The sequence below is a fragment of the Pseudomonas monsensis genome (assembly GCF_014268495.2).
Lineage (GTDB): Bacteria > Pseudomonadota > Gammaproteobacteria > Pseudomonadales > Pseudomonadaceae > Aquipseudomonas > Aquipseudomonas monsensis.
The window spans coordinates 1,629,641-1,684,949 of the sequence record NZ_CP077087.1 but is presented as its reverse complement, the minus strand read 5'-3'; the positions used below and the strand labels follow the sequence as shown (position 1 = coordinate 1,684,949).

The following is a 55,309-nucleotide window of genomic DNA, read 5'->3' as shown; positions in this document are numbered from 1 at the left end:
CCAGCCCGGACATCACCGCCCGTGGTTACAAAATGGTCTTCCGTACTATCGGTCTGGACAGCGCCCAGGGCCCTGCCGCCGGTAACTACATTGCCGATCACGTGAAACCGAAAATCGTTGCCGTCCTGCACGACAAACAGCAATACGGTGAAGGCATCGCCACCGCCGTTAAAGCTACCCTCGAGAAGAAAGGCGTGAAAGTCGCCGTGTTCGAAGGCGTCAATGCCGGCGACAAGGACTTCTCCTCGATCATCGCCAAACTCAAGCAAGCCAACGTCGACTTCGTTTACTACGGCGGCTACCACCCGGAGCTGGGTCTGATCCTGCGTCAATCCCAGGAAAAAGGCCTGAAAGCCAAGTTCATGGGTCCGGAAGGCGTGGGTAACGACTCCATTTCGCAGATCGCCAAAGACGCTTCCGAAGGTCTGCTGGTAACCCTGCCGAAATCCTTCGACCAGGATCCGGCCAACGTCGCCCTGGCAGATGCATTCAAGGCGAAGAAAGAAGACCCGAGCGGCCCGTTCGTGTTCCCTTCCTACTCGGCGGTTGAAGTGATTGCCGGCGGTATCACCGCAGCCAAATCCGAAGACACTGCCAAAGTGGCCGAAGCCATTCACGCCGGCACCTTCAAGACCCCGACCGGCGACCTGAGCTTCGACGCCAAGGGCGACCTGAAGGACTTCAAGTTTGTGGTTTACGAGTGGCACTTCGGCAAACCGAAAACTGAAGCTTCGCCTCAGTAAGGCGCGCCCTGACTGACTGCCAATAAAGCCCACGGCGTGCCGTGGGCTTTGTTTTACGAATGTATGGGCCGCGCTGGCGTGATCCGCCAGTCTCCCCACCTGAAAATCTCAAAACCGTCATCAGCGGTTCGCTGGCAAAACCCGGATTCGAAGTGGATACAGATCCACGGGGCCGGGCGGGAAAATGACTCCACCAGTGAAATGCGTATCAGGTTTTTAGGAGCGTTGTAATGCCTGACCTCTATCACTTCTTCCAGCAGCTGGTTAATGGTCTGACCATTGGCAGCACGTATGCCCTGATTGCCATCGGCTATACGATGGTTTACGGCATCATTGGAATGATCAACTTCGCCCACGGCGAGGTGTACATGATCGGCTCCTACGTGGCGTTCATCGCCATCGCCGGGCTGGCCATGATGGGAATCGACAACGTCCCGCTGTTGATGACCGCAGCCTTCATCGCGAGCATCGTCGTGACAAGTTCCTACGGTTACAGCATCGAACGGATCGCCTACCGCCCCCTGCGCGGCAGCAACCGTCTGATCCCGCTGATCTCGGCCATCGGTATGTCGATCTTCCTGCAGAACACGGTGCTGCTGGCGCAAGACTCCAAGGACAAATCCATCCCCAACCTGATCCCCGGCAACTTCTCCATCGGGCCAGGTGGCGCACATGAAGTGCTGATTTCCTACATGCAAATCGTGGTGTTCGTGGTGACCCTGGTCGCCATGCTCGGCCTGACGCTGTTCATCTCCCGTTCTCGCCTGGGTCGCGCCTGCCGCGCCTGCGCCGAAGACATCAAGATGGCCAACCTGCTGGGCATCAACACCAACAACATCATCGCCCTGACCTTCGTCATTGGTGCTGCGCTGGCGGCCATCGCGGCTGTGCTGCTGAGCATGCAATACGGTGTGATCAACCCGAACGCCGGTTTCCTCGTCGGCCTCAAAGCCTTTACCGCGGCAGTACTCGGCGGCATCGGCAGCATCCCCGGCGCCATGCTCGGCGGGTTGGTGCTTGGGGTGGCGGAAGCCTTTGGTGCCGATATCTTCGGCGACCAGTACAAGGACGTCGTGGCTTTCGGCTTGTTGGTTCTGGTGCTGTTGTTCCGTCCGACCGGCATTCTGGGCCGTCCGGAGGTTGAGAAAGTATGACTAGGAATCTTAAACAGGCACTGTTCAGTGCCTTGCTGGTGTGGGCCGTGGCCTACCCGGTACTCGGTCTGAAACTGACCATCGTCGGCATCAACCTCGAAGTGCATAACACCAGCCCGATGATTCTGGCGACCATCGCCATCTGCTCGGTGCTGATGTTCCTGCGGGTGCTGTTCAACCAGCAGATCAGCAAGGCGTGGAAATCCTCGCCAGGCTTGCCGCTGATCCCGGCCAAGGCGAGTAACTTCCTGACCCTGCCGACCACCCAACGCTACTTCATCATTGCGCTGATCATCGGCGCGCTGGTGTGGCCGTTCTTCGGTTCGCGTGGCGCGGTGGACATCGCCACGCTGATCCTGATCTACGTGATGCTCGGCCTCGGTCTGAACATCGTCGTGGGACTGGCCGGTCTGCTCGACCTCGGTTACGTCGGCTTCTACGCCGTCGGCGCCTACAGCTACGCGCTGCTGTCGCACTACTACGGCCTGAGCTTCTGGATCTGCCTGCCGATTGCCGGCCTGATGGCGGCGACGTTCGGCTTCCTGCTGGGCTTCCCGGTGTTGCGTCTGCGCGGTGACTATCTGGCGATCGTGACCCTCGGTTTCGGCGAGATCATCCGTCTGTTCCTGCGTAACCTGACCGATATCACGGGTGGCCCGAACGGCATCAGCAATATCGAGAAACCGACGTTCTTCGGCCTGACCTTTGAACGTAAGGCGGCGGAAGGTCTGCAGACGTTCCACGAGTACTTCGGCCTCGAATACAACTCGATCAACAAGGTGATTTTCCTCTACCTGGTTGCGTTGTTGCTGGCGCTGGCGGCGCTGTTCATCATCAACCGTCTGCTGCGCATGCCAATCGGCCGTGCGTGGGAAGCGCTGCGTGAAGATGAAATCGCTTGCCGTGCACTGGGTCTGAATCCAACCGTGATCAAGCTGTCGGCCTTCACCCTCGGTGCGAGCTTCGCCGGTTTCGCCGGCAGCTTCTTCGCCGCCCGTCAGGGTCTGGTAACCCCGGAATCGTTCACCTTCATCGAGTCGGCGATCATCCTCGCCATCGTCGTGCTGGGTGGCATGGGCTCACAACTGGGCGTGATTCTCGCGGCCGTGGTGATGATCCTGTTGCCGGAAATGATGCGTGAGTTCAGCGAGTACCGCATGTTGATGTTCGGTGCCCTGATGGTGTTGATGATGATCTGGCGTCCACAAGGTCTGCTGCCGATGCAACGCCCACATATGGAGTTGCGAAAATGAGCCGCGAGATTCTTAAAGTCGAAAACCTGAGCATGCGCTTCGGCGGCTTGCTGGCGGTCAATGGCGTGGCCCTGACCGTCAAGGAAAAACAGGTGGTTGCCTTGATCGGGCCAAACGGCGCGGGCAAGACCACCGTGTTCAACTGCCTGACCGGTTTCTATCAGCCTACCGGCGGCAGCATCCTTTTGGACGGCGAGCCGATTCAGGGCTTGCCGGGCCACAAGATCGCCCTCAAAGGCGTGGTGCGCACCTTCCAGAACGTGCGTTTGTTCAAGGAAATGACCGCGGTCGAGAACCTGTTGATCGCCCAGCACCGTCACTTGAACACCAACTTCCTGTCCGGCCTGTTCAAGACCCCGGCGTTTCGCAAGAGCGAGCGCGAGGCGATGGAGTTTGCCGAGTACTGGCTGGAAAAGGTCAACCTCAAAGAGTTCGCCAACCGTACCGCCGGAACCCTGGCCTACGGTCAGCAACGGCGTCTGGAAATCGCCCGCTGCATGATGACCCGTCCGCGGATCCTCATGCTCGACGAACCGGCGGCCGGTCTTAACCCGAAGGAAACCGAAGATCTCAAGGCGCTGATCAGCGTGTTGCGGGAAGAGCACAACGTCACCGTGCTGCTGATCGAACACGACATGAAACTGGTCATGAGCATTTCCGACCACATCGTCGTGATCAACCAGGGCACGCCTCTGGCCGACGGTACGCCGGAACAGATCCGCGATAATCCTGAAGTGATCAAAGCCTACCTGGGGGAAGCGTAAATGCTGCAGTTCGAAAACGTTTCCACCTTCTACGGCAAGATCCAGGCCCTGCACAGCGTCAACGTCGAAGTCCGCCAGGGCGAGATCGTGACCCTGATCGGCGCCAACGGGGCCGGCAAGTCCACGCTGCTGATGACGCTCTGCGGTTCACCGCAGGCGCACAGCGGCAGCATCCGCTACATGGGTGAGGAGTTGGTCGGCCAGGATTCGTCGCAGATCATGCGCAAGAGCATCGCCGTGGTGCCGGAAGGTCGTCGGGTGTTCGCCCGTCTGACCGTTGAAGAAAACCTGTCCATGGGCGGCTTCTTCACCGACAAGGGCGACTATCAGGAGCAAATGGACAAGGTCCTCGGCCTGTTCCCGCGCCTGAAAGAACGCTTCAATCAGCGCGGCGGCACCATGTCCGGCGGCGAACAGCAGATGCTCGCCATCGGCCGGGCGCTGATGAGCAAGCCGAAACTGCTGCTGCTCGACGAGCCGTCGCTGGGCCTGGCGCCGATCATCATCCAGCAGATCTTCGACATCATCGAACAGCTGCGTAAGGACGGTGTGACGGTGTTCCTGGTCGAGCAGAACGCCAACCAGGCGCTGAAAATCGCCGACCGTGCCTATGTTCTGGAGAACGGCCGGGTGGTGATGCAAGGCACCGGTGAAGCGCTGCTGACCGACCCGAAAGTACGCGAGGCGTATCTGGGCGGTTGATGCTTTGCTCTGAACAAAGAAACGGCCTTCGGGCCGTTTTTTTGTGCCTGCTCGATCTTCAGATCCTCCAAAAATCCCTTGTAGGAGTTTTGCGTTTTTTCAAAAAGATTTTGAGTGAGCTGTAACGCCACGCCGCCTCGTTTCTCTAGAGGGACAAGCAAGCGCACTTTGCTTGCAAAACCCAAGTTCAAATCTGGAGAGACATCATGACTGCTACCACCCGCACCCTGTCCGCCACCGCCCTGGTTCTGGCCCTCGGTTCCGCTCTGAGCATCGCCACTGTCTCCACCGCCCAGGCGGCCGACGCCAACATGGAAAAATGCTTCGGCGTGGCCTTGAAAGGCAAAAACGATTGCGCCGCTGGTGCAGGCACCACCTGTGCCGGCACGTCGAAAATGGACTACCAGGCCAACGCCTGGAAACTGGTTCCGAAAGGCACCTGCGCCACCACCGAGAGCAAGACCTCGCCGACCGGCTTCGGTCAGATGGAAGCGTTCAAAGCCAAGTCCTGACCTGCGGCCTGCCTGAGTGACGATCATGTTCACCCTCGACGAACCTGTCCCACCCCGCACTCAGGCAGCCCTCCCCGGGCTCCCGCCCCGTGCCGGGCTGGGGCTCAAGACCGGGCACTTTCGTGAAGTGCTCGGCTCACTACCGGACCTCGGCTTCTTCGAAGTCCACGCCGAAAACTACATGGTGGACGGCGGTCCGTTTCATCATTTTCTCGGTTTGATCCGCGAACAGTATCCGCTGTCGCTGCACGGTGTCGGCCTGTCCATCGGTGCCGAAGGGCCACTGGACACAGAGCACCTCAAGCGTCTGGCCGGGCTGATCGAGCGTTATCAACCCCAATCCTTTTCCGAACACCTGGCCTGGTCGAGCCACGGCCCGGTGTTCCTCAATGACCTGCTGCCACTGGCCTACGACACGCCGACGCTGAACCGCGTCTGCGCGCATATCGACCAGGTGCAGAACACCCTCAAACGCCCGATGCTGCTGGAAAATCCGGCGACCTATCTGGCCTTCCAACACTCGACCCTCGACGAAGCCGACTTCATCAGTGAAGTCATCCGTCGCAGCGGCTGTGGCTTGCTGCTCGACGTCAACAACGTCTACGTCTCTTGCATCAACCATCAACGCGATCCGCAGGCCTACCTCAACGCGCTGCCGCTGCACGCCGTCGGTGAGATTCATCTGGCCGGGTTTGCCGAAGATTGCGACAGCCTCGGTGACCGCTTGCTGATCGACGATCACGGAGCGCCGGTTGATCAAACCGTTTGGGCCTTGTACCGACAAGCGCTGGAGCGTATCGGCCCGGTAGCGACGCTGATCGAACGTGACAATCAGGTCCCGGCCTTCAATGTGCTGCTGGCCGAGGCACGGCAGGCCGACGAAATACTGCTCGGTGCGGGAGTCCGGTCATGAGTCATCAAGCGGCTTTTGCTGCCGCGCTACTCGACCCGCAATTGCCCTGCCCCGATGGGCTGTGCAGTGCCAACGGGGCCGATCCGGCCAGTCGGTTTTCGGTGTATCGCAACAATGTGCAGAGTTCGCTGATCAACGCGTTGGCGGACAGCTATCCGGTGGTGCAGCAATTGGTCGGCGAGGATTTTTTCCGCGCCATGGCCGCTGTTTTCGTACAACAACACCCGCCAGAAACCCCGTTGATGAGTCGCTACGGCGAAGCGCTGCCAGCCTTCCTCGACGCATTCGAGCCGGCAGCGAGCGTGCCGTATCTGGCCGACGTCGCACGGCTCGAACGCCTGCGCACCCGCGCCTACCACGCCGGCGATGCACTGCCGGTGCGCCCGGAGCAGATCACCGCGGCACTCGCCGATCCGACTGCGCTGAGCGACCTGCGCTTCAAGCTTCATCCGTCGCTGCACTTGCTGGACTCGCACTACGCCGTGGTTGCGATCTGGGCTGCGCATCAGGGTGATGCGACGCTGAGCGGCATCGACACCCGGCACGGGCAGCACGCCTTGGTGCTGCGCAACGGCCTCGACATCGAGGTGTTTGCCGTCGAACCCGGCGCCAGTGTGTTTCTGCGTCACCTGCTCAATGACCAACCGCTGTTGCTGTCCGCGCAAAACAGCCCGCCGTTCGACCTCAGCCACACCCTCGCGCTGTTGATTGCCAGCAACGCCATCGTCCACCTGAAAAACAAGGAATCGCCATGAACAACCTCATCACCCGCGCCATCGCCCTGCTGGAGAAAATCCCCCACAGCCTGATCGCCTTCATTGCGCGTTTCTCGATTGCGGCGGTGTTCTGGAAGTCCGGGCAGACCAAGGTCGAAGGGTTGGCCATTGACCTGATCGACGGCACGTTTCAATTCGGCTGGCCACGCCTGGCGGACTCGACCATTGCGCTGTTCAAAAGTGAATATCACGTGCCGTTACTGTCGCCGGATGTCGCCGCGCACCTGGCCGCGTTTGCCGAACACTTCTTCCCGGTGCTGATCCTGGTCGGCTTCGCTACGCGGTTTTCGGCGCTGGCGCTGTTGGGCATGACCCTGACCATTCAACTGTTCGTGTATCCAGATGCCTATCCGACCCACGGCACCTGGGCGGCCGTGTTGCTGTACCTGATGACGACCGGGCCGGGCAAGCTGTCGATTGACCATCTGATCGCCCGCCACTTTTCGCGCTGAGCAGAATCCCACTGGAAATGAATTGCAGAGCTATTTCGGCAGGCGATCCAGCGCCTCGCCACTGCGCTTGAACCAGCCCATCAGATAGTCCGCCAGCACTTGCGTGCGTTTCGGCAGACCGCCCTGATAAGGGTGCACCAGGTACATCGGCATGCGTCGAGTCTGAAAATCGCGCAGGAGCCAGCGCAATCGCCCGTCAGCCAATTCCGCCTGCAACAGGTACGAAGGTAACCGGGCGATGCCCGCCCCGCTGAGTGCGGCCTTCTTGAGCAGGTTGTAATGGTTGCTGGCGAACGGTCCCGACACCCGCACCCGCTGCAATTCGTGTTGCTGGTGATACAACCATTCTTCGCGACCGCTGTAATGGCTATTGAGCAGGCAACGATGATCGGCCAGCGCCTGGGGCGTCAGCGGTTCGCCGAACCGCTCGAGATAGGCGGGGCTCGCGCAGGTCATCTCCTGCCAGGCCAACAAGGGTTTCGCCACCAGTCGCTCGTCGTTGGCCACTTCACTGCGGATCGCCAGATCAAAGCCGTCGCGCGACAAGTCACGGTAGCTGTTGTTCAGCTCCAACTCGATCTGCACCTCGGGGTACTGCTGGGAAAACTCCAGCAGCAAGCCATCGAAGAAGGTTTCCCCCAGCGACACCGGCACTGTCATCCGCACCGGACCGGCCATGTCGTCCTTCAGCCGCGCCAGGGCCTGACGCGCTCGTTCGACCTGAACCACAAGCGCCTGGGCCTGCGGCAATAACGCTGCGCCCGCGGCAGTCAGGCTCAGGCGGCGCGTGGTGCGCTGCAGCAGCACCACGGAAAATCGCGCTTCCAGCTGACTGATGCGTTTGGACAACTGTCCCTTGCTGCAACCCAATTGCTGCGCCGCCAAGGTAAAACTGCCGGCCTCGATCAACACCGCGAACGCCGCCAGATCATCCATTTCACTCATGGATTGTTTCCATTTGAAAACCAAAGGTTGCCCATTAGCGCGCTTATCCGTAGAAAAAACCACTCTAGACTGAAACCTCGTTCAATCACTTGAGGCACAGCACAATGAAAATCCTGTTGATCGGCGCCAGCGGCACCATCGGTTCAGCCGTGGACAAAGAACTGTCGCAACGCCACGAAGTCATTCGCATCGGTCGCACCAGCGCTGATCTGCAAGTCGATATCAGTGACAGTGCGTCGATCCGCCAGCTGTTCGAAAAAACCGGCAAATTCGACGCCCTGGTCTGCGCCGCCGGCAACGTGACGTTCGCCCCTCTGGGAGAGATGAACGAAGACAGTTTCGCCCTCGGCCTCAAGGACAAACTGATGGGCCAGGTCAACCTGCTGCTGATCGGCCGCGAGTTCGCCAATGACGGTGCGTCATTCACCTTCACCACCGGCGTACTCAGCCATGATCCGATTCGCAGCGGTGCGTCAGCGGCGCTGGTCAACGGTGCACTGGACAGTTTTGTGAAAGCGGCCGCCATCGAACTGCCTCGCGGTCTGCGGGTGAACTCGGTCAGCCCGACCGTACTGCTGGAGGCGATGGGCAGCTACGCCCCGTACTTCCGTGGCTACAAGCCGGTTCCCGCGGCGGACGTGGCGTTGGCCTACGCAAAAAGTGTCGAAGGCCTGCAGACCGGACAGACCTTTCACGTGGGTTGATTTTCACTTCTCGATCAAAGTCGGCAGCAGTTTTTTGGCCACAGGGCGCGACATCACGATCATCAGTTGCGCCCCCAGCTCCGAATGCACCGTCGCCGTTGAAATGTGCTGGCCGTTGATAGACAGGTTCAATGGCTGGCCCAGCGCCTCTCGACTGATCCTTCGAGCCCTGATGGTCGCCTCGGGAGACAGGGTCACGGAAAGCCGGACATGATCCGGTTGGGCGCTGGGGTCATCTTTGAGCAGTATCTCCATCCGGGTGAAATCTGCCGCGGAGGAAAAATCAATATCGGCAGCCTGGCTGGTCCCACAGCCTGCGACTGCCAACAGCAGCAGTGCATGTTTCCATTGCATGGCGATCTCCTTGATCCATCAGACCCAATCGGCCCAAGACTATGTGATGCCCCTGTGCCCAATTCAATAGTGGCCAGACAAACCTTGTGATCGGCAGCCAGCCTCAGTAACGTGGCGGCACTTGTCTGGAGAGCCGAAGATGCGTGTTGCCCGTTCTTTGATCGTTATTGCCCTGCTGCCGTTGTTTGCCGGCTGCCAATTGCTGGATGGCCCGCGTCAGAGTGCTTCCCACGTCGGGCAATCCCGGATGCAAGGGCAATTGACGGCGGCCGACGGCAAACTGGTGTTCCAGCCGTGTGGCGAACAGCGTCAGTACGCGGTCAACGACATCGGCGGCACCAGCGTGCTGCAAGAGGCCGCCACGCTCGCCGATCAACAGGGCAAGTTGTTCGCCGATGTACGCGGCAAGATCGCCGGCGACCGTCTCGACCTGACCCAGTTGTACCGCGTCGAACGTTCCGGCACGGCGTGTGACGACCCGAATTTCAAACTGCTGATCCTGCGCGCCGCCGGCCATGGCCCGGAATGGAACGTCAAGGTCAGCGGCAAAGGCATGGTCATCGACCGCGCCGGACAGCCGCCGCTGGCCGTGCCTTATGTTGAAGAGCAACTGGGCGACGGCCGCTTCAACCTCAGCAGCGAAGCCAACAACCAGCGCATCGAGCTGTGGGTCGCACCACAACGTTGCGTCGACAGCAGCACCGGCAGCGTCCAGCACATGAGCGCCGAGTTGCGCATCGACGGCCAGGTCGAGCGCGGCTGCGGGTATTTCGGCGGATCGCGCAACGACTGAGCGTTTTAGCCTCACCGGATCCGGCCTTTGCGGCTTATAATCGCGGCCTTCAAACGCCTTGGCGCAGTTGTGCGCCCCGCGAACCCGGATCCCCGCCATGTTACGAATCACTGAACTCAAGCTGCCAATCGACCATCCCGAAGAAGACCTGCGCGCCGCCATCGTGCAACGCCTGGGCATCGCCAGCGATGATTTGCTCGATTTCACCTTGTTCAAGCGCAGCTACGATGCGCGCAAAAAGTCCTCCGAACTGTGCTTCATCTACACCATCGACCTCAACGTACGCGATGAGGCCAAGGTGTTGGGCAAGTTCGCCGACGACCGAAACGTCAACGTGGCGCCGGATGTCAGCTACAAATTCGTCGGCCAGGCGCCGAGCGACCTGAGCCAGCGCCCGATCGTCGTCGGTTTCGGCCCGTGCGGGATCTTCGCCGGCCTGCTGCTGGCACAGATGGGCTTCAAGCCGATCATCCTCGAACGCGGCACCGAAGTGCGCCAGCGCACCAAGGACACCTGGGGCCTGTGGCGCAAAAGCGTGCTCAACCCCGAGTCCAACGTGCAATTCGGCGAAGGCGGTGCGGGCACGTTCTCCGACGGCAAGCTGTACAGCCAGATCAAGGACCCGAAGTTCCTTGGCCGTAAAGTCCTGCACGAGTTCGTCAAGGCCGGCGCGCCGGAAGAAATCCTCTACGTCAGCAAGCCGCACATCGGTACGTTCCGCCTGACTGGCATGGTCGAGACCATGCGTGAAGAGATCCGCGCGCTGGGCGGCGAAGTGCGCTTCCAGCAGCGCGTCAGCGACGTGCTGATCGAAGACGGCCAACTGGTCGGCGTGCAATTGGCGAGCGGCGAAACCCTGCACTCCAGACATGTGATTCTGGCACTGGGCCACAGCGCCCGTGACACCTTCCGCATGTTGCACAGCCGTGGCGTGTTCATGGAAGCCAAGCCGTTCTCGGTGGGTTTCCGCATCGAACACCCGCAATCGCTGATCGACCGCGCACGACTGGGCAAGTACGCCGGCCATCCGAAACTCGGAGCCGCCGACTACAAACTGGTGCATCACGCCAAAAACGGCCGTTCGGTCTACAGCTTCTGCATGTGCCCGGGCGGCACCGTGGTCGCGGCGACTTCCGAGCCAAACCGGGTGGTCACCAACGGCATGAGCCAGTATTCGCGTAACGAGCGTAACGCCAACTCCGGGATCGTCGTCGGCATCACCCCGGAAGTCGATTATCCGGGCGGCCCGCTGGCGGGGATCGAGTTGCAGGAGCGCCTGGAATCCCATGCGTTCATCCTCGGCGGCAGCGATTACAAGGCCCCGGCGCAATTGGTCGGCGACTTCATCAACGGCACGCCTTCGACCGAACTGGGCGAAGTCGAGCCGTCGTACAAACCCGGCGTAGCGCTGGGTGATCTGGCGTTGGCCTTGCCGGAATTCGCCATCGAAGCGATCCGCGAAGCCCTGCCGGCGTTCGAGAAACAGATTCGCGGTTATTCGTTGCACGACGCCGTGTTGACCGGGATCGAAACCCGTACCTCGTCGCCGCTGCGCATCACGCGTAACGAGTCGTTGCAGAGCATGAACGTCAAGGGCCTGTTCCCGGCCGGCGAAGGTGCGGGTTATGCCGGCGGGATTCTGTCGGCAGGCGTGGACGGGATTCGGATTGCCGAGGCTGTAGCACGCGACATTCTCGGCCTCGAAGCCTGATCAGCATTAGCTGACCCAACACAAAACCCTGTGGGAGCGAGCTTGCTCGCGAAAGCGGTATTTCAGACAACGATGATGTTGAATGAGATGACGCCTTCGCGAGCAGGCTCGCTCCCACATTGGTCTCTGCTCTTGATCAGATGTTTGCACGCAGGACAGAGTCAGGCAGCGGCTCCCCCCGCTCGGCACTCGCCGCCACCGCTTCGACCAACCCACTCAACTCATACCCCTGCGCCTTGAGCCAGTCCTGGTCGTAATAGGTGTCAGCGTAACGCTCACCGCCATCGCACAAAATCGCCACGATCGACCCCGACTCCCCCGCCGCTTTCATCTGCTGCGCCGCCATCAATGCGCCAATCAGATTGGTGCCGCTCGACCCGCCGACATGCCGCCCCAGACGCTGCGCCAGATAATGCATGGCGGCCAGCGACAAGGCGTCCGGCACCTTGACCATCGCATCGATCACCTTGGGCAGAAACGACGCTTCCACCCGAGGCCGGCCAATTCCTTCAATCCGTGAGCCGCAGTCCAGACGCAGGCTGGCGTCGCCAGTCTGGTAGTAATCAAAGAACACCGAACGCTCGGCGTCGGCGCACAACACGCGAGTGCAGTGCTGGCGATAGCGCACATAGCGGCCGAGGGTCGCAGTGGTGCCGCCGGTGCCGGGGCTGGAAATCAGCCAGCTCGGTTCCGGGTGTTTCTCGTAGCGCATCTGCTGGAAGATCGATTCGGCGATGTTGTTGTTCGCCCGCCAGTCCGTGGCGCGCTCGGCATAAGTGAATTGATCGATGAAGTGGCCGCCATGCTCGCGCGCCAGACGTTCGGACTCGGCGTAGATCTGCGTCGGATCCTTCACCAGATGGCTCTGGCCACCGTAGAAGGCAATTTGCGCGATCTTCTCCTTGGAGGTGGTCGCCGGCATCACCGCAATGAACGGCAAACCGAGCATCCGCGCGAAATACGCCTCGGAAATCGCCGTCGAACCGCTGGACGCCTCGATCACCGGCGCGCCGGGTTTGAGCCAGCCGTTACACAACGCGTAGAGAAACAGCGACCGGGCCAGGCGATGCTTGAGGCTGCCGGTCGGATGGCTGGATTCATCCTTGAAATACAGCTCGATGCCCGCAAAACCCGGCAGTGGCAAGGGGATCAGGTGGGTGTCGGCGCTACGCTGGAAGTCCGCCTCGATGATGCGGATGGCTTCGCGGGCCCACTGTCGGTTGTCGCTCATGGTGAGGGTTCTCGTTGAATCGGGCAGAAAATCGACCTCCTTTTGAAGGCTCGTCCATCAGCTTAGGAAAAAACCCGAATCGCGCACAGATACAGCTGAGTCTCAATATGTCAGGCAACTGCTAGGCTCAGCGTGGCCTCGGGAAAGCTGCGTTGTAACGCCATATAACAAAAAAGAATATAACTTTTGTTTTAACAACTAACAGTACGGGTTAGGGTGTTCCACCTTTTGACCTTTCGATGGAGAGCGACCTTGCCTCTGCGTAGCACTTTCACGCGTTTCTTTCAGTTGGAAGCTGCCAGCGGTCTGTTATTGATCGCCGCGGCCATCCTGGCTCTGATTATCAACAACTCGCCACTGTCGTGGCTGTACACCGGCCTGCTCGACACTCCGGTGGTGGCGCAGATCGGAGCGTTGAAAATCGCTAAACCCCTGCTGCTGTGGATCAACGACGGCTTGATGGCGATGTTCTTCCTGCTGATTGGCCTGGAAGTGAAGCGCGAGGTGCTCGACGGCCAGTTGTCCAAGCCTTCGCAGATCGTCCTGCCCGGCGCGGCAGCCATCGGCGGCATGCTGATACCGGCGCTGATCTACTGGTTTCTCAACCGCGACAACCCGCCCGCGCTGAGCGGCTGGGCGATCCCGACCGCGACCGATATTGCCTTCGCCCTCGGCGTGCTGGCCCTGCTGGGCAAGCGGGTGCCAGTGTCGCTGAAACTGTTTCTGATGACCCTGGCGATCATAGATGACCTGGGCGCCATCGTGATCATTGCGATCTTCTACTCCGGCGAACTCTCGACCCTGTCGCTGGGCCTGGCGGCGGCGTGCATCGCGGCGCTGGTGGCGATGAATCGGTTGGGTGTAGTCAAACTCGGGCCGTACATGATCATCGGTTTGATCCTGTGGGTCTGTGTACTCAAAAGCGGCGTCCATGCGACGCTGGCCGGTGTGACACTGGCGTTCTGCATCCCCCTGCGCACGAAAAATGCCGAACCGTCGCCGTTGCTGACCCTCGAGCATGCGCTGCATCCGTGGGTGGCCTACGGCATCCTGCCGCTGTTCGCCTTCGCCAACGCCGGCCTGTCGCTGAGCGGCGTCACTGTCGAAAGCTTCACCCACCATGTGCCAATGGGCATCGCGATTGGCCTGTTGTTGGGCAAGACTGTCGGTGTGTTCGGCCTGACCTGGCTGGCCGTGAAAGCCGGCATCGCTGCCCTGCCCCAAGGCGCGAATTGGGGCCAGGTGCTGGGCGTGGCGATCCTGTGCGGCATCGGCTTCACCATGAGCCTGTTCGTCGGCTCGCTGGCTTTTGAACCGGGCGTAAGCGATTACGTCGGAATGGACCGAATGGGCATTCTGACCGGTTCGATTCTGGCGGCGTTGATCGGTTATGCGGTGACGGCGGCGGCGAGTCGCAAGAACTCCCAACCGATATAACCTCTGTGGCGAGGGAGCTTGCTCCCTCACCACAAATTTCCTGCGTTCCTGCTACACAGCGAATAATCTCCACGTCTATGGAGACGCGTCCTACAGCCACCATTTTCCTGCTTCGTTAACGTTGCGTAGCCCTTTGCGAGGGGCTGTCGACGGATGAACGAAAGGACGATCAGTGGCTGGCAACAAGGACATTCCCCGGGTTTCCAGCCCACCGCAAGGCGACGGGCATCACGTCACCTACCGCTACATGACGGCCACTGAACTGGCCGAGCGCGACGCCAGACAAAACGCTTACGACGCCATGCTGGCGCGGCAGGAGGCTTTCGAGCGCAGCCGTGAAGTTGCGGCCAAAAAAGCCGAGCCCGTGCGTGCCGGTTGCGTATTTGCCAAGTCCTGCAAATTGCCGGATTCGATTATCGATTACTCGAGTCCTTCGGGGATGGTGCCGACCGACAGCCTGAAGGATTACGGCGATCTGATCCTGCTGGGCGCTCGCGAGGCTGATGAAAACGGCGCAGTTCCTCTCAAGAAAATCGGCGCAACGGCCATCCCGGCAGGCTTCGGCAGTTTTGCGTTGACGGGTTCAGCTTTCAAAGCACTGCCCACAGTTATATCCACCGCAGTGATCACGCCATTGGTGACCCTGGTGGCGCTGTTCACACCCTCGAGCCTTGGTGACAGCGCGCTCTATACCGACGAGCAACTGCGTGGACTTGAACAGGCGCGAACGCGTGTTCGGTTGAGAGTCGAACAGCAGGCCGACGGCAGCCTGAAGGGCTACGGCTTCTACACCGGCAAGAATCGCGATTGGGAAATGGTTGATGTCGTGCAGTTCAAGTTGCGTGGCAGCCAGTTCATTGCTGACTTGGGTGAAGGCGTAGAGCTGATCTGGACGCCTGCTGTGGATGGCTCGGACATCCTCGGTATTTCCGCGCTGGAGGCTGCACCGCAGGCACCGCACATCTGGGTTTATCCGCCGACGAAAGCGGCGGACGGGATTCTGGTTAATCCGGTTTATCCGCCGGAGTACAGGGATTTTATTCTGGTTTTTCCGGCGAGCTCGGGAATCAGGCCGGTCTATATAGTCTTAAACGTTCCTAAAGACTTCAAATACCACCCCGCCCCTGTTTCGCTGCCGGCCTTTCCAGACGTGAAACCTGCACCACTGAAAACCTCCGTTCGCGGTGGAGGAAAAAAGCGAAGACGTTGGAAAGATGCATCGGGGAAAATTTACGAATGGGACTCTCAGCATGGCAAGGTTGAGATGTACACCAAGCAAGGAAAACACCTTGGAGAATACGACCCGAAAACAGGGAAACAAACAAAGCCTGCCGATTCCACAAGGAGAGTAGAAAAATGAAGCATGTAATAGAGGTATTCGATCGAAAGACTGAGGATTTGCTCCTGACCGTAGAGATCGCGGCGCATCACGAGGAAGCATTGAAGGCCCTGATGAACTGGCAACACCCTGAAGATGAGTTCGATGGCTCTGATTTAGACGAAGCGCAGATAAAAGTTTTGGAGGACTGGACGGGAGAAAAGCTCTTGGACGCAACTCATATAGTTCAGTTGGTGTGCATCGAATGACTTATGGCAACTTCAAGCTGAAACACACCGTCGAGGCATTTAATAAACGCACAGCTCGGTTAGCTTTCGAGATCCCCGTTCCCGATGGAAACATTGAGCGGCTCAGAATAATCATGCATTGGGTCAATCCCGAAGACGAAATCTTTGGTTATGACCTCGACCAAGAGCAGATAAAACAATTGGAAGCTTTAATCGGTCGAGCTTTCTACGACTCTAAATACAATTTTCAGATGGGTTGTCATGGAAGCGCGTAAATACCTTAAAAGAAAACCCCGAGCAGTCACCTGATCGGGGTTTTCTTTACCCTACATTCCGCTTAGTGCGAAACGCGGCTGGTCCCGCCAACGGTGGAGATGCGCACGCGCTCGCCAACACGGAACACTTCATTCTCCTGAACCTGCTGCACATAGGCACGCATGCTGCCGTCGTCTTCACGCACGGTGATTTCCACGCCCTGGGTACGGGTCAGACCTTCTTCAGTGGCCGAACCGATCAGACCACCCGCCACCGCACCGATGACCGCAGCCACGATGCTGCCTTTACCGCCGCCGATCGCGCTGCCGCCGACACCGCCGACCACTGCGCCTGCAGCGCCGCCGATCGGGGTCTTGGTGCCTTCGATTTTCACCGGACGCAAGGATTCGATGGTCCCCATGCGAATCGTCTGTACACGACGCGCTTCGTCACGGGAGTAGGAGTCACCGGTCAGGCTCGATTGGCAGCCGGTAAGCAACATCGCCATCGTGGAAAAGGAAGCAACCAGCAGAACAGACTTACGCATAGCATCAACTCCAAAGGAACATATATTCATTAAACTCCGCTGCTTGACGCCTGTCACGGCGCAGCCCGGATAAATTGGCTTTCATTCAGGCGCGGTACAGACGCCTGCAAGGTTTTCCAACAGTAGCGCCAAATTACCGATTCTGCGCCACCGACACCAAGGATTTTCATGGATTACTTCATCATTTTCGTCACCACCGTTGCGGGACTGTACTTCCATTGGTGGCTTTACGTGCGCATCAAACGCTGGATGGATCGCGACCTGGCACTGTCGCTGGCGGGCAAGGATGAAGGTAAACGCGCCTTCATGCTTGAACGGTTGGCGGACGCGCAGGCGCAAAATATCAAGCGCAAGGATTTGCCGCAGTGGCTGGAGGCCGCTGCGGCAAGCTATTGCGCTCGGTAGACTGCCTAGGGTGCCAGACGTTCAAGAATCCAGTCGGCGCCCTGCAGGCGGTAGTTGAGGCGATCGTGCAGGCGGCTCGAACGCCCCTGCCAGAACTCGATGCGCTCGGGCAGCAAGCGGTAACCGCCCCAATGTTCCGGGCAATGCGGCTGGGTGTCGCTGAAGCGCTGTTCGGTGGCCTTGAGCAACTCTTCCAGCTCACCCCGGCCGTTGATCACCCGGCTCTGCGGTGAAGCCCAGGCCCCGAGGCGGCTGCCCAGTGGACGCACCTGAAAATACGCATCGGACTCCTCAGGCGTGACTTTCACCACCCGCCCTTCAATGCGCACCTGACGCTCAAGGGTTGGCCAGAAGAACGTCATGGCGGCAAACGGATTGGCCGCCAGATGCTGGCCCTTGGCGCTGTCGTAGTTGGTGAAAAAGGTGAACCCCTGCTCGTCCAGGCCCTTGAGCAGCAGAATGCGGCAATGCGGTCGTCCGTGCGTATCGACCGTGGCCAGGGTCATGGCGTTGGCCTCCACGGGCGCCTGTTCGGTTTTCACCGCGTCGGCAAACCATTGGTGAAACAACGCAAACGGCTCGTTCGGGGCTTGCGCCTCGGTCAAGCCATCCCGGGTGTAATCACGACGCATATCTGCCAGAGCCTGGGTCATGGCGCATTCCTTTTCGTTAGCGGATCACTGCTTGGAAGTATCGGTGGCGGCGACTTTCTTGTCAGTGGTCGCCGCTTTGGCTGGAGCGGTTTTCTTGGCAGGCGTTTTCGCCGGAGCCTTGGCCGCCGCTTTTTTCGCCGGAGCCTTGGCGGCGGCTTTCTTCGCTGGCGCCTTTTTGGTTGCAGGTACGGCGGCTTTCTTCGCTGGCGCCTTTTTGGTTGCAGGTACGGCGGCTTTGGAAGCGGCCGGCGCCGGTGTTACTGGCTTGGCTACAGGCTTGACGTCCTGGGCGGCAATCATCGTGGTCGGTGCCGGTGCCGGCATGTTGTATTTGCTCAGCAGGGCAACCATGGTGTTCTGCGGGGTCACCAGCAATTCGACGCGACGGTTCAGGGCACGGCCTTCGGCGCTGTCGTTGGCGGCACGCGGGGCATCGCCGCCCATGCCGCGCAGCATCAGGCGATCACGCTGCAAACCGCTCAGACGGAAGATCGCCGCCACGGACTGGGCGCGCTCCTGGCTGAGTTTGACGTTGGCCGGCGCGGCGCCGGTGTTGTCGCTGTGACCGAGCACCAGTACCGCGGTTTTCGGGTCAGCTTCGAGAATTTTCGCAACATTGGTGAACGGGCTGAGTGTCACCGGCAGCAACATGGCCGGACGCTTCGGGTTGAACGAGCCCTCCACCGGCGCGATCACCACCAGCACGTTGTCACGGCGCTCGAGTTGCAGATTGCTGTCCTTGATTGCCGCACGTAGGCGTGGCTCGTAGTCATCCAGCCAGGCCTGGGTGACTTTCGGGTCAGGCATCGGCACTACTTTGGCAGTGGACTGATCCTTGCCGCCGAACGGCCACCACCACTTGCTGCCGGTGTTGGCATCGGTCTTGGCCACTGCAACCGGGGTTTTGGCTGCAGGTTTTACTTCAGGTTTCACCTCAGCCTTGGCCGCTGCATCATCGGAGCTGCCGAACGGCCAGTACCAGTGGCTGCTGCTTTCGGTCTTGGCCACCGGTGCAGTGGCGGCAGGTTTCAGCGGGGCTGGAGCAGGTGCTGGCTCTTTGGCTGCGACTTTGTCGGAAGAGCCGAACGGCCACCAACTGCCGCCGTCTGCATCGTTTTTCGGAGTCTGTGCACAACCGGTCATTGCAACGCACAGGGCCAGGGCGAGGGTCTTTTTAGATGACATTGAAAGTCCACAAAATGAAGTAAGGAAAAATCAGAGCTCTTTCGCCCGGATAAACAGTCGGTTTGAATCGAAAAACCGCATGAGGTTCCGGCCCTGGAACCCCGAATGAAACTTTACAGACAAGTGGCAAGCACCCGCGCGAGCTTCTGCGCGCGCGGATCCATCAAGACGTACGGCCCCAGGGTATTTGTCACAAAACCGAACGCGACATCATGCTCAGGATCAGCAAAACCGATGGAACCGCCCGCGCCCGGATGGCCGAACGCCCGCGGGCCGAGGCCGTAGGTGGCGTTCGGCACGTCCGGTTGATCGAGCATGCAGCCCAGACCGAAACGGGTACGGGTCAACAGAGTCTTGTCTTCGCCGAGGCTGTGTTCGCGGGTCAGCTCTTCGAGCATGTCGCTCTCGAGCAGGCTGCCGTCGAGCAAACCGGCGTAAAAGCCCGCCAGACTGCGTGCGTTGCCGTGGCCGTTGGCCGCCGGCTGCTGCATGCGGCGCCACTCCGGCTTGTTGGTGCTGGTGAGCACCGAGGGCGGATTGGTAAAGGCGCGGGTGGTCATCGCGGTCGGTTCGCGCAGGGTCACTTGCAGCAGACGCTGAGCGGCGGCGTCCCCGGCATTGCCTTTGCCCCGTGCGATATGCGCGACGCGATGAAACTCTTCATCGGCCAGGCCAACGTGAAAGTCCAGGCCCAAGGGCCTGGCGACACGGGCGACGATGGACTCCCCCGGCCCGCGACCGTCGGCGCGCCGCAGCAACTCACCCATCAACCAGCCGTAAGTGATTGCGGCATAACCGTGGCCGGTGCCCGGCGTCCACCACGGTGCTTCGGCCGCGAGGGCGTCGACCATGGTTTGCCAGTCGTACAGTGCTTCCGGCGCCAGCAATTCACGCAAGGCCGGCAGACCGGCCTGATGGCAGAGCAATTGGCGCAGGGTGACCGACTCTTTGCCGGCGGCGGCGAATTCCGGCCAGTAGCGCGCAACCGGAACATCAAGTTGCAACTTGCCTTCGGCAACCAGCTGTAGCGCGGTGACGGCGGTGAAGGTTTTGGTGCAGGAAAACAGGTTGGCGATGGTGTCGCTGTGCCAGGCCTCGCGACCATCCTTGTCGGCAGTGCCGGACCAGAGGTCGAGAACGGTTTCTCCACCGACCTTGATGCACAGGGCTGCGCCGCGTTCCTGGGGATCGTCGAACAGTGCGGCAAAGGCTTCGCGCACCGCTTCGAATTGAAGCTCGTAATGTCCCTGAATCTGCACCCGCAACTCCCCCGCGAAAACGCTCTACAAAGTGGCCCGCATTGTTCCAGCCCTAGAGGGATTTGGGAACAGCTGCGGGCCAGACGGTTAAATGCTGTGGTGAGGCTACTGGCACCTTCGCGAGCAGGCCCGCTGCCACACTGATCTTCAGTGCAGCAGAGATCGAATGCGGGAGCGGGCTTGCTCGCGAAGAACGCTAACGCGGTCTAAACCTTAGTGACCATTCCCGGAATGCCCACCCGCATGACTGGCACCCGGCCCCTTGCCGGCCTCGCCCTTGCGTCCGCCTTCAGCTTCATGCCCCGCCGCAGCGGCCGCTTTCTCAGCCTCCTTGCCCAACTGTTCAAGCGCCTGCAGGTTGCTTTTGCGCACAGTCTCGACAAACCCCTGATACGGCAGATCCGTCACCCCGACCAGTCCGAAGTGCCCGTTCTCGCCATCGAGCAGACGCCCGGTCACCGGCTGATCCAGATACTGGAACCAGTGCACACCGACAATCGACGGTTCACTCAACGCCTGCTTGAGGAAGTTGGCGTAGGCCGGTCCGCGATCTTCTTCCCGGCTCAACTGCGTCACGCCGCCCCAGAACGGGCCGCGATCGGTCGAGCCGAAGTTGAACTCGGTGATCAAGACCGGTTTGTCGAGGGCACCCAGCGCGGCGAAGTCATAGCCGTCCTGTGGCTTGAGCGTGTACATGTTGAAACTCAACACATCGCAATACTGCGCGCAGGAGGCCACGGCTTCCGGGGTGCTGGTGGCGAAACGGCCGCCGAGCAGCAGCTGATTGGGCGCGTGCCATTTCAGCGAGTCGGAAATGGTTTTGAAGTAGGTGTCGGCAAAGACCTTCTGGAAGTACTTGAAGTCGGCCTCGATTTCCGGGTGTTCAGGGTTCGGCAGCGGCGGCACGAAGCCCGGGTCTTCCATCAGTTCCCAAGCCGGCAGATCAATACCCCATGCCTTCGACAACCCCGCCTGATTACGGTATTTGTCGCGCAGTTGCTTGAGGAACGCGCGTTTGGCCGGCACGTCGGTGGTCATTTTCAACGTGCCGTAGGCCAGCGCGTAGCGCGATTGCGGATCGTCACCGGGGCCGGCCCAGGCCAGTTCGTTGTCGGCAAAGTAGCCGATCAGCCAGGGATCGTCGCGGTGATCACGGGCGGCAATCGCCACGGCACGTTCGGTGGCCATGGCGAAGCGTGGATCGAACGGATCCGGCATGCCGCCCCACCAGTCGCTGCCCGTGCTGATGCTGGTGTAATCGCCGACGATCGACAGCGGCAAGGTGTACGGTACACGCTCGGTGTCGCCCAACTGCGGCGCACTCCAGTTGCCAACCGTGTTGAAGCCCCAGGCTTGCAGGCGATCAAGGGTGTGGCTGGCCCATTGCTGCTCATCGAGGGCGGCTGTGCAGGGCGCGGCTGCGTTGGCGTTCGTCGCTTGCACAGCATCGGTCTGCGCCGCTTCGGCAACCCCGGCCTTCGGCTCAGTCGGCACAGCTGCACGCTCTGCGGTGTTGGCGGCAACGCTTTCGGCGGCTTGCGTCTTCGCCGCTGCTGCGACACCGGATGCGCCTGCACTGGCCGATTTGCACGGTTCGCCGTAGACCCGCTGCAAGTTGGCGGCATAAAAGTCGTACCAGCGCCCGTTGCCGTAACCGCGGCCCTGATCGGCACCATTGCCGCCCCGGTTATCGCCTTCGCCGAAATGGCTGGCGAGCGGTTCGTCGGGTTTGGGCAGGGATTCGAACATGTATTCGCGACCGGCCACGTATGTCTGGTTGACGTCCGGGCTGACGGTGTTGACGCCGAGGGAGTAGAACGGATGGCCCTCAGGGGTCACCAGATACCAGCGCCCGTCACGTTTCTCGGTGCGGAAGAAGCCGCTGGCCTTGAACGTCGGGCCCTTGTTCCAGCCGCCAAATTTGTCCAGCGAGGACTTGGCGCGTTCGGCCAGCCAGGTTTTCAGCTGTTGCTGCTCTTTGGCGGCAGCAGATTTGAGTTGTTCGTCGCTGGTGACCTTTTCCGGCCATCTGCTACGGGTCGACTGCCCGTAGGCGTCCACCAGATTGCCGTACACGGCCTGCGTCACCGCATCGCCATCCTGTACGCCGAAACGTTCGAGCAGCAGGCTTTGAGGCACTTTCGGCTGATCCATCGACAGACTGACCGACACCACCTGGCTGCGATCCAGCTCGCCGCTGCTGCTGGCCAACAGAATCCGCTGGCCATCGACGGTCACCGGCATCGGCGGCCCGGCCTTCATGCCCTGGCTCAGCGGCGAGGTCGCCACCAGCGGCACCAGCAGGGTTTGTGCCGGCCCCGCTGGCAGGTCGACGCGACTGGTCAGCGTCTGCCCGTTGTTGCTCTGGATTTGCACGTAGACCGTCACGGCCCAGTTCATTGCGCTTTGCAGCCGCAGGCTCATCATCCCGGACTGCGACCAGTCCCACGCACCGGCCTGCGGGGTCAGGCGCAGGGTCGGGCGGGCTACCGGGTTGAACGTCACCCGGCGCAGTACTTCACCTTCCTGGGTCTGTTCGGCGTTGGCTTGTGGCAGGTCAGTGTTTTCGGTGACGACTTTCACCACGTCGGCGGGGCGAACGAAGTTGAACAGGGTCTGCTGACCGGCAGGCGCCGCCAACAACGGCGCGGCGAAGATCAAGGCAAACACGGCAGGCAACGAGCGGCGAATCATAAGAACGGAGTTCTCCCTAACGACCAAAGGGCCAATGGAAAAGCATGGCAGAGAGATAGACAGCGCGGCGGGCAAAACTGCCCACCGTTGTCTCAGGATATTTCACGACGGAATGGCGGCAACGCATTGAGGATCGCTTTGCCGTAGCGCTGGGTGACCAGACGGCGATCCAGCAAGGTGATGGTGCCGCGGTCTTCTTCGGTACGCAGCAAGCGACCGCAGGCCTGGACCAGTTTCAGCGAGGCGTCCGGCACCGAGATTTCCATGAATGGATTGCCACCACGGGCCTCGATCCACTCCGACAACGCCGCCTCGACTGGATCGTCCGGCACCGAGAACGGAATCTTGGCAATCACCACGTGTTCGCAGTAGGCGCCCGGCAAGTCCACCCCTTCGGCAAAACTGGCGAGGCCGAACAGCACGCTGGAATCGCCGCCATCGACCCGCGCCTTGTGCTTGTTCAGGGTTTCCTGTTTCGACAGGTTGCCTTGAATGAACACTTGCTTGCGCCAGTCGCGGTCGAGGCCGTCGAACACGTCCTGCATCTGTTTGCGCGAGGAGAACAACACCAGCGTACCGCGCGAGCCTTCGACCAGATCCGGCAACTCACGGATGATCGCGGCGGTGTGAGCGGCGGCATCGCGCGGGTCGGCTTTCAGGTCGGGGACCCGCAACACGCCGGCGTCGGCGTGATGGAACGGGCTCGGCACCACGGCGGTAACGGCTTTTTTCGGCAGGCCGGCACGCATCCGAAAACGGTCGAACGTGCCCAGCGCGGTCAGGGTTGCCGACGTCACCAGACAACCGTAAGCCACGTTCCACAAGCTGCGGCGCAAGGTCTCGGCGGCGAGAATCGGGCTGGCGTTGACCTCGATATCGAACAGCGAACCGCTTTCGGCCAGCGTCAGCCAGCGGGCCATCGGCGGGCTGTCTTCCGGGTCTTCGGCGGTGAAGGCGGTCCACAGCTCCCAGTTGCCCGAGGCACGGGACAACAGGCTGCCGAACAGCGGATACCACTCTTCGGCCTGATTGCTCGCGATGCCGATATTGACCTCGCCGTCCATGCCTTCCTTGAGCAGGTCGGTCAGACGGGTGAACAGGTCATTGAGCCGCGAGTAGCCCTTCTTCAGCTCGATGCCCATCTCGCGCATGTGCTCGGGAATCACCCCGCCGACGAAACGATGGCGTGGCCGCTCGCGACCTTCGACGTCTTCGCCGGGTTTGAAATCGGCAATCTGCTCGCACGCGGTGAACATGAACTGCTGCTGGGTCTTGATCTCCCGCGCCAGCTCGGGCACTTGCTCGATCAGCTTGCCGAGATCCCCCGGCAACGGATGCTGGGCCAACAGTTTGGTGAGGTTTTTCGCGGTGGTTTCCAGCCAGTCGGCGGTGGAACGCAGGCGCGTGTAATGAGCGAAGTGGCCGATGGCCTTGTCCGGCAGGTGATGACCTTCGTCGAACACGTAAATGGTGTCGCGTGGGTCCGGCAACACCGCACCGCCGCCGAGGGCCAGGTCAGCCAGCACCATATCGTGGTTGGTGACGATCACGTCGACCTTGCCCATGCCTTCGCGAGCCTTGTAGAAGGCGCACTGGCCGAAGTTCGGGCAATGGCGGTTGGTGCACTGGCTGTGATCGGTGGTCAGACGCGCCCAGTCGGCATCTTCCAGCGCATTGGGCCAGCTGTCGCGGTCGCCGTCCCATTTATTGCCGGCGAGCTTTTCGATCATGCTGGTGAACAGCTTCTGACTGGCCTCGTCGACCTCGATCTTGAAACCTTCTTCTTCGAACAACTGCGCAGTGGCGGTTTGCGCGTGGCCTTCCTGCAACAACATGTCGAGCTTGGACAGGCACATGTAGCGGCCACGGCCCTTGGCCAGGGCGAAGCTGAAGTTCAGCCCGCTATTGCGCATCAGGTCGGGCAAGTCCTTGTAGACGATCTGCTCTTGCAGGGCCACGGTCGCGGTGGCGATCACCAGACGCTTGCCGGCCAGCTTCGCTGTCGGGATCGCCGCAAGGCTGTAGGCCACGGTCTTGCCGGTACCGGTGCCGGCTTCCACCGCGACAATTGCGGGGTCGCCACTGCGCCGGCCTTCGTCATCGGTGTCGATATCCCCGAGGACTTTGGCGATTTCAGCGATCATCAGGCGCTGGCCGTAACGCGGTTTGAGGCTCTTGGCTTCAAGAAAACGCGAATAGGCGCCCTGGATCGTGGTTTTGAGTTCAGTGCTGATCATTGAGTGTCGGGCGCAAAAACGCTGGATAAATTTTCAGTGGTTCGGTTCGGCGGCTATCATACCCCGCGAAACGATCCCGCGCAGAACGGAGTACCCCAATGACACCTTTTAGCCTCGTTTATCCGCTGCATGTCCTGTCCGCCCTGGTCTGGGTCGGCGGCATGTTTTTCGCCTGGATGGTCCTGCGCCCGGCGGCGGTAAAGGCCCTCGACGGCCCAGCCCGCCTGACCTTGTGGGTGGAAGTGTTTCAAGGTTTTTTCCGCTGGGTGTGGGTCGCGGTGATCCTGCTGCCGATCAGCGGCGTGGGCATGTTGCATTTGCAGCACGTGGGGTTCGAGACCGCGCCGAAGTACGTGCAGGTGATGATGGGCTTGTATGTGGTGATGACCGCGCTGTTCATCCGGATTCAGGGCTTGATGCTGCCGGAACTGCGCAAAGCAGTGGACGCGAAGGACTGGCCGGCGGGTGCGGCGGTCCTGGGGCAGATTCGCCGGGTGGTAGGGATCAATCTGATTGTCGGGTTGGTGCTGGTGGCGATTGCGGCGGCAAGACCGATGATCTGAAAATCAAAAGCCCCTCACCCTAACCCTCTCCCGGAGGGAGAGGGGACTGAATGGGGGATATTGAAGAGTTACACCGACCTGGAGGATTGGCTTTGAATCCATAATCGACTCGGTTTTTCAGGTCGATGGATAGTCTGAGTCACCTCACCCCAGCCCTCTCCTCCCGGAGGGAGAGGGGACTGAATGGGGGGTATTGGAGAATTACGCCGACTTGAAATATCTGCTTTGAATCCATAATCGACACGGTTTTTCAGGTCGATGGATAGCCTGAGTCGCCTCACCCAGCCCTCTCCCTCGGGGAGTGGGCTGGGGTGAGGGTAAAACGTTCAGAGACGCTGCACAGTCACAGCACCCGCCGCCCCCACCGGCCCAGGCTGGCCATCAGCCCCGGCCTTGCCATTCTTGCCGCCATCGGCGCGATACACCAGGCAGCCCTTGGATTTGCCGCCCTTCCCTGCTTTGCCGCCAACACCCGCCGGGCCACCGGCACCGCCGGCCACGTTGACCTTGATCAGCTCGGCCGGAAACTCGCGTGGCACTTCAAGACGCACCAGCGCACCCGGTGCGCCCGGCTGGCCATCGCTGCCGTTACTGCCATCGAAACCGTGCCCGGCCGCGCCATAGGTGCAGCCCGGGTCTTCGCCGTTACCGCCATCGAGGCCGACAAAACCCGGCGCACCGGTGCCGCCACGGGCATCGACCAACAGTTGCGGCGCGTTCAACGCCTTGAATTGCAGATTCAGATTACGCCCCGCACGGGCGGCTTTTTCATACGTCCCCGGCGCCCCGCGCGCGGTGATCTGGCTGCCTTCGCTCAGTTCGGCACGGGCCACTTTCAATTCCAGCGCCTGTTCAGCCGGAACGATCGCAATGCGCGCTTCATGGCCAAGACGCAATTGGCCCACGGTCAGCTCGGTCACGTTGGCAGGAATCAGCAAAGTACCGTAATCGGCCACGTCCAGACGTTCGAGCTGCAAAGTGCTGACGGTATTGGGCAAACGCATCAGGGAATTGGGTTCGACGCTGACCACCTGGGCACAGGCCAAGGGACTGATCAATGCAGCGAGCAAGCAGAGTTTACGCATGGGAAGAAGCCTCCGGAGCGGCCGGGGCCGGGATGGTTTGCAGGTGAAATACGCCAAACAACAGGATCCGCAGACGGTCACGCCACGGGTTGGGACGCCCCTTGAGACGACAGAACAGCAACTGCAGAACATGCAGCGCCAGCAACAAGGCGCCAGCCAGATTGACCAGCAAGTGCAGCGGATGCACAAAAGGCACCAGCAGATTGACCACCACCACGCACCAGAACAGCAGGGTCAACAAGCGCCCCAGCCCCCAGAAAACCTTCATACGCTCCCCCGTGTCGGAATTATTCTTTGGGCGCACAGTAACGGCTTAGACGGGGGATAAGCCAGAGGGAAAAATGAAAAAACTTTTGTCAGTCGTCGGATCGCTGCCGGTTCGACGATGATCGTCGCCCGGCAGCTCTAGCCTGCGGACTACAGACAAGTCCTAGCGATTGATATGCAACTCCACCCGACGGTTTTTCGCCCGTCCCTCGTCCGTCGCGTTGTCGGCGACCGGCTCGCTCTCGCCACGCCCTTCACTGGTCAGCTTGCCCGGTTCCAGACCCTGGCTCAGCAGATACGCCGCCACACTGCTGGCACGCCGCTCCGACAGTGCCTGGTTATAGGCATCCGAACCTTTGCTGTCGGTATGGCCGATGACTTTGATGCTGACCACATCGGCATTGCGCAGCTTGTCCATCAGCGTATCGAGCTGGGCTTTCGCGGCCGGCGTCAGATCAGATTTGTCGAAATCGAACAGCACGTTGCCGGCATCACTGAGGGTGATGACTTCCGATTGCGGCGCAGGTTCGGGGGCTTTTACAGTGACCGGATATTGCGGCAGCGGGCAACCACGGTGATCGACCGGGGTATTGGCCGGGGTGTCAGGGCAACGGTCGCGGCGGTCGAACACGCCATCGCCGTCTTCATCGCCGTCCTGGGCATAACAGATCAGTCCGCCGGTGAGGATCCCCAGCGCTGCGCCGCCGCCAGCCCAGCCACCACTTTCGATGGCGCCAAGACCGCCGCCGACCAGCCCGCCGATCAGGCTGCAAATAGGCCACGTACGTTGATTGAGGGGTGCAGTGCCATCGCTGTGAGTAGCGCAACCGGTGAGCAAGCTGCCTAGCAGCAGCACCGGCAAGACGGACCTTGAGAAAACAGTCATTTTGAAAGCTCCTGTGTCACCGGCCCATACCGGTTACACAGGAGTAAAGACCCGCATCCGCGACTGCACAAGCCGCGGATGCGAGAGGTCTAGCGGACGATTTTGATTTCGGTACGACGGTTTTGCGCGCGACCGTCAGCGGTTTTGTTATCGGCCACTGGCTGGCTTTCACCCATGCCGGACACCGAAACGAAGCTGGCGCGTGGCACACCCTGCTGGATCAGGTATTCCACCACCGAATGCGCACGACGATCCGACAGTTTCTTGTTGTAGGCATCGCTGCCCACACTGTCGGTATGACCGGTCACGGTCAGTTGCGCGTTGGAGGATTCCTGTTTCAGGCGAGTGGCGACTTTGTCGAGCACTTGTTTGTCAGAACCGGTCAGCGTGGCCTTGTCGAACTGGAAGTGCACATCGCGAATAACTATGGTTTCTTCCTTGACCACAACGGCTTCTTCTACCACTGGCGCAGGGGCAGGTGGTGGGCAGCCGTCAGCATCGACTTTTACGCCTCGAGGCGTGTGCGGGCACTTGTCGCGACTGTCCGGCACACCATCACCGTCCTCGTCACCATCACCGTGCACCCAGCAATAGGCCGCTGCCGTACCACCGACCAACAGTGCGCCGTAGCCGGCCCACGCCGAACTTTCCGTCGCACCGAGGCCCGCACCGACTACACCGCCGACCGCCGCACAGGTCGGCCAGTCGGTTTTCTGCAAACCTGCGCAACCAGTCAACACACTGGTTAGCAGAATCAAAGGTAATGCTGTCCGAACTATGCTCATCTGGTTTTCTCCTGAGGGATCGGCTTAGAACCGATTCAGGGAGTAAAGACCGGAGTTTTAATCTCCGCCAGCAATAGGCCATTGCTGTTTGCGACCGTGTTCACAGGACTTTCCCCCCATTTACCGCGAACCGGCGCCGCAGCGCGCTTTGCCGGCGCAGTCAGGCAGGCTAGTCTTGGCAGTCTGATTGAGGAGCATTGATGAACGTCGCCATTTCTTCCCGCACGCCACAACAGGCGTTGGCCGCTTTGCTGGATCGCTACGCCCCGGCGCGTCTGCTGTTGATCGGCGCCAGTGAATTCCCGGCGCTGAGCGCATTCAAGCAAGCGCACCCGGACACCTGCGTGGCACATGCCGCGCCCGGCGCCTTGCCAGCGGAACTGGCCGCGCGGCGTTTCGACCTGGCGCTGGTGGTCGATTGCCTGGAACATTTGCCCAAGCGCGATGGCCTGAACCTGTTGGGCGGCATTCGTAACCTCAACGCCAGCCGCATCGCGGTGCTCTCGGATCTGACGGCCAGCGGCTGGCAGGAAACCGATTTCTATTCGCTGGCACTGCAGGCCAGCGAGCGCTTCCAGCGTGACGATCAGGTGCTGACCCTGTTCACTTACGATCTGCTTGACTACAAACAAGTCCCCGACTGGCTCAACTCGCGGTTCTGGGCCAATCCGGAAAACTTCGGGAAATACTGGTGGTAATGCAATGAGTACAGCCATTTGCCCGTGCGGCAGCGGTAATCTGCTGGACGCCTGCTGCGGTCACTATCACGCCGGCCACCCGGCGCCGTGCGCCGAGGCGCTGATGCGCTCGCGCTACAGCGCCTATGTGCTGGGTCTGATCGATTATCTGGTGGCGACCACCCTGCCCGCCCAGCAAGCGGGGCTGGATCGTCAGGCAATCAGTGCCTGGAGTGCGCAGAGCACCTGGCTCGGCCTCGACGTGGAAAGCTCGGAAGTCTTCGGCGGCCAGCCGGAGCACGCCTTCGTCACCTTCACTGCACGCTGGCACGACAGCCAGGGCGAACACAGTCACCGCGAGCGCTCATCGTTCGTGCAAAACGCCGGGCGCTGGTACTTCATCGACCCGACCGTGCAGTTGAAACTGGGACGCAACGATGCGTGTCCTTGTGCCAGCGGGCAGAAATTCAAGAAGTGCTGTGCGGGGTATTTCGGCGTATAGGATCAACAGATCGCAGCCTGCGGCAGCGCCTGCAGAGAACGCCATCTCATGCAGGCGGCGATCTTTTAGCGTCTAGACTGGCAGCAAAAGGAGTTCAACCATGCTCGGTCGTTGGCGCACATTCCAGCTCTTCACCTTGATGCTGACCCTGAATCTGGGCGGCTGCGCTTCGTGGTTCAGCGACGACAGTGTCGACCCCGCCGTGCACCTGGTGAACGTCGAGGTGGTACGGGCAAAACTGCTCGAACAGAAATTCATCCTGCACTTTCGCATCGACAACCCCAACGACAGCGACCTGACCGTGCGCGGCCTGGAATACCGCATTCATCTGGGCGACCTGCTGCTGGCCGAGGGTGAACATGAACACTGGTTCACGGTGGGGCCCAAACGCAGCGCCTACTTCAAGGTGCCGATCCGCACTAACCTGTGGCCGCAGGTCAAGGAGGTGGTGAAAATGCTGAAAAATTCGAACCAGCCGATTCCTTATCGGTTACAGGGCGAAATGGAAACCGGTTTATTCATCGCTCACTACGTGCACCTTGAACGCAATGGCGTGATAATCCCCGCCGATCTAATTCCGGAGCAACACCGATGACCCAGCAACCTCATGTCCATGGCCCTGACTGCAACCACGATCATGATCATGACCATCACCACGATCATGGCCATGTCCACGGCCCGAACTGCGGCCACGCCCACCAGGAACCGGTGCGCAACGCCTTGAAAGACGTCGGCCGCAACGATCCGTGCCCATGCGGCAACGGCAAGAAATTCAAGAAGTGCCACGGCGCTTGATGCGCCAGGCGAAGAGCGCCTTCGCCTGATACTCCGCCATCGCTGGCAAGCCAGCTCCCACAGTGACCGAGTTCCTTCCGTTGGAATGCAATTGACTGTAGGACTGAGGCTGCTCGCGATGACGGCAGCACATTCAACATCGCTGGCACCTGACAGACCGCTATCGCGAGCAGGCTCACGCCTAAAGGTGAGCGGGTTTCTTCAGATGGAATGCAATCGCCCTGTGGGAGCGAGCTTGCTCGCGAAGGGGGCCGGTACACAGGGCAAAGATTTCAGCCCGCCGCGAGAATCTGCTTCGCACTGACCACCGTCGCATACTCCCCCTGCAAATTCCCCAGCGACATCCCGTGCACCTCTTCAGCCGTGCGCAACGTGCCGAAATAATCGGCCTTGTCGAAGGTAAAGCACGCATCCTCCACCACCCACGCGTCGAACCCCAGATTGCCCGCCGCGCGCGCCGTGGACTCCACCGAGTTGTGGGTGGCCACGCCAACGATGATCAACTGCCCGATCCCCGCCTCATTCAACCGTGCTTCCAGCCCGGTGCCACAAAAGGCATCCGGCACGCGTTTCTGTATCAGCCACTCGCCATCCTGCGGCAAAAACCGCTGCTGAAACTCCACGCCTGACTGTTGCGGCCAGAACACCGAGTCCGGCGAATGCGAAAGATGCTGCACATGAACCACTGGTCGCGCGTTGCGGCGCCAGAATCCGAGCAAATCGAGGATTCGCTCTTCGGCCTGCGGATTGTTCCGCCGCCCCAGACGCGGTTCCAGAATGCCTTGTTGCTGGTCGATGATGATCAGCGCAGCGTTGGCCTGAAGTTCCATGGCGATTTTTCTCACGAGGGGTCATTGAATTCCCCCTAGTTCAGCATCACCTCTTCCTGCCAGGCAAGCGATCGAACGCACACGGGACGACTCGACGCCGACGTTGGCTGCACGCAAGTCCATTTCTGATTTGGAGCTTTCCATGATCGACCTGTATTACTGGACCACCCCCAACGGCCACAAGATCTCGCTGTTTCTCGAAGAAGCCGGCCTGCCGTACAACGTGCACCCGATCAACATCAGTCAGGGTGAGCAATTCCAGCCGCACTTTCTGAAAATCGCTCCGAACAACCGAATCCCGGCCATCGTCGACCATGAACCGGCCGATGGCGGCGAGCCGCTGTCGCTGTTCGAGTCGGGGGCCATCCTGCTGTATCTGGCGGAAAAGACCGGGCTCTTCCTGCCCAAGGATCTGCGGGGTCGGCAAACGGCGTTGCAATGGCTGTTCTGGCAAATGGGCGGGCTGGGGCCAATGGCGGGGCAGAATCATCACTTCAGCCAGTTCGCCGCGGAAAAAATCCCCTACGCGATCAAGCGCTACATCGACGAAACCGCGCGCCTCTATGGCGTGTTGAACAAGCAACTGGCCGACCACACATTCGTCGCCGGCAGCGAGTACAGCATCGCCGACATGGCGATCTACCCGTGGATCGTCTCGCACAAATGGCAGAGCCAGAACCTTGAGGACTTCCCGCATGTGCTGCGCTGGTTCAATCACATCAAGGATCGTCCGGCGACGGTCAAGGCGTATGCCCTGGTGCAGCAGATCAACCCGCCCAAAGCCTGATTGAATTCATTGTGGCGAGGGGATTTATCCCCTCGCCACAGGTCTTGTGTTGTCCTCAGGTGAAGGTTCGTCTGACAAATCGAGAAATAACCCCCGCCCCCGCTTGCGCGGCACCCTACTGCTCACTAACGTAGCGCCTTTACTGACGCTACCCCCCGCAGGAGCTTTGCCATGGCCTCGCCAGCCCTTACACATTTTCTTCCCCGGTTCGGCGTTGCCGCAGCAGTGGCCGGTGTTTTGGGCCTGTCCGGGTGCCAGACCTGGAACGCCCAGGACACCCTCCCGCCCACCTCCGGCGTGCAACCGCTCAAGGGCCTGGCGCAGAACGTGTCGGTGCGACGCAATGCCATGGGCATGCCGTTGATCGAAAGCAACAGTTTCCATGACGCGCTGTTCACCCTCGGTTACGTGCACGCCAGCGACCGCATCAACCAGATGGTCACCCTGCGCCTGTTGGCTCAGGGCCGTCTCGCGGAAATGTCCGGTGCATCAATGCTCGATGCCGACCGCTACATGCGCGCGGTCAACCTGAAGAAAAGTGCCGGCGAGCTGTACAAGGCCTCGTCGCCACGGCTCAAGCGCTTCTTCGAAGTCTATGCGCGGGGCGTCAACGCCTACCTGTTCCGCTACGCCGACAAACTGCCGGGCGATCTGGCCTCCAGCGGCTACAAGCCGGAATACTGGAAACCGGAAGACTCGGCGCTGATATTCGCCCTGTTGAATTTCAGCCAGTCGGCCAACCTGCCGGAAGAAATCTCATCCCTGGTGCTCGCGCAAACCGTAACCAGCGACAAACTCGCCTGGCTGACGCCGTCCGCCCCCGATGAGAATTTGCCGCTGGCTGAGGCCGACAAGCTGCAAGGTTTGAAACTGAACGGACAGATTCCCGGCCTGAGCGAACTGAGCAACGCCAGCCAACAGCTGTCGGCGCTGAACCTGCTCGGCACCACCTCGTCGAACAATTGGGCCATCGCCCCGCAACGCAGCCGCAGCGGCAAGAGCCTTCTCGCCAGCGACAGCCATGGCCCACTGGCGGCGCCGTCGCTGTGGACCTTCGTGCAGATCCGCGCACCGAAGTATCAGGCCGCCGGAGTCACCGTTGCCGGTTTGCCGATGGTGCTCGGCGGCTTCAACGGCAAAGTTGCGTGGAGCGCCACCAGCGTGCTCGGCGACAACCAGGACCTGTTCCTGGAAAAAATCCGTCGTCAGGGCAACAGCCTGACCTACGAGGTCAATGGCAAATGGCAGCCGCTGGGCGTGCGCAACGAAACCTATTTCGTCAAAGGCCAGCGGCCGATTCGCGAAGCGGTGTACGAAACCCGCCACGGCGCACTGCTCAACAGTGCCCAGGCCGCGGTACAAGGCAACGGTTTTGGCCTGGCTCTGCAAACACCGAGTTTCACCGACGACAAGTCGCTGGACGCGTTTTTTGACCTGACCCGTGCGCAGAACGTTGAACGTGCCTCGGACGCGAGCCGCGAGATCCGCGCCATTGCCCTGAACATGGTGTTCGCCGACGCCAGCAACATTGGCTGGCAAGTCACCGGGCGTTTCCCCAACCGCCGTGAAGGCGAAGGCCTGCTGCCGTCGCCGGGCTGGGAAGGTCGTTACGATTGGGACGGTTACGCCGACCCGATGCTGCACCCGTACGATCAGGACCCGGCGCAAGGCTGGCTCGGCACCGCCAACCAGCGGGTGATTCCTCACGGTTACGGCATGCAACTGTCGAACTCCTGGGCGGCGCCGGAACGTGGCGAGCGTCTGGCGGAACTGGCCGGCAGCGGCAAACATGACGGCCGCAGCGTGATCGCCATGCAGTACGACCAGACCACCACGTTTGCCGCCAAACTGAAAAAAATGTTCGAAGCGCCGGGCATGAAGCAACCGCTGAAACAGGCGATCGACGCCCTGCCGGAAGCGGAGCGCAACAAGGCCCGCGAGGCGTTCACCCGCTTGATGGCATTCGACGGCAAACTCAGCCCGACTTCGGCCGATGCGGCGATCTACGAACTGTTCCTGCAAGAAAGCATGAAACAGATCTTCCTCGACGAACTGGGCCCTGAATCGAGCCCGGCGTGGAAAGCGTTCATCGCCAACGGCGACTTGTCTTACGCGGCCCAGGCCGATCACTTGCTCGGCCGTGAGGACAGTCCGTTCTGGGACGACATTCGCACGCCGCAGAAAGAAGACAAAGCCGTGATCCTCGCCCGCAGTCTCGCGGCGGCGATCAGCGCTGGCGACGGTCAACTGGGTGGCGATCACCGGGCCTGGCAGTGGGGCAAACTGCATAGCTACGCGTGGAAAAACGCCAATGGCCAGACCGTTCGCGGACCGCTGGCAGCCGGGGGCGATCACACCACCCTGAATACCGCCGCGTTCGCCTGGGGCCAGGACTTCACCACCACCCGCGCGCCGTCGATGCGCTTTATCGTCGACTTTGGTCAGGCTGAACCGCTGATGGGGCAGAACGGTACCGGCCAGTCGGGGAACCCGGTCAGCCCGAACTACCTCAACGGTGTCGATGCATGGCTGAAGGGGCAGTACATCGGTTTGCCGATGCAGCCGCAGAACTTTGACCGGGTGTACGGCAAAACCCGCCTGACCCTCACCCCCGGCAAATAAGGCAAACATCAAGAGCCCCTCACCCTAACCCTCTCCCAAAGGGAGAGGGGACTGATTGGGGATTGCTGAAGTCATGCGCCGACCTGAACGGACACTGCCGAATCCAGAATCGACTCGGCTGTGCTTTGCCGAACCCATAATCAACTCGGCCTTTCAGGTCGATGTAACTCACCAGACACCTCGGTCGGCCCCCTCTCCTTCCGGGAGAGGGATTGATTGGGGGTTGCTGGAGTCATGCGCCGACCTGAACGGGCACTGCCGAATCCATATTCGACTCGGCTGGTGTTTTGCCGAATCCATATTCGACTCGGTTCGGGCTTTGCCGAACCCATAATCAACTCGGTCTTTCAGGTCGACGCAATTCACCAGACACCTCGGTCGGCCCCCTCTCCCTCCGGGAGAGGGCTGGGGTGAGGGGGCTTTTCAAAGTCGATAGAACTTCCGGACTCGCGCCCGCCTCATAGCTAACAAGCCCCCCATTCTGGTAACGACATGGACCTTGTTATCGCGCGCCCCGAAGGTTTGTATTGCCCGGCAGGCGATTTCTATATTGACCCGTGGCGTCCCGTCGAACGCTCGGTCATCACCCATGCCCACGGCGATCACGCCCGTAACGGCAACCAGCATTACCTGGCCAGCAGCGCCAGCGAAGGGATTTTGCGTGCGCGACTGGGTCAGGACATCAATCTGCAGACCCTCGCCTACGGCCAGCGCCTGACCCACCACGGCGTTACCTTGAGTTTTCACCCGGCGGGCCATGTGCTCGGTTCGGCGCAGGTGCGTCTGGAGTACGGCGGCGAAGTCTGGGTCGCGTCCGGCGATTACAAGATCGAACCGGACGGCACTTGCGCGCCGTTCGAGCCGGTGCGATGCCATACCTTCATCACCGAATCGACCTTCGGCCTGCCGATCTACCGCTGGCAGCCGCAGGCGCAGGTGTTCAGCGAGATCAACCAGTGGTGGCAGGCGAACATCGCCGCCGGCAAGGCCAGCGTGTTGTTCTGCTATTCGTTCGGCAAGGCCCAGCGCATTCTGCATGGCATCGACGCCAGCCTCGGGCCGATCCTCAGTCATGGCGCGGTTGAACCGCTGAACCGGGTCTACCGCGAAGCCGGGGTATACCTGCCGCCGACGATCTACGCCGGCGATGTGAAAAAGTCCGACCCGATCATGCGTCAGGCCTTGGTCATCGCCCCGCCGTCGGCCGGTGGCAGCACCTGGATGCGGCGTTTTGGTGATTTCAGCGACGCCTTCGCCAGCGGCTGGATGCGCCTGCGCGGCACTCGTCGGCGACGTGGCGTGGATCGCGGCTTCGTGCTGTCCGATCACGCCGACTGGCCCGGACTGCTCTGGGCCATCAACCAGACCGGTGCCGAACGGGTGATGGTCACCCACGGCTCGATCAGCGTGCTGGTGCGTCATCTGCGCGAACAGGGCCTGGACGCGCAGGGTTTCAGCACCGAATACGGCGATGACGAAGAGGAGAACATCGGCGCCGCCCCGGTTATTGCCGAGGTACAAGCATGAAAGCCTTTGCCGAGTTGTACGCCGAACTCGACGCCACCACGTCCAGCAACGCCAAACTGGCGGCCATGCAACATTACTTCGCCCAGGCTGCACCGCAGGACGCCGCCTGGGCGGTGTACTTTCTGTCCGGCGGTCGTCCACGGCAACTGGTGCCGGTGCGCATCCTGCGCGAATTGGCCGTCGAGGTCTCGGGGCTTGCACCCTGGCTGTTCGAAGAGAGCTACCAGGCGGTCGGCGATCTGGCGGAAACCATTTCGCTGGTACTGCCGGAAAACCCGCACAGCTCCGAGGCCGGGCTGGCCGAGTGGGTCGAAGACAAACTGCTGCCATTGCGCGGTGAAACCCCGGAATACCTCACCCGCCAACTGCCAGCGCTGTGGGCGCAACTGGACCGACCGAGCCTGATGCTGTGCATCAAGCTGATCACCGGCAGTTTCCGCGTGGGGGTGTCGAAACTGCTGGTCACTCGCGCCCTGGCCTCCATGGCCGGGCTCGACAGCAAACGCGTGGCGCAGCGGTTGGTGGGTTACACCGACCTGTCGAACCGGCCGAACGCGGCCAGCTATCTGAAACTGATCGCCGCAGAATCGGCCGACGAGCACGCCCAGCGCGGCGGGCAACCGTACCCGTTTTTCCTCGCCCATGCCTTGTCGCAACCGGTCGAGGAGTTCGAAGCACTGATCGGCCCGGCGAGCAACTGGCAGGTGGAATGGAAGTGGGATGGCATCCGCGCGCAGGTGGTCAAGCGCGAAGGGCGTTTGTGGGTGTGGTCGCGCGGCGAGGAACTGGTGACCGAACGCTTTCCCGAGCTTGATGTGCTGGTACACGGTTTGCCGGAAGGCACGGTGGTCGATGGCGAAATCGTCGTGTGGAAAAGCACGCATCCGCGCACTGAAGACGCTTTCGATCCGCAATCGACCGAACCACCGGCGGTGCAACCCTTTGCCTTGCTGCAACAACGCATCGGTCGCAAGACCCTCGACAAGAAGATTCTCGAAGAGGTGCCGGTGGTGGTGCTCGCCTACGACTTGCTGGAATGGCAGGGTGAGGACTGGCGCAACCGGCCGCAGGCCGAGCGCCGCGCACAACTGGAAGCGCTCATCGCCCGGTGCAACAGCCCGGTGTTACTGCCCTCCCCTGTGTTGACCGGCACCGACTGGTTCGACCTCGCCCGCCAGCGCGAAGCTTCGCGGCGGCTGGGAGTCGAGGGCATGATGCTCAAGGCCCGCGACGCGTTATACGGCGTCGGCCGCACCAAGGACATGGGCGTGTGGTGGAAGTGGAAAGTCGACCCGTTCAGTGTCGACGCGGTGCTGATCTACGCGCAACGCGGCCATGGTCGGCGCGCCAGTCTGTACAGCGATTACACCTTCGCGGTGTGGGACGGCCCGCCGGAGTCGAGCGAGCGGTCACTGGTGCCGTTTGCCAAGGCCTATTCCGGGCTGACCGATGAGGAAATGCGCCAGGTCGACAGCATCGTGCGCAAGACCACGGTGGAAAAGTTCGGCCCGGTCAGCAGCGTGAAACCGAGCCTGGTGTTTGAGTTGGGGTTCGAAGGCATTGCCCTTTCGCGTCGACACAAAAGTGGTATTGCCGTGCGTTTCCCGCGCATGCTGCGCTGGCGCCAGGACAAGACCGTGGAAGAGGCCGATAGCCTGGCGACGTTACAGGATCTGTTGGCGTGACCCGGTTTTCCGGGACAGCGACCACGCATAGGAATGAATAACCGGCAGCGAGAGATCATCTGTGGCGAGGGGATTCATCCCCGTTCGACTGCGAAGCAGTCGCAAATCCCGATCACGCATTTACTGGGCTGTCGGGGGGGCGCCCAGCGCGCCCAACGAGGATAAATCCCCTCGCCACAAAAGCACTGTGAACCGCGGAAACGAGCCATCTTGGTGCAACGCATTTAACGCGCCCGTTTCCGTGCACCAATCCCCTCCTCGCCATGCTTGCGCCACCTTTTAAAACACTTGTTCGGGACTCTGGTTCGGAAATTGCTACTTTCTATGTGTCGTACGCGTTCCAGTAACAATAATTCTGCGCCACAAGCGCTCATATTGGTTCTTAGGGATTGAATAATGAAAAAAGCATTGCTGACCCTTTCTGCACTGGCGTTGTGCATGGCCGCCGGCTCCGCGCTGGCCAAGGAATACAAAGAGCTGCGCTTTGGCGTTGACCCTTCGTACGCACCGTTTGAGTCGAAAGCGGCCGACGGCAGCCTGGTGGGCTTCGATATCGACCTGGGTAACGCGATCTGCGCCGAACTGAAGGTCAAGTGCAAGTGGGTCGAAAGCGACTTCGACGGCATGATTCCGGGCCTGAAAGCCAATAAATTCGACGGTGTGATCTCGTCGATGACCGTGACCCCGGCCCGCGAAAAAGTCATCGACTTCTCCAGCGAACTGTTCTCCGGCCCGACCGCCTACGTGTCGAAAAAAGGCTCCGGTATCACCGCAGACGTTGCGTCGCTCAAAGGCAAAACCGTCGGCTACGAGCAAGGCACCATTCAGGAAGCCTACGCCAAAGCCGTGCTGGACAAGGCCGGCGTGAAGACTCAGGCCTATCAGAACCAGGATCAGGTGTATTCCGACCTGACTTCCGGCCGCCTCGACGCGGGCATTCAGGACATGCTGCAAGCCGAATTGGGCTTCCTGAAGTCGCCACAAGGCGCCGACTATGACGTCAGCAAGCCGGTCGACAACGAATTGCTGCCAGCCAAGACCGCTGTCGGTATTAAGAAAGGTAACACTGAGCTGAAGGCCCTTTTAGATAAAGGTATCAAAGCGTTACACGATGATGGCAAATACGCCGAGATTCAAAAGAAACACTTTGGCGATCTGAACCTGTACAGCGGCAAATAATGCCCCGGCGCCCATCACTCGATGGGCGCCTTTTCCATCCGCTCAGGTTGCTGATTTATGTTCGAAAACCTCTTACAAAATCTGGGGCTCTCCGCCTTCAGCCTCAAGGGCTTCGGTCCTTTGCTGTTGGAAGGCACCTGGATGACCATCAAATTATCGGCGTTGTCGCTGCTGGTGGCCGTGTTGCTCGGTCTGATCGGCGCCAGTGCCAAGCTGTCCAAAGTCAAACTGGTGCGCCTGCCAGCCCAGCTCTACACCACGCTGATTCGCGGGGTGCCGGATCTGGTGCTGATGCTGCTGATCTTCTACAGCCTGCAAACCTGGCTGACTTCGCTCACCGACTACATGGAATGGGAATACATCGAAATCGACCCGTTCAGCGCCGGGGTACTGACCCTGGGCTTCATTTATGGGGCGTATTTCACCGAGACCTTCCGTGGCGCGATCCTCGCCGTACCGCGCGGTCAGGTCGAAGCGGCCACCGCCTATGGCCTCAAGCGTGGCCAGCGTTTTCGTTTCGTGGTGTTCCCGCAAATGATGCGCTTTGCCTTGCCGGGCATCGGCAACAACTGGATGGTGATGCTCAAGGCCACCGCGCTGGTGTCGATCATCGGCCTGGCCGATCTGGTCAAAGCCGCGCAGGACGCCGGTAAAAGCACCTACCAACTGTTCTACTTCCTGGTCATCGCCGCGTTGATTTACCTGCTGATCACCAGTGCCTCGAACTTCATCCTGCGCTGGCTCGAACGCCGCTACGCCGCCGGTGCCCGGGAGGCCGTACGATGATCGAACTCCTGCAGGAATACTGGAAAGCCTTCCTCTATACCGACGGCCAGAACATCACCGGTCTGGCGATGACGATGTGGCTGCTCAGCGCGTCGATTTTCTTTGGTTTCCTGGTGTCGATTCCATTGTCGATCGCTCGGGTTTCATCGCACTTCTACATTCGCTGGCCGGTGCAGTTCTACACTTACCTGTTCCGGGGCACGCCGTTGTATATCCAGCTGCTGATCTGCTACACCGGGATCTACAGCCTGGCGGCGGTACGAGCGCAGCCTTTGCTCGACAGTTTCTTCCGCGATGCGATGAACTGCACGATCCTCGCCTTTGCCCTGAACACCTGCGCCTACACCACGGAGATTTTCGCCGGGGCGATCCGCAGTATGAACCATGGTGAAGTCGAAGCGGCCAAGGCCTACGGACTGACGGGCTGGAAGCTGTATGCCTACGTGATCATGCCCTCGGCCCTGCGCCGTTCGTTGCCGTACTACAGCAATGAAGTGATCCTGATGCTGCACTCGACCACCGTGGCGTTCACCGCGACCATCCCCGACATCCTGAAAGTTGCGCGGGACGCCAACTCGGCGACCTTCCTGACTTTCCAGTCGTTCGGCATCGCCGCGCTGATCTACCTGGCCATTACCTTTACGCTGGTCGGCCTGTTCCGCCTCGCCGAACGCCGATGGCTGGCCTTCCTCGGGCCGACCCACTAGGAAAACCTGTAATGCGACACCAGATCCATGACCTGCTGGCCCCGCTACCGGGGACCGCAAGACAGATCCACAGCTTCCACTTCGGCCCGGAGCAGGCCAAAGGCAAGGTCTACATCCAGTCGTCGCTGCATGCCGACGAACTGCCCGGGATGCTCGTCGCCTGGCACCTCAAGCAGCGCCTGGCGGAGCTGGAAGCCGCCGGGCGCCTGCGCAGCGAAATCGTGCTGGTGCCAGTGGCCAATCCGGTCGGCCTCGAACAAGTGCTGATGGACGTACCGCTGGGCCGCTACGAACTGGAGAGCGGGCAGAATTTCAATCGCTGGTTTGTCGACCTCAGCGAAGAAATCGGCAACGACATCGAGGGCAAGCTGAGCGATGACCCGCAACGCAACCTTGAGCTGATCCGCGCCAGCCTGCGCAACGCCCTCGCCCGCCAGACCGCCGGCACCCAACTGCAATCCCAGCGCCTGACCCTGCAACGGCTGGCCTGTGACGCCGACATGGTGCTGGACTTGCACTGCGACTTCGAATCAGTGGTTCATCTGTACACCACGCCGGAAGCGTGGCCGCAGGTCGAGCCTCTGGCGCGCTACATCGAGTCACGGGCGAGCCTGCTGGCCACCGATTCCGGCGGCCAGTCGTTCGATGAGTGCTTCACCCTGCTGTGGTGGCAACTCAAGGAGCGCTTCGGCGAACACTTCGACATTCCGCTGGGCAGTTTCTCGGTGACCGTCGAACTGCGCGGCCAGGGTGACGTCAATCACCCGATGGCCAGCCGCGATTGCCAGGCCTTGATCGACTACATGATCCAGTTCGATGCGATCGTCGGCGAAACCAGACCGCAGCCGCCCTTGCCATTCCCGGCCACGCCACTGGCCGGCGTCGAACCGGTGACCACGCCGGTCGGCGGCCTGCTGGTGTACACCGCAACGGCCGGTCAATACCTCGAAGCCGGGCAACAGATCGCCGAAATCATCGACCCGATCCACGACCGGGTCACCCCCATTCATTGCACCAGCGCCGGCGTGATGTACGCCCGCTCGCTGCGACGCATGGCCACTGCCGGCATGGTCATCGCCCATGTTGCGGGCGCTGAAGCCTATCGCAGCGGCTACCTACTTTCGCCTTGAGGATGTCTGTCCCATGTACAAACTGACCGTTGAAGGCCTGCACAAAAGCTATGGCGACCATCAGGTGCTCAAAGGCGTTTCGCTTAAGGCCAAGACCGGCGACGTGATCAGCCTGATCGGCGCCAGCGGCTCGGGCAAAAGCACCTTTTTGCGCTGCATCAACTTCCTCGAACAACCCAACGACGGCGCCATGAGCCTTGATGGCCAGGCGATCCGCATGATCACCGACCGCCACGGCATGCACGTCGCCGACGCCGATGAATTGCAACGCCTGCGCACGCGTCTGGCAATGGTGTTCCAGCATTTCAACCTGTGGAGCCACATGACCGTGCTGGAAAACATCACCATGGCTCCGCGCCGGGTGCTGGGTTGCAGCAAACAGGAAGCCGACGACCGTGCCCGGCGCTATCTCGACAAGGTCGGCTTGCCGGCGCGGGTCGCCGATCAATATCCGGCGTTTCTCTCCGGAGGCCAGCAACAGCGCGTGGCGATTGCCCGCGCGCTGGCAATGGAGCCGGAGGTGATGCTGTTCGACGAGCCGACGTCGGCGCTCGATCCGGAATTGGTGGGGGAAGTGCTGAAGGTGATTCAGGGGCTCGCCGAAGAAGGCCGGACGATGATCATGGTGACTCATGAGATGAGCTTCGCCCGCAAAGTCTCCAGCCAGGTGCTGTTCCTGCATCAGGGATTGGTTGAAGAAGAAGGTGCGCCCGAAGATGTGCTCGGCAACCCGAAAAGCGAACGCCTCAAACAATTCCTCAGCGGCAACCTCAAATAGCCATTAGTGCAAAACCCTGTGGGAGCGAGCTTGCTCGCGAAAGCATTCTGTCAGTCACATTGATTTTGAATGTTCCGCCGCCTTCGCGAGCAAGCTCGCTCCCACAGTGGACCTCCGCAGCCTACAAAAATCAAACTTGTCCGCCCGCCCCGTGGTCTCTGGAAGAACCCCTCCAGAGCGCGCGCAGCCCGCATGGCGAAATCCTCCGACCTCGTAAAAACCTGGTTCAGCGCCCGCGGCTGGAAGCCGTTCGCCTTTCAGAAACAGCTGTGGGCTGCGGTCAAAAACGGCGAATCCGGCTTGCTCCACGCCAGCACCGGGGCCGGTAAAACCTATGCGGTCTGGTTCGCCGCGCTCAATCGCTTTGCCAAATGCTCCGCCGTCGTTGAAACGCCACGCAAACGCAAACCACCGGCCGAACCGCTGACCGTTTTGTGGATCACGCCCATGCGTGCCCTCGCCGCCGACACCGCGCGCGCCTTGCAAAGCCCGGTCGATGATCTGCGCCTGCCGTGGAGCATCGGCCTGCGCACCGGTGACACCAGCAGCAGCGAGCGTGCCCGCCAGAGCCGACGCCTGCCGACAACCCTGATCACCACTCCGGAAAGCCTGACCTTGCTACTGGCCCGCGCCGACGCCCGCACCGCGCTCTCGACCCTGCGCATGATCGTGGTGGATGAATGGCACGAACTGCTCGGCAACAAACGCGGCGTGCAGCTGCAACTGGCCCTCGCCCGCTTGCGTCATTGGCAACCCGAGCTGATTGTCTGGGGTATTTCCGCGACCCTCGGTAATCAATCCCACGCCGAGCAGGTGCTGATCCCACAGGGTGGCGGCGTGTGTGTGCAGGGGCAAAGCGAAAAATCGCTGACAGTCGACACCCTTCTCCCGACCGCCATCGAGCGTTTTCCGTGGGCCGGGCACATCGGTCTGAAGATGTTGCCGCAGGTCGTGGCCGAGCTCGATGCCTGCGCCAGCAGCCTGGTGTTCACCAATACCCGGGCGCAGTCGGAAATCTGGTATCAGGCCTTGCTTGAGGCGCGGCCGGACTGGGCCGGGTTGATTGCGTTGCATCACAGCTCATTGTCCCGCGAGACCCGTGACTGGGTTGAGCACGCCTTGAAGGAAGGTCAATTGAAGGCGGTGGTGTGCACGTCGAGCCTGGATCTGGGGGTGGATTTCCTGCCGGTGGAACGCGTGCTGCAAATCGGTTCGGCCAAGGGTGTCGCGCGGTTGATGCAACGCGCCGGGCGCTCGGGCCACGCACCGGGACGCACCTCGAGGGTGACCCTGGTACCGACACACAGCCTTGAACTGATCGAAGCAGCCGCCGCCCGCGATGCTGTCGAGCAACGGCGCATCGAACCGCGCCAGTCACCACACAAGCCACTGGATGTGCTGGTGCAGCACCTGGTCAGCATGGCATTGGGCGGCGGATTTGTTCCTGATGAGCTGTACGAAGAGGTCCGTGGGGCCTGGGCCTATCGTGACCTGACCCCGGCGGATTGGGCCTGGGCGCTGGCTTTCGTACGTCATGGCGGGATGTCTCTGACGGCCTATCCGGATTACCGTCGGGTCGAACCGGACGAACACGGCGTCTGGCGCGTACCCGATGCACGCTTGGCGCGCCGCCATCGCATGAGCATCGGCACGATCGTCAGCGATGCAAGCATTCATCTGAAGTTCTGGAGTAAGGGCGGTGGCGGCAAACAACTGGGCAGCGTCGAGGAAGGTTTTATTGCAAGGCTGAAACCGGGCGACGGGTTTCTGTTTGCCGGGCGTTTGCTGGAGTTGGTGCGGGTGGAAAACATGACCGCTTACGTCAAACGCAGCACCGCGAAAAAAGCCGCCGTGCCACGCTGGAATGGCGGGCGCATGCCGCTCTCCAATGAACTGGCCGAGGCCGTGGTCAGGCGCTTCAGCGCCGCCGCACAGGGCGCGTTCGCCGGCCCGGAAATGCACGCCTTGCGGCCATTGCTGGACACCCAGACACGCTGGTCTGGCCTGCCCACCACCGATAATTTGCTCGCAGAAGTGCTGAAATCCCGCGAAGGCTGGCACCTTTTCCTCTACCCGTTCGCCGGTCGTCAGGTGCATCTGGGGCTCGCCAGCCTGCTGGCCTGGCGCGTCAGCCAGCGCCAGCCGCTGACGTTCTCCATCGCGGTGAACGACTACGGGCTGGAATTGCTCAGCGCCACGCCTGTGGACTGGGCCGAGCAACTCGATACCGCGTTGCTCAGCCCCGAACAGTTATTGAAGGATGTGCTCGCCAGTCTCAACGCGGGCGAGTTGGCCCTGCGGCGCTTTCGCGAAATCGCCCGAATTGCCGGACTGGTGTTCGCCGGTTACCCCGGCGCGCCGAAAAGCACCCGTCAGGTGCAGGCCTCCAGCGGTCTGTTTTTCGAAGTGTTCAAACAATACGACGCCGACAACCTGTTGCTGGCCCAGGCCGGGGAAGAAGTCTTACGAGAAGAACTGGATATTCAACGTCTGGAACAGACACTGGAGCACATCAACCGGATGAAACTCGACGTGCATCAGATAAAGCGTCCTACGCCACTGGGGTTTCCACTGCTGGTGGAACGCATGCGCGAAAGCATGAGTTCAGAGAAACTCGCTGACCGCATCAGACGTATGGTCGGCGACCTGGAAAAATCCGCCGACAAGGGCAAATCCCGATGAGCGCGCCCTACCCTGTGCGGTTGGCAGGTGAAGACCTCTGGTTGCTGCCGGAGAAGGCCCTGTACTGGCCAGCGCAACAAGCCTTGCTGATAGCCGATGTGCATTTCGGCAAAGCCGCCGCCTACCGCAGCCTCGGTCAACCGGTCCCGCAAGGCACCACGGCGAGCAATATCGCGGTGATTGACCGATTGCTGGCGAAACTGCCCTGCCGGCAACTGATATTTCTCGGCGATTTTCTGCACGGGCCCGGCTCCCATGCAGAGGGTACGCTAAACGCCTTGGCGCAATGGCGAGCGCGCCACGCCGAACTGCCGATGACACTGATCCGTGGCAATCACGACAAACGCGCGGGCGATCCGCCTGATTCGCTGAATATCCGGGTCGTGCCTGAACCGCTGCTGATAGGACAGTTCGCTTTGCAGCATGAACCGGACCCGCATTCTGAAAGACACGTGCTGGCCGGTCATGTGCATCCCGTGTATCGGCTACATGGCAAGGGTCGACAAAGTTTGCGCCTGGCGTGTTTCAGGCTCAGCGAAGGCATCAGCCTGCTACCGGCCTTTGGCGCATTTACCGGGGGGTATCCGGTCGAGAAGGAGGAAAGCTGCAGGATTTTCGTCATCGGTGACAACGAAATATGGCCAGTCAGTTGAAGTCGTTGCAGACCTCGACTGACTGGCCATTGGTTTTCAACGCAGATCAGGCAACCGGTGCCGGAGGCGGCTCGTCCGGAAGGATAGGATCGCCCGGCTCGGTTGGTTGTTCGTTGGGGGTATCGGGGTCGGGCTGACCGGGAATTCCACCGGCCATGCTCAGAGGCGGGTGCGCCAACAATGACCAGGCCAATATGCCAACCTGATTGGGCTCAAGCCTTGCCAGTTCGGCAGTGATTTGCGGATCGATCTTCATAGGGCACTCCTCGGCGAAGGCCCGTTTCGACAGAAACAAAAACGGGCAGTACACCCCATAGAGTGTCTGCCCGCCAAAGAATTCCCGTGATCTGTCGGATGGACGGATCAGGTACGCGGCAAGGTCACGCCACGCTGGCCCTGGTACTTGCCGCCACGGTCCTTGTAGGAAACTTCACACTCCTCGTCGGACTCAAGGAACAGCATCTGTGCCACGCCTTCGTTGGCGTAGATTTTCGCCGGCAGGTTGGTGGTGTTGGAGAACTCCAGGGTCACGTGACCTTCCCACTCTGGCTCGAGCGGGGTGACGTTGACGATGATGCCGCAACGCGCGTAGGTGCTTTTACCCAGGCAGATGGTCAATACATTGCGCGGGATGCGGAAATACTCGACGGTGCTGGCCAGGGCGAAAGAGTTCGGCGGGATGATGCAGACATCGCTGTGGATGTCGACGAAGCTGCCGGCATCGAAGTTTTTCGGATCGACGATGGCCGAGTTGATGTTGGTGAACACCTTGAAATGGTTGGTGCAACGCACATCGTAGCCGTAGCTCGACACGCCGTAGGAGATCACACGGCTGTCGTCGCTGCCGCGCATCTGACGCTCGACGAACGGCTCGATCATGCCGTGTTCCTGCGCCATGCGGCGAATCCACTTGTCCGATTTGATGCTCATGGCGGGTGTCCTGAATAGCGAGGTGGAAAAATTCTGTCCGGCATCTTACCGGGCGCGCCGCCGCGTTCAAAGTGCGGGGTGCAATTCTCGTCGAACACCCTGGAATGACAGGCTCTGGCGACGAACCGTCGCACCGCCGATCCTTAAAACAGAGAAACCTGTGCAAGAAGCATTGGCACGTCTCGGAAAAAGGGTTAAGGTGGCGCCACTGTGCTGCTTGTGTCACTGAGAATCTCTACACGATATGTTGAATTTCGATCCAACCATCTACAAGAATTTTTCCTGCTCTTTGCACTCAGTCTCGGCCAGGGTTCTTCCTGAGTCGCAGTTATCTTTGTTCAAGGAGTTACACCATGTCTAATCGCCAAACCGGTACCGTTAAGTGGTTCAACGATGAAAAAGGCTTCGGCTTCATCACTCCACAATCCGGTGACGACCTGTTCGTTCACTTCAAAGCTATCCAATCCGACGGCTTCAAAAGCCTGAAAGAAGGCCAACAGGTTTCTTTCATCGCTACCCGCGGTCAGAAAGGCATGCAAGCTGAAGAAGTACAAGTTATCTAACTTGTAGCTTCTTTAGAAAAGAGCCCCGCCCTTAAAAGCGGGGCTTTTTTGTGGGCGCTTGTTTTCCAGGCGTAAAAAAAGATCGCAGCCTCCGGCAGCGCCTACAGGATGTACATTAATCCTCTGGAGCTGCCGAAGGCTGCGATCTTTTTGCCTGTGCCTTACCAGGCCACGCCAAACCCTGCGGTATAGCGGGTCTTGTTCAGGTCCGCATCCTGGGTTCCGCTGATGATGTCGCGCTCGGCCTTGAGGTTGAGCGACGCCCAGTCGGTGACCTTGTAGCGCAAGCCCAATTCGGCATCCAGCGCGTAGTTGGCGACGTCGGAGAGCGGCTTGCCCAGCTCGCCACTGGTGAAGAACTCGACTTTCTTGCCAATCAGGTAGCGGTTGTAATCCCACTTCATCGCGACCGAGTAGAAATTGTCCTTGCCGCCATCGCTGTACTCGTAATCGGTACGGTTGAGCAGCGAACCCAGCGAGAACGCGCCCAGCTCGTCATCCCAGAACTGGTAACCCGGACCTGTACCGACCACGCGCTGACGCGACAGCTCTTCGACGTAATCCCGCTTGTAGTTCAGACGCCCCTGCCAGAACCACTTGTCGGTCAGGAAGCGGTCAAGGGCGTATTCGGCGCGCCAATTGTTAGTGGTGACCTGTTCGTCCTGCACTTCGCGGTTGTATTCGCCTTCGCCGGTGTGGCGCCAGCGACCATGACGTGCAGTGGTCTTGAAGTCGATGTCATAGTCGTCGGTGTCCTTTTCCGCGCGCTGATAATCCAGAGCGAGGCCGACGTTGCCCTTCCAGACCAGATCCTCGACCACCGGTTTCGGCTTGAGAATCTGCTGAATGCTCGCCAGCTCCACGGTTTTCGGCGCTTCGCCATTGGCCAGGGTGACCTTGCCGTCATCGGCTGCGGTCAGTGACTTGGCTTTTTCACCGGTATAAGCATCCTGTTTGACCAACAACTCTTGATCACTTTCCAGGGTCTTGACCTGTTTCCAGTCGATCGTGACTGCACCCGCATATTGGGTCTGGATCAGCAATTTGCCGCCATCGAACAGGGAAATTTTGCCACTGAGCTTGTCACCGTTCTTCAACCAGACGGTATCGGCAAGCAGGGGCGTAGACGCGCTGAAGACAGCAAGGCACAGCAAGGTTCTGGACAACATAAGCGGACTGAGGGCTCAGGATTGCAAAAAAAGATCGGCATTATCCGTAGGAATAATGCCCTGACAAGGACTGACCGGGCGATTTCCATTGAGTTCATTTCTCAATAGCGCTCCGAGGGATTACGCTTGAGTCATCAACATGAGCATGCTCAGGAACCGCGTACGTGACAGACCCGACCCACGCAGACGAAAGCGAAGCGCAAATCCGACGCACGGCCCTCTACTCGACCCTCGCCCAAGTGCCGGAAGGCAAAGTCGTCAGCTATGGCCAGTTGGCTGAACTGGCCGGTTTAGGGCGCGCCGCCCGCTGGGTCGGCCGCACCTTGAGCCAATTGCCGGGTGATACGCGCCTGCCCTGGCACCGCGTGCTGGGTGCCGGCGGTCGGATCAGCCTGCCGGCGGGCAGCCCTTCGGGCGATGAACAACGGGCAAGATTGCGCATGGAAGGCATCACCGTCCTGAACAATCGTGTGGATATTCAGCGCCATGGCTGGCGTCCGGTAGAGCACAGCGGTTAGAGTGCGCGCTTTGTTTTCGCAATCTTGAGGCAGACTTCAGCCCATGCCCCGTAAAACCTGGCGCGCCGCGCTAGCCGCTTATGCCAGTCCTTCGACGCTCGTGCTGTTGTTGCTCGGTTTCGCCGCCGGCCTGCCGTACATGCTGGTGTTCTCTACGCTTTCCGTCTGGCTGCGTGAAGCCGGTGTCGCCCGTGAAACCATCGGCTACGCCAGCCTGATCGGCCTGGCTTACGCGTTCAAATGGGTCTGGTCACCGCTGCTCGACCAATGGCGCCTGCCGTTGCTGGGCAAACTTGGCCGACGACGTTCCTGGCTGGTGCTGTCGCAGACACTGGTGATTCTCGGCCTGATCGGCATGGGCTTCTGTGATCCGCAGAAACACCTGTCCTGGCTGATCGCCATCGCCGTTGTCGTCGCCTTCGCCTCTGCAACCCAGGACATCGCGGTCGACGCCTATCGCCTGGAAATCGCCGATGACAGCCGCCAGGCCGCACTGGCCGCCAGTTACATGTCCGGCTACCGCGTCGCCGCCCTGCTGGCCACGGCCGGTGCACTGTTCTTTGCCGAAGGCTTCGGCTCGACCGGCTTCAACTATCAACACTCGGCCTGGACCGGCACCTATGCCCTGTTCGGGGTGCTGATGATCCCTGCCCTGCTGACCTCGCTGCTGATGCGCGAACCACCCGTACCGCTGCGCACGCAGTTGCAGGCCGGCCGCTACAGTTTTGTGCATCAACTCGCGTCGGTATTCGTACTGATCGTGTTACTGGTATCGGTACCGGCGATGTTCACCCAGCTCTACAACACCGACTTCGCCGAAGTGTTGTTTGGCACCATGAGCCCGCTCGACCTGTTGCTTGAAGACCGCGCCTTCCTGCGTGCGATCCTTTACACGCTGCTCACCTGGATGTGCCTGTCGGCGATGGGTCGCCGTGGCCTGGCGCCGGTGCTGACTCCGGTCAACGACTTCATTCTGCGCTACCGCTGGCAGGCGCTGCTGTTGCTCGGACTGATCGCCACCTATCGGATGTCCGACACCGTGATGGGCGTAATGGCCAACGTGTTCTACATCGACCAGGGTTTCACCAAGGACCAGATCGCCAGTGTCAGCAAGATTTTCGGCCTGATCATGACCCTTGTCGGCGCGGGCATGGGCGGCCTGCTGATCGTGCGTTTCGGCATCCTGCCGATCCTGTTCATCGGCGGTGCGGCCTCGGCGGGCACCAACCTGCTGTTTGTGATGCTCGCCGACATGGGCCCGAACCTGCAGATGCTGGTGGTGACCATTTCCCTCGACAACTTCAGTTCCGGGCTGGCCACCTCGGCGTTCGTCGCCTATCTGTCGAGCCTGACCAATCTCAAGTTCTCCGCGACGCAATACGCCCTGCTCAGCTCGATCATGCTTTTGCTGCCACGCCTGATCGGCGGCTATTCCGGGGTGATGGTCGAGAAGTTCGGTTACCACAACTTCTTCATGATCACCGCGTTGCTCGGCGTACCGACCCTGGTGCTGATTGCCCTGCACTGGTTCCAGGAAAATCGCCGCGAGGGCCCTACGCCCACCCCCGAGCCGGTGCCGACGCCGGTTGCGGAAGAGTCGTAAGACATTTCACCCACGGCGGGAGGAATCCCGCCGTTGGACCTCACCGCCGGCCACGCTTCTGTACGTCAGCAAAACTCGCCGGTACACTGCTCCGTCATTTCCAGTCATAGCAACCGACAACGGCCAACCATGCGCACCAGTCAATTTTTGCTCGCCACACAGAAAGAAACGCCTTCCGATGCGGTCGTGATCAGCCATCAGCTGATGCTGCGCGCCGGCATGATCCGCAAACTTGCCTCGGGCCTGTACACCTGGCTGCCGATGGGCCTGCGAGTCATGCGCAAGGTTGAAGCCATCGTTCGCGAAGAAATGAACGCTGCCGGCTCTCTGGAAGTGTTGATGCCGAGCACCCAACCGGCCGAGCTGTGGCAGGAATCGGGACGCTGGGACGAATACGGCCCTGAGCTGCTGCGCATCAAGGATCGCCACGGTCGCGACTTCTGCGCGGGCCCGACCCACGAAGAAGTGATCACCGATCTGATGCGCAACGAGTTGAGCAGCTACAAACAGCTGCCGATCAACCTGTACCAGATCCAGACCAAATTCCGTGACGAAATCCGCCCACGCTTCGGTTTGATGCGCGGCCGCGAATTCATCATGAAGGACGCCTACTCCTTCCACGCCGACCAGGCATCGCTGCAGGTCACCTATGACCGCATGCACCAGGCGTACTGCAACGTGTTCACCCGCCTGGGCCTGAAATTCCGTCCGGTTGAAGCCGACAACGGCTCGATCGGTGGCGCCGGTTCGCACGAATTCCACGTACTGGCCGAATCCGGCGAAGACGATATCGTCTTCAGCAACGGTTCCGACTACGCGGCGAACATCGAAAAAGCCGAAGCGGTGCCACGCGAAACTTCGCGCGCCGCTCCGACCGAAGAGCTGCGCCTGGTCGATACGCCAGACACCAAGACCATCGCGGCGCTGGTGGAGAAATTCAATCTGCCGATTGAAAAGACCATCAAGACCCTGATCGTGCGCGCCGAAGAAGAAGGCAAGCTGATCGCGCTGGTCATCCGTGGCGACCACGAACTCAACGAAATCAAGGCTGCCCAGCAACCTGGCGTGGCCAGCCCGCTGGTCATGGCTACCGATGCCGAACTGCGTGACGCCATCGGCGCCGGCGCCGGTTCCCTCGGCCCGCTGAACCTGCCATTGCCAATCATCATCGACCGCTCGGTCGAGCTGATGAGCGACTTCGGTATCGGCGCGAACATCGACGACAAGCACTACTTCGGCGTGAACTGGGAGCGTGACCTGCCGGTTCCGACCGTCGCCGACCTGCGCAACGTCGTGGCTGGCGATCCAAGCCCGGACGGCAAAGGCACCCTGGAAATCAAGCGCGGCATCGAAGTCGGGCACATCTTCCAGCTGGGCAACAAGTACAGCAAGGCGATGAAGTGCGAAGTGCTGGGCGAGAACGGCAAGCCTGTCACCCTGGAAATGGGTTGCTACGGCATCGGCGTGTCCCGCGTGGTTGCCGCCGCCATCGAGCAGAACAACGACGAAAACGGCATCATCTGGAGCGACACCCTGGCACCGTTCCAGATCGCTCTGGTACCGCTGCGCTATGAAACCGAGCAGGTGCGCGAAGCCACCGACAAGCTGTACGCGGAACTGACCGCTGCCGGCTTCGAAGTGCTGCTGGACGATCGCGACAAGAAAACCAGCCCGGGCATCAAGTTCGCGGACATGGAGCTGATCGGCATTCCGCACCGGATCGTGGTCAGCGACCGCGGTCTTGCCGAAGGCAACCTGGAATACAAGAGCCGTACCGAGGCCGAAGCGCAAGCGCTGCCGGTCGCCGATGTAGTGCCCTTCCTTCAGGCCCGTATCCGCCGCTGATTCCAGATAGAGACCTCATGTTCAAGCGAAACACCTTGGGCCTCGGTGGCACCGCCCTGTGCGGTGCCCTGCTGGTCAGCGGCTGTGCCAATCACATGTCACAGCGCAGCGAGCACGAAGAGCGGGTCGAGCGCAAACTGCTCGACCACAGCCTGCAGATCGATGTCGGTGAGCCCAAGGAGCTTGAGCTGCCGCAGCGACGCGTGAAAATCAACGAACAGAAGACCTTCGAAGTCACCGAGTTCGAAGTCACCCGTCGTTACGACCGTTACACGCCTTACCAACCCTGGCGGGAGGTCTACGAGATTCCGCTCGGCGCGGTGGCCGTGGTGGCCGGTATCGGCGCGAATGTGGTCAATGTCTTCGCTCTGGGTAACCTGCCGGACAGCGTGACCAAGGATTGGCTGAACTACGGCATTGCCGGGGTCAACCCGTTCATGAACGTGCAGTCCCATGGGCGTGCGCAACAGAACCTGGCCGGCATAGATGAAGTCCAGCGCGACAAGCGCATGGAGTATTCGAGCCTGCCATGGAGCGAGCGGCCGGTGCAGGTCAAGGCCGGCAAGCAGACCTTCGACATGACCACCGACCGCAACGGCGTGCTGCGCCTGAACCTGCTGGACAGTCCGTTCGCCGAAAATGACCTCAATCATGTCGGCAAACTGCAGATCAGCGTCGAGGACGGCAAGGATGACGTGCACAGCGACTCGTCCCTGACCATCAGCAGCCACCTGCGCAGCAAGTTGCTGGAAGCGCACGGGCTGATTTACGACGATCTGGAAGACGACGAAGTGAGTCAGTGGGTCCACCGGGTCAAACGTCTGTCGGAACTGGGGCTGGAAGAAGAAGCCAGCGAGCTGGAACAAAGCCTGATCGAACTGACCCGTAACGATCCTGAGTTGCAGACCGAGTTTCTCAAGTCGCTGACCAAGGATGCCGGGCGCCTGGTGGCGGATCCGGGACCGAATTAAAAGCTAAAAGCATCGCGGGCAAGCCCGCTCCCACAGCGTTTAATGGTGAAACACACATTGTGTGAACTCCAAAAATCCCTGTGGGAGCAGGCTTGCCCGCGATGACCATCCGAAATTTGTCGCAAAACTACCGCTCAAACAACTCCATCTGCTCAAACCCGCCGCGCAAATCCTCCAGCCTTACCCCGACCCCGAGCAACCGCACCGGTTTCCCGCCGCGATTGAACGCCTGCGTCAGCATCAACTGATAACTGCCCAGATCGCGCCCTGCCCCGGCCTGCTCCAGCGTGGTCTGGGTAAAGTCATGGAATTTCACTTTGACGAATGGCTTGCCCGGTCGATAACTGCTGTCGATGCGTGTCATGCGGGTTTTCAGGGTTTCCAGCAGTTCGGGCAATTTATCCAGGCAACTGCGCAGATCCGGCAGGTCAACGTCGTAGGTGTTTTCGACGCTGATCGACTGACGCCGACTGTCATTGTGCACTTGCCGGTCATCAATCCCGCGGGCCAGGCTCCAGAGTCGCTCGCCAAAACTGCCGAATTCGCGCACCAGCGCCAGTTTGCCCCACTCACGCAACTGCAGGCAGTCGACGATACCAAGCTTGCCCAGCCGGTCGGCGGTGACCTTGCCGACGCCGTGCAACTTGCTCACTGGCAAACCGCTGACAAAGTCCTCGACCTGGTCCGGGGTGATCACGAACAAGCCGTTGGGCTTTTTCCAGTCGCTGGCGATCTTTGCCAGAAACTTGTTTGGCGCCACACCGGCGGAAACGGTGATGTGCAACTGATTGGAGACGCGTCGGCGGATGTCCTGGGCAATGCGCGTGGCGCTGCCGCCGAAATGCGCGCTGTCAGACACGTCGAGGTAAGCCTCATCCAGCGACAGTGGCTCGATGAGGTCGGTGTAGTCGGCAAAGATCGTGTGAATTTCCTTCGATGCTTCCCGGTACGCATCCATGCGCGGCTTGACGATGGTCAGGTCCGGGCACAGCTTCAAGGCATGCCCGGAGGCCATGGCCGAGCGCACGCCGTACGCCCGCGCCTCATAGTTACAGGTGGCAATCACCCCGCGCCGGTCCGCCGACCCTCCCACTGCCAATGGCTTGCCCGCCAGCCGCGGGTCATCGCGCATCTCGATGGCGGCGTAGAAACAGTCACAGTCGATGTGGATGATTTTTCGCTGAGTCATGTCAGAAAAGGGAACGTGGCGAACCGGATCAGCAGTATCTCACTGAGAACTGTATATAGCACCAGTGGTTTGAATGTTCTGTCCCAGCGGTAGGAAAAGTCCTTTAAATTTGTTTTTTCAATTGAAACTGAGCCCCCAATAGAGCTGAAAGCCTTGCCCCACCTGCCCTACGGCAGGACAAGACACCTGTGAAGGAACGCTAACCGATTGAACCTCAAGAGATTTTATCCAAATCTAGGTTGACACTCCGGCGATCCTCTGTAGAATGCCGACACACAGACGCGGGATGGAGCAGTCTGGTAGCTCGTCGGGCTCATAACCCGAAGGTCGTCGGTTCAAATCCGGCTCCC

General features: G+C 60.5%; 56 protein-coding genes and 1 tRNA gene (2 of these 57 cut by a window edge). 39 read left to right on the top strand and 18 right to left on the bottom strand.

Features of this window, described 5'->3' with window-relative positions:
• From HV782_RS07310 to HV782_RS07270, 9 genes are all read left to right on the top strand, one after another.
• Positions 1 to 743, top strand: the 3' portion of a protein-coding gene (locus HV782_RS07310; protein WP_186744496.1) for a branched-chain amino acid ABC transporter substrate-binding protein. It extends 385 nt beyond the left edge of the window; 743 of the gene's 1,128 nt are visible here — the last part of the coding sequence; its start codon lies off the left edge, out of view; its stop codon occupies positions 741 to 743.
• Positions 744 to 973: 230 nt separating this feature from the next.
• A complete protein-coding gene (livH, locus tag HV782_RS07305) occupies positions 974 to 1,897 on the top strand; it encodes a high-affinity branched-chain amino acid ABC transporter permease LivH (RefSeq protein WP_123465300.1) in 924 nt (307 codons plus the stop codon).
• Positions 1,894 to 3,150: a high-affinity branched-chain amino acid ABC transporter permease LivM gene (locus tag HV782_RS07300; protein WP_123465298.1), complete on the top strand. Its 1,257-nt coding sequence runs from the start codon at positions 1,894 to 1,896 to the stop codon at positions 3,148 to 3,150. Before livH ends, HV782_RS07300 begins: the two co-directional genes overlap by 4 nt.
• A complete protein-coding gene (gene livG / locus HV782_RS07295; protein WP_123465296.1) occupies positions 3,147 to 3,914 on the top strand; it encodes a high-affinity branched-chain amino acid ABC transporter ATP-binding protein LivG in 768 nt (255 codons plus the stop codon). Before HV782_RS07300 ends, livG begins: the two co-directional genes overlap by 4 nt.
• On the top strand, positions 3,915 to 4,616 hold the full coding sequence (locus HV782_RS07290) for an ABC transporter ATP-binding protein (protein ID WP_003222380.1): 702 nt from the start codon (positions 3,915 to 3,917) through the stop codon (positions 4,614 to 4,616).
• 206 nt (positions 4,617 to 4,822) lie between these two features.
• Positions 4,823 to 5,128: a BufA1 family periplasmic bufferin-type metallophore gene (locus HV782_RS07285; RefSeq protein WP_128614473.1), complete on the top strand. Its 306-nt coding sequence runs from the start codon at positions 4,823 to 4,825 to the stop codon at positions 5,126 to 5,128.
• 25 nt (positions 5,129 to 5,153) lie between these two features.
• Positions 5,154 to 6,041, top strand: a complete 888-nt coding sequence (gene bufB / locus HV782_RS07280) for an MNIO family bufferin maturase (RefSeq protein ID WP_186744495.1) — start codon at positions 5,154 to 5,156, stop codon at positions 6,039 to 6,041.
• Positions 6,038 to 6,796, top strand: coding sequence for an HvfC/BufC N-terminal domain-containing protein (locus tag HV782_RS07275; RefSeq protein WP_186744494.1), 759 nt, complete (start codon positions 6,038 to 6,040; stop codon positions 6,794 to 6,796). Before bufB ends, HV782_RS07275 begins: the two co-directional genes overlap by 4 nt.
• Positions 6,793 to 7,269, top strand: coding sequence for a DoxX family protein (locus HV782_RS07270; RefSeq protein WP_123465288.1), 477 nt, complete (start codon positions 6,793 to 6,795; stop codon positions 7,267 to 7,269). The genes HV782_RS07275 and HV782_RS07270 overlap by 4 nt, the downstream gene beginning before the upstream one ends.
• A gap of 30 nt (positions 7,270 to 7,299) precedes the next feature.
• Here HV782_RS07270 and HV782_RS07265 read toward each other — a convergent pair whose 3' ends face one another.
• Complete coding sequence (locus HV782_RS07265) at positions 7,300 to 8,214, bottom strand: LysR family transcriptional regulator (RefSeq protein ID WP_128614982.1); 915 nt, start codon at positions 8,212 to 8,214, stop codon at positions 7,300 to 7,302.
• Between the two features lie 104 nt (positions 8,215 to 8,318).
• Between HV782_RS07265 and HV782_RS07260 the strand changes: the two genes are divergently transcribed.
• Complete coding sequence (locus tag HV782_RS07260) at positions 8,319 to 8,918, top strand: short chain dehydrogenase (RefSeq protein ID WP_123465284.1); 600 nt, start codon at positions 8,319 to 8,321, stop codon at positions 8,916 to 8,918.
• Positions 8,919 to 8,921: 3 nt separating this feature from the next.
• On the opposite strand, the gene HV782_RS07255 is transcribed toward HV782_RS07260, so the two are convergent.
• Positions 8,922 to 9,272 carry a hypothetical protein gene (locus HV782_RS07255; RefSeq protein ID WP_186744493.1) on the bottom strand — a complete coding sequence of 117 codons (351 nt, stop codon included), beginning with the start codon at positions 9,270 to 9,272 and terminating at the stop codon, positions 8,922 to 8,924.
• Between the two features lie 139 nt (positions 9,273 to 9,411).
• Between HV782_RS07255 and HV782_RS07250 the strand changes: the two genes are divergently transcribed.
• Together HV782_RS07250 and HV782_RS07245 are read left to right on the top strand one after the other, a co-directional pair.
• Complete coding sequence (locus HV782_RS07250; protein ID WP_123465280.1) at positions 9,412 to 10,065, top strand: COG3650 family protein; 654 nt, start codon at positions 9,412 to 9,414, stop codon at positions 10,063 to 10,065.
• 97 nt (positions 10,066 to 10,162) lie between these two features.
• A complete protein-coding gene (locus HV782_RS07245; RefSeq protein WP_186744492.1) occupies positions 10,163 to 11,776 on the top strand; it encodes an NAD(P)/FAD-dependent oxidoreductase in 1,614 nt (537 codons plus the stop codon).
• A gap of 136 nt (positions 11,777 to 11,912) precedes the next feature.
• Here the strand turns inward: HV782_RS07245 and HV782_RS07240 are convergent, their stop codons facing one another.
• Positions 11,913 to 13,007, bottom strand: a complete 1,095-nt coding sequence (locus HV782_RS07240) for a PLP-dependent cysteine synthase family protein (protein ID WP_123465276.1) — start codon at positions 13,005 to 13,007, stop codon at positions 11,913 to 11,915.
• 252 nt (positions 13,008 to 13,259) lie between these two features.
• Between HV782_RS07240 and nhaA the strand changes: the two genes are divergently transcribed.
• From nhaA to HV782_RS07220, 4 genes are all read left to right on the top strand, one after another.
• On the top strand, positions 13,260 to 14,444 hold the full coding sequence (gene nhaA / locus HV782_RS07235) for a Na+/H+ antiporter NhaA (protein ID WP_186744491.1): 1,185 nt from the start codon (positions 13,260 to 13,262) through the stop codon (positions 14,442 to 14,444).
• Positions 14,445 to 14,616: 172 nt separating this feature from the next.
• A complete protein-coding gene (locus HV782_RS07230; RefSeq protein ID WP_186744490.1) occupies positions 14,617 to 15,804 on the top strand; it encodes a colicin E3/pyocin S6 family cytotoxin in 1,188 nt (395 codons plus the stop codon).
• Positions 15,801 to 16,031 carry a DUF7683 domain-containing protein gene (locus tag HV782_RS07225; protein ID WP_123465270.1) on the top strand — a complete coding sequence of 77 codons (231 nt, stop codon included), beginning with the start codon at positions 15,801 to 15,803 and terminating at the stop codon, positions 16,029 to 16,031. The genes HV782_RS07230 and HV782_RS07225 overlap by 4 nt, the downstream gene beginning before the upstream one ends.
• On the top strand, positions 16,028 to 16,285 hold the full coding sequence (locus tag HV782_RS07220; protein ID WP_225931063.1) for a DUF7683 domain-containing protein: 258 nt from the start codon (positions 16,028 to 16,030) through the stop codon (positions 16,283 to 16,285). The genes HV782_RS07225 and HV782_RS07220 overlap by 4 nt, the downstream gene beginning before the upstream one ends.
• Before the next feature lie 62 nt (positions 16,286 to 16,347).
• On the opposite strand, the gene HV782_RS07215 is transcribed toward HV782_RS07220, so the two are convergent.
• Positions 16,348 to 16,812 (bottom strand): outer membrane lipoprotein, encoded by a 465-nt coding sequence (locus tag HV782_RS07215; RefSeq protein WP_007969461.1) that lies wholly within the window; start codon positions 16,810 to 16,812, stop codon positions 16,348 to 16,350.
• A 168-nt stretch (positions 16,813 to 16,980) separates the two neighbouring features.
• Here HV782_RS07215 and HV782_RS07210 point away from each other — a divergent pair, with 168 nt between their 5' ends.
• Positions 16,981 to 17,217, top strand: coding sequence for a hypothetical protein (locus HV782_RS07210; protein ID WP_128615359.1), 237 nt, complete (start codon positions 16,981 to 16,983; stop codon positions 17,215 to 17,217).
• Between the two features lie 5 nt (positions 17,218 to 17,222).
• Here the strand turns inward: HV782_RS07210 and pdxH are convergent, their stop codons facing one another.
• From pdxH to dinG, 5 genes are all read right to left on the bottom strand, one after another.
• Positions 17,223 to 17,870: a pyridoxamine 5'-phosphate oxidase gene (gene pdxH, locus HV782_RS07205; protein WP_123465266.1), complete on the bottom strand. Its 648-nt coding sequence runs from the start codon at positions 17,868 to 17,870 to the stop codon at positions 17,223 to 17,225.
• Positions 17,871 to 17,894: 24 nt separating this feature from the next.
• A complete protein-coding gene (locus tag HV782_RS07200; RefSeq protein ID WP_186744489.1) occupies positions 17,895 to 19,055 on the bottom strand; it encodes an OmpA family protein in 1,161 nt (386 codons plus the stop codon).
• A 113-nt stretch (positions 19,056 to 19,168) separates the two neighbouring features.
• Positions 19,169 to 20,314, bottom strand: a complete 1,146-nt coding sequence (locus tag HV782_RS07195; RefSeq protein ID WP_123465262.1) for a serine hydrolase domain-containing protein — start codon at positions 20,312 to 20,314, stop codon at positions 19,169 to 19,171.
• A gap of 213 nt (positions 20,315 to 20,527) precedes the next feature.
• Positions 20,528 to 23,008 (bottom strand): beta-galactosidase, encoded by a 2,481-nt coding sequence (locus HV782_RS07190; RefSeq protein WP_186744487.1) that lies wholly within the window; start codon positions 23,006 to 23,008, stop codon positions 20,528 to 20,530.
• Positions 23,009 to 23,100: 92 nt separating this feature from the next.
• Positions 23,101 to 25,245, bottom strand: coding sequence for an ATP-dependent DNA helicase DinG (dinG, locus tag HV782_RS07185; protein ID WP_003222341.1), 2,145 nt, complete (start codon positions 25,243 to 25,245; stop codon positions 23,101 to 23,103).
• Between the two features lie 98 nt (positions 25,246 to 25,343).
• On the opposite strand from dinG, the gene HV782_RS07180 reads away from it, so the two are divergent.
• Positions 25,344 to 25,808 (top strand): CopD family protein, encoded by a 465-nt coding sequence (locus tag HV782_RS07180; protein ID WP_186744485.1) that lies wholly within the window; start codon positions 25,344 to 25,346, stop codon positions 25,806 to 25,808.
• A 326-nt stretch (positions 25,809 to 26,134) separates the two neighbouring features.
• On the opposite strand, the gene HV782_RS07175 is transcribed toward HV782_RS07180, so the two are convergent.
• The 4 genes from HV782_RS07175 to HV782_RS07160 form a co-directional block, all read right to left on the bottom strand.
• Positions 26,135 to 26,893: a collagen-like protein gene (locus tag HV782_RS07175; protein WP_186744483.1), complete on the bottom strand. Its 759-nt coding sequence runs from the start codon at positions 26,891 to 26,893 to the stop codon at positions 26,135 to 26,137.
• Entirely contained in the window at positions 26,886 to 27,161 is a 276-nt protein-coding gene (locus HV782_RS07170; protein ID WP_123465254.1) for a DUF1145 domain-containing protein, read from the bottom strand. Before HV782_RS07170 ends, HV782_RS07175 begins: the two co-directional genes overlap by 8 nt.
• Positions 27,162 to 27,323: 162 nt before the next feature.
• Complete coding sequence (locus tag HV782_RS07165; protein ID WP_123465252.1) at positions 27,324 to 28,046, bottom strand: PA1041 family peptidoglycan-binding anchor lipoprotein; 723 nt, start codon at positions 28,044 to 28,046, stop codon at positions 27,324 to 27,326.
• Between the two features lie 89 nt (positions 28,047 to 28,135).
• Positions 28,136 to 28,831, bottom strand: a complete 696-nt coding sequence (locus HV782_RS07160; RefSeq protein WP_186744481.1) for a PA1041 family peptidoglycan-binding anchor lipoprotein — start codon at positions 28,829 to 28,831, stop codon at positions 28,136 to 28,138.
• 200 nt (positions 28,832 to 29,031) lie between these two features.
• Here HV782_RS07160 and HV782_RS07155 point away from each other — a divergent pair, with 200 nt between their 5' ends.
• The 4 genes from HV782_RS07155 to HV782_RS07140 all read left to right on the top strand — a co-directional run bounded on the left by HV782_RS07155 (position 29,032) and on the right by HV782_RS07140 (position 30,805).
• Positions 29,032 to 29,529 (top strand): DUF6231 family protein, encoded by a 498-nt coding sequence (locus HV782_RS07155; RefSeq protein WP_123465248.1) that lies wholly within the window; start codon positions 29,032 to 29,034, stop codon positions 29,527 to 29,529.
• A 4-nt stretch (positions 29,530 to 29,533) separates the two neighbouring features.
• Entirely contained in the window at positions 29,534 to 30,010 is a 477-nt protein-coding gene (locus tag HV782_RS07150; protein WP_186744479.1) for a YchJ family protein, read from the top strand.
• Between the two features lie 100 nt (positions 30,011 to 30,110).
• The gene (locus tag HV782_RS07145) at positions 30,111 to 30,605 is read left to right on the top strand and encodes an LEA/WHy family protein (protein ID WP_128614908.1); all 495 of its coding nucleotides are present in this window, start codon (positions 30,111 to 30,113) and stop codon (positions 30,603 to 30,605) included.
• The gene (locus HV782_RS07140) at positions 30,602 to 30,805 is read left to right on the top strand and encodes an SEC-C metal-binding domain-containing protein (RefSeq protein WP_030139406.1); all 204 of its coding nucleotides are present in this window, start codon (positions 30,602 to 30,604) and stop codon (positions 30,803 to 30,805) included. Before HV782_RS07145 ends, HV782_RS07140 begins: the two co-directional genes overlap by 4 nt.
• Positions 30,806 to 31,077: 272 nt before the next feature.
• Here the strand turns inward: HV782_RS07140 and HV782_RS07135 are convergent, their stop codons facing one another.
• The gene (locus HV782_RS07135) at positions 31,078 to 31,635 is read right to left on the bottom strand and encodes a cysteine hydrolase family protein (protein ID WP_123465242.1); all 558 of its coding nucleotides are present in this window, start codon (positions 31,633 to 31,635) and stop codon (positions 31,078 to 31,080) included.
• 142 nt (positions 31,636 to 31,777) lie between these two features.
• On the opposite strand from HV782_RS07135, the gene HV782_RS07130 reads away from it, so the two are divergent.
• The 11 genes from HV782_RS07130 to pdeM all read left to right on the top strand — a co-directional run bounded on the left by HV782_RS07130 (position 31,778) and on the right by pdeM (position 46,171).
• Positions 31,778 to 32,422 (top strand): glutathione binding-like protein, encoded by a 645-nt coding sequence (locus tag HV782_RS07130; protein ID WP_186744477.1) that lies wholly within the window; start codon positions 31,778 to 31,780, stop codon positions 32,420 to 32,422.
• Between the two features lie 171 nt (positions 32,423 to 32,593).
• Positions 32,594 to 35,044 carry a penicillin acylase family protein gene (locus HV782_RS07125; RefSeq protein WP_186744474.1) on the top strand — a complete coding sequence of 817 codons (2,451 nt, stop codon included), beginning with the start codon at positions 32,594 to 32,596 and terminating at the stop codon, positions 35,042 to 35,044.
• A 492-nt stretch (positions 35,045 to 35,536) separates the two neighbouring features.
• On the top strand, positions 35,537 to 36,571 hold the full coding sequence (locus HV782_RS07120; protein WP_123465236.1) for a ligase-associated DNA damage response exonuclease: 1,035 nt from the start codon (positions 35,537 to 35,539) through the stop codon (positions 36,569 to 36,571).
• Positions 36,568 to 38,256, top strand: a complete 1,689-nt coding sequence (locus HV782_RS07115; RefSeq protein WP_186744472.1) for an ATP-dependent DNA ligase — start codon at positions 36,568 to 36,570, stop codon at positions 38,254 to 38,256. The genes HV782_RS07120 and HV782_RS07115 overlap by 4 nt, the downstream gene beginning before the upstream one ends.
• Before the next feature lie 396 nt (positions 38,257 to 38,652).
• Positions 38,653 to 39,435, top strand: a complete 783-nt coding sequence (locus HV782_RS07110; RefSeq protein ID WP_008083900.1) for a transporter substrate-binding domain-containing protein — start codon at positions 38,653 to 38,655, stop codon at positions 39,433 to 39,435.
• A gap of 57 nt (positions 39,436 to 39,492) precedes the next feature.
• The gene (locus HV782_RS07105) at positions 39,493 to 40,221 is read left to right on the top strand and encodes an ABC transporter permease (protein ID WP_128614962.1); all 729 of its coding nucleotides are present in this window, start codon (positions 39,493 to 39,495) and stop codon (positions 40,219 to 40,221) included.
• On the top strand, positions 40,218 to 40,928 hold the full coding sequence (locus HV782_RS07100; protein WP_186744470.1) for an ABC transporter permease: 711 nt from the start codon (positions 40,218 to 40,220) through the stop codon (positions 40,926 to 40,928). Before HV782_RS07105 ends, HV782_RS07100 begins: the two co-directional genes overlap by 4 nt.
• An 11-nt stretch (positions 40,929 to 40,939) precedes the next feature.
• Positions 40,940 to 42,058, top strand: a complete 1,119-nt coding sequence (locus tag HV782_RS07095) for a succinylglutamate desuccinylase/aspartoacylase family protein (protein WP_186744467.1) — start codon at positions 40,940 to 40,942, stop codon at positions 42,056 to 42,058.
• A gap of 13 nt (positions 42,059 to 42,071) precedes the next feature.
• Positions 42,072 to 42,836, top strand: a complete 765-nt coding sequence (locus HV782_RS07090; protein ID WP_123465226.1) for an ABC transporter ATP-binding protein — start codon at positions 42,072 to 42,074, stop codon at positions 42,834 to 42,836.
• 192 nt (positions 42,837 to 43,028) lie between these two features.
• On the top strand, positions 43,029 to 45,518 hold the full coding sequence (locus HV782_RS07085) for a ligase-associated DNA damage response DEXH box helicase (protein WP_186744465.1): 2,490 nt from the start codon (positions 43,029 to 43,031) through the stop codon (positions 45,516 to 45,518).
• A complete protein-coding gene (gene pdeM, locus HV782_RS07080; protein WP_186744463.1) occupies positions 45,515 to 46,171 on the top strand; it encodes a ligase-associated DNA damage response endonuclease PdeM in 657 nt (218 codons plus the stop codon). The genes HV782_RS07085 and pdeM overlap by 4 nt, the downstream gene beginning before the upstream one ends.
• A 46-nt stretch (positions 46,172 to 46,217) precedes the next feature.
• On the opposite strand, the gene HV782_RS07075 is transcribed toward pdeM, so the two are convergent.
• Complete coding sequence (locus HV782_RS07075) at positions 46,218 to 46,427, bottom strand: hypothetical protein (RefSeq protein WP_186744461.1); 210 nt, start codon at positions 46,425 to 46,427, stop codon at positions 46,218 to 46,220.
• Between the two features lie 107 nt (positions 46,428 to 46,534).
• A complete protein-coding gene (gene dcd, locus HV782_RS07070; protein WP_007940589.1) occupies positions 46,535 to 47,101 on the bottom strand; it encodes a dCTP deaminase in 567 nt (188 codons plus the stop codon).
• A 353-nt stretch (positions 47,102 to 47,454) separates the two neighbouring features.
• Here dcd and HV782_RS07065 point away from each other — a divergent pair, with 353 nt between their 5' ends.
• A complete protein-coding gene (locus tag HV782_RS07065) occupies positions 47,455 to 47,664 on the top strand; it encodes a cold-shock protein (RefSeq protein ID WP_002554837.1) in 210 nt (69 codons plus the stop codon).
• A gap of 161 nt (positions 47,665 to 47,825) precedes the next feature.
• Here the strand turns inward: HV782_RS07065 and HV782_RS07060 are convergent, their stop codons facing one another.
• Complete coding sequence (locus HV782_RS07060) at positions 47,826 to 48,833, bottom strand: DUF481 domain-containing protein (RefSeq protein WP_123465218.1); 1,008 nt, start codon at positions 48,831 to 48,833, stop codon at positions 47,826 to 47,828.
• 164 nt (positions 48,834 to 48,997) lie between these two features.
• On the opposite strand from HV782_RS07060, the gene HV782_RS07055 reads away from it, so the two are divergent.
• From HV782_RS07055 to HV782_RS07040, 4 genes are all read left to right on the top strand, one after another.
• Positions 48,998 to 49,351 (top strand): MGMT family protein, encoded by a 354-nt coding sequence (locus HV782_RS07055; RefSeq protein ID WP_123465216.1) that lies wholly within the window; start codon positions 48,998 to 49,000, stop codon positions 49,349 to 49,351.
• Between the two features lie 43 nt (positions 49,352 to 49,394).
• Positions 49,395 to 50,954, top strand: coding sequence for an AmpG family muropeptide MFS transporter (locus HV782_RS07050; RefSeq protein ID WP_128615700.1), 1,560 nt, complete (start codon positions 49,395 to 49,397; stop codon positions 50,952 to 50,954).
• 129 nt (positions 50,955 to 51,083) lie between these two features.
• The gene (locus HV782_RS07045; RefSeq protein ID WP_123465212.1) at positions 51,084 to 52,799 is read left to right on the top strand and encodes a proline--tRNA ligase; all 1,716 of its coding nucleotides are present in this window, start codon (positions 51,084 to 51,086) and stop codon (positions 52,797 to 52,799) included.
• Between the two features lie 17 nt (positions 52,800 to 52,816).
• Entirely contained in the window at positions 52,817 to 53,770 is a 954-nt protein-coding gene (locus HV782_RS07040; RefSeq protein ID WP_128615699.1) for a hypothetical protein, read from the top strand.
• A 127-nt stretch (positions 53,771 to 53,897) separates the two neighbouring features.
• On the opposite strand, the gene dinB is transcribed toward HV782_RS07040, so the two are convergent.
• Positions 53,898 to 54,959 (bottom strand): DNA polymerase IV, encoded by a 1,062-nt coding sequence (gene dinB / locus HV782_RS07035; RefSeq protein ID WP_186744459.1) that lies wholly within the window; start codon positions 54,957 to 54,959, stop codon positions 53,898 to 53,900.
• A 280-nt stretch (positions 54,960 to 55,239) separates the two neighbouring features.
• On the opposite strand from dinB, the gene HV782_RS07030 reads away from it, so the two are divergent.
• A tRNA-Met gene (locus tag HV782_RS07030) sits at positions 55,240 to 55,309 on the top strand (it continues 7 nt past the right edge of the window).

Excerpts from the sequence above, each read along its gene's own strand:
- HV782_RS07240 (WP_123465276.1), bottom strand. The coding sequence starts at position 13,007 with ATGAGCGACAACCGACAGTGGGCCCGCGAAGCCATCCGCATCATCGAG.
- HV782_RS07085 (WP_186744465.1), top strand. The coding sequence starts at position 43,029 with ATGGCGAAATCCTCCGACCTCGTAAAAACCTGGTTCAGCGCCCGCGGC.
- HV782_RS07115 (WP_186744472.1), top strand. The coding sequence starts at position 36,568 with ATGAAAGCCTTTGCCGAGTTGTACGCCGAACTCGACGCCACCACGTCC.
- HV782_RS07155 (WP_123465248.1), top strand. The coding sequence starts at position 29,032 with ATGAACGTCGCCATTTCTTCCCGCACGCCACAACAGGCGTTGGCCGCT.
- HV782_RS07135 (WP_123465242.1), bottom strand. The coding sequence starts at position 31,635 with ATGGAACTTCAGGCCAACGCTGCGCTGATCATCATCGACCAGCAACAA.
- HV782_RS07245 (WP_186744492.1), top strand. The coding sequence starts at position 10,163 with ATGTTACGAATCACTGAACTCAAGCTGCCAATCGACCATCCCGAAGAA.
- HV782_RS07065 (WP_002554837.1), top strand. The coding sequence starts at position 47,455 with ATGTCTAATCGCCAAACCGGTACCGTTAAGTGGTTCAACGATGAAAAA.
- HV782_RS07255 (WP_186744493.1), bottom strand. The coding sequence starts at position 9,272 with ATGCAATGGAAACATGCACTGCTGCTGTTGGCAGTCGCAGGCTGTGGG.
- livG (WP_123465296.1), top strand. The coding sequence starts at position 3,147 with ATGAGCCGCGAGATTCTTAAAGTCGAAAACCTGAGCATGCGCTTCGGC.
- HV782_RS07165 (WP_123465252.1), bottom strand. The coding sequence starts at position 28,046 with ATGACTGTTTTCTCAAGGTCCGTCTTGCCGGTGCTGCTGCTAGGCAGC.
- HV782_RS07040 (WP_128615699.1), top strand. The coding sequence starts at position 52,817 with ATGTTCAAGCGAAACACCTTGGGCCTCGGTGGCACCGCCCTGTGCGGT.
- HV782_RS07250 (WP_123465280.1), top strand. The coding sequence starts at position 9,412 with ATGCGTGTTGCCCGTTCTTTGATCGTTATTGCCCTGCTGCCGTTGTTT.
- bufB (WP_186744495.1), top strand. The coding sequence starts at position 5,154 with ATGTTCACCCTCGACGAACCTGTCCCACCCCGCACTCAGGCAGCCCTC.
- HV782_RS07140 (WP_030139406.1), top strand. The coding sequence starts at position 30,602 with ATGACCCAGCAACCTCATGTCCATGGCCCTGACTGCAACCACGATCAT.
- HV782_RS07105 (WP_128614962.1), top strand. The coding sequence starts at position 39,493 with ATGTTCGAAAACCTCTTACAAAATCTGGGGCTCTCCGCCTTCAGCCTC.
- HV782_RS07125 (WP_186744474.1), top strand. The coding sequence starts at position 32,594 with ATGGCCTCGCCAGCCCTTACACATTTTCTTCCCCGGTTCGGCGTTGCC.
- HV782_RS07160 (WP_186744481.1), bottom strand. The coding sequence starts at position 28,831 with ATGAGCATAGTTCGGACAGCATTACCTTTGATTCTGCTAACCAGTGTG.
- HV782_RS07265 (WP_128614982.1), bottom strand. The coding sequence starts at position 8,214 with ATGAGTGAAATGGATGATCTGGCGGCGTTCGCGGTGTTGATCGAGGCC.
- HV782_RS07175 (WP_186744483.1), bottom strand. The coding sequence starts at position 26,893 with ATGCGTAAACTCTGCTTGCTCGCTGCATTGATCAGTCCCTTGGCCTGT.
- HV782_RS07285 (WP_128614473.1), top strand. The coding sequence starts at position 4,823 with ATGACTGCTACCACCCGCACCCTGTCCGCCACCGCCCTGGTTCTGGCC.
- HV782_RS07215 (WP_007969461.1), bottom strand. The coding sequence starts at position 16,812 with ATGCGTAAGTCTGTTCTGCTGGTTGCTTCCTTTTCCACGATGGCGATG.
- HV782_RS07120 (WP_123465236.1), top strand. The coding sequence starts at position 35,537 with ATGGACCTTGTTATCGCGCGCCCCGAAGGTTTGTATTGCCCGGCAGGC.
- livH (WP_123465300.1), top strand. The coding sequence starts at position 974 with ATGCCTGACCTCTATCACTTCTTCCAGCAGCTGGTTAATGGTCTGACC.
- HV782_RS07225 (WP_123465270.1), top strand. The coding sequence starts at position 15,801 with ATGAAGCATGTAATAGAGGTATTCGATCGAAAGACTGAGGATTTGCTC.
- HV782_RS07150 (WP_186744479.1), top strand. The coding sequence starts at position 29,534 with ATGAGTACAGCCATTTGCCCGTGCGGCAGCGGTAATCTGCTGGACGCC.
- pdeM (WP_186744463.1), top strand. The coding sequence starts at position 45,515 with ATGAGCGCGCCCTACCCTGTGCGGTTGGCAGGTGAAGACCTCTGGTTG.
- HV782_RS07110 (WP_008083900.1), top strand. The coding sequence starts at position 38,653 with ATGAAAAAAGCATTGCTGACCCTTTCTGCACTGGCGTTGTGCATGGCC.
- HV782_RS07190 (WP_186744487.1), bottom strand. The coding sequence starts at position 23,008 with ATGATTCGCCGCTCGTTGCCTGCCGTGTTTGCCTTGATCTTCGCCGCG.
- dinB (WP_186744459.1), bottom strand. The coding sequence starts at position 54,959 with ATGACTCAGCGAAAAATCATCCACATCGACTGTGACTGTTTCTACGCC.
- HV782_RS07145 (WP_128614908.1), top strand. The coding sequence starts at position 30,111 with ATGCTCGGTCGTTGGCGCACATTCCAGCTCTTCACCTTGATGCTGACC.
- HV782_RS07270 (WP_123465288.1), top strand. The coding sequence starts at position 6,793 with ATGAACAACCTCATCACCCGCGCCATCGCCCTGCTGGAGAAAATCCCC.
- HV782_RS07050 (WP_128615700.1), top strand. The coding sequence starts at position 49,395 with ATGCCCCGTAAAACCTGGCGCGCCGCGCTAGCCGCTTATGCCAGTCCT.
- dcd (WP_007940589.1), bottom strand. The coding sequence starts at position 47,101 with ATGAGCATCAAATCGGACAAGTGGATTCGCCGCATGGCGCAGGAACAC.
- pdxH (WP_123465266.1), bottom strand. The coding sequence starts at position 17,870 with ATGACCCAGGCTCTGGCAGATATGCGTCGTGATTACACCCGGGATGGC.
- HV782_RS07300 (WP_123465298.1), top strand. The coding sequence starts at position 1,894 with ATGACTAGGAATCTTAAACAGGCACTGTTCAGTGCCTTGCTGGTGTGG.
- HV782_RS07275 (WP_186744494.1), top strand. The coding sequence starts at position 6,038 with ATGAGTCATCAAGCGGCTTTTGCTGCCGCGCTACTCGACCCGCAATTG.
- HV782_RS07100 (WP_186744470.1), top strand. The coding sequence starts at position 40,218 with ATGATCGAACTCCTGCAGGAATACTGGAAAGCCTTCCTCTATACCGAC.
- HV782_RS07170 (WP_123465254.1), bottom strand. The coding sequence starts at position 27,161 with ATGAAGGTTTTCTGGGGGCTGGGGCGCTTGTTGACCCTGCTGTTCTGG.
- HV782_RS07045 (WP_123465212.1), top strand. The coding sequence starts at position 51,084 with ATGCGCACCAGTCAATTTTTGCTCGCCACACAGAAAGAAACGCCTTCC.
- HV782_RS07200 (WP_186744489.1), bottom strand. The coding sequence starts at position 19,055 with ATGTCATCTAAAAAGACCCTCGCCCTGGCCCTGTGCGTTGCAATGACC.
- HV782_RS07180 (WP_186744485.1), top strand. The coding sequence starts at position 25,344 with ATGACACCTTTTAGCCTCGTTTATCCGCTGCATGTCCTGTCCGCCCTG.
- dinG (WP_003222341.1), bottom strand. The coding sequence starts at position 25,245 with ATGATCAGCACTGAACTCAAAACCACGATCCAGGGCGCCTATTCGCGT.
- HV782_RS07290 (WP_003222380.1), top strand. The coding sequence starts at position 3,915 with ATGCTGCAGTTCGAAAACGTTTCCACCTTCTACGGCAAGATCCAGGCC.
- HV782_RS07095 (WP_186744467.1), top strand. The coding sequence starts at position 40,940 with ATGCGACACCAGATCCATGACCTGCTGGCCCCGCTACCGGGGACCGCA.
- HV782_RS07090 (WP_123465226.1), top strand. The coding sequence starts at position 42,072 with ATGTACAAACTGACCGTTGAAGGCCTGCACAAAAGCTATGGCGACCAT.
- HV782_RS07130 (WP_186744477.1), top strand. The coding sequence starts at position 31,778 with ATGATCGACCTGTATTACTGGACCACCCCCAACGGCCACAAGATCTCG.
- HV782_RS07260 (WP_123465284.1), top strand. The coding sequence starts at position 8,319 with ATGAAAATCCTGTTGATCGGCGCCAGCGGCACCATCGGTTCAGCCGTG.
- HV782_RS07210 (WP_128615359.1), top strand. The coding sequence starts at position 16,981 with ATGGATTACTTCATCATTTTCGTCACCACCGTTGCGGGACTGTACTTC.
- HV782_RS07220 (WP_225931063.1), top strand. The coding sequence starts at position 16,028 with ATGACTTATGGCAACTTCAAGCTGAAACACACCGTCGAGGCATTTAAT.
- HV782_RS07075 (WP_186744461.1), bottom strand. The coding sequence starts at position 46,427 with ATGAAGATCGATCCGCAAATCACTGCCGAACTGGCAAGGCTTGAGCCC.
- HV782_RS07060 (WP_123465218.1), bottom strand. The coding sequence starts at position 48,833 with ATGTTGTCCAGAACCTTGCTGTGCCTTGCTGTCTTCAGCGCGTCTACG.